Source organism: Baaleninema sp. (genome assembly GCF_049974805.1).
In the GTDB taxonomy this organism is placed as follows: Bacteria; Cyanobacteriota; Cyanobacteriia; order Cyanobacteriales; family Geitlerinemataceae; genus Baaleninema.
On the sequence record NZ_JBNGCO010000027.1, the window covers coordinates 1 to 46,935 of the forward strand.

34 protein-coding genes, 1 tRNA gene and 2 pseudogenes are annotated in these 46,935 nt (G+C 53.8%); 9 read left to right on the forward strand and 28 right to left on the reverse strand.

Going from position 1 to position 46,935, the window contains the following annotated elements; all coding sequences use genetic code 11:
- Positions 1–98 precede the first annotated feature (98 nt).
- The gene (locus ACP5D4_RS07515) at positions 99–1,475 is read left to right on the forward strand and encodes a PQQ-dependent sugar dehydrogenase (RefSeq protein WP_428011012.1); all 1,377 of its coding nucleotides are present in this window, start codon (positions 99–101) and stop codon (positions 1,473–1,475) included.
- 423 nt (positions 1,476–1,898) lie between these two features.
- Positions 1,899–2,660: a polysaccharide pyruvyl transferase family protein gene (locus tag ACP5D4_RS07520; RefSeq protein ID WP_428011013.1), complete on the forward strand. Its 762-nt coding sequence runs from the start codon at positions 1,899–1,901 to the stop codon at positions 2,658–2,660.
- 3 nt (positions 2,661–2,663) lie between these two features.
- Here ACP5D4_RS07520 and ACP5D4_RS07525 read toward each other — a convergent pair whose 3' ends face one another.
- The 5 genes from ACP5D4_RS07525 to ACP5D4_RS07545 form a co-directional block, all read right to left on the reverse strand.
- Complete coding sequence (locus tag ACP5D4_RS07525; RefSeq protein ID WP_428011014.1) at positions 2,664–4,457, reverse strand: GldG family protein; 1,794 nt, start codon at positions 4,455–4,457, stop codon at positions 2,664–2,666.
- Positions 4,458–4,480: 23 nt separating this feature from the next.
- Positions 4,481–5,296: an ABC transporter permease gene (locus ACP5D4_RS07530; RefSeq protein ID WP_428011015.1), complete on the reverse strand. Its 816-nt coding sequence runs from the start codon at positions 5,294–5,296 to the stop codon at positions 4,481–4,483.
- Between the two features lie 306 nt (positions 5,297–5,602).
- Positions 5,603–6,811, reverse strand: coding sequence for an ABC transporter ATP-binding protein (locus ACP5D4_RS07535; protein WP_428011016.1), 1,209 nt, complete (start codon positions 6,809–6,811; stop codon positions 5,603–5,605).
- A 181-nt stretch (positions 6,812–6,992) separates the two neighbouring features.
- Entirely contained in the window at positions 6,993–7,499 is a 507-nt protein-coding gene (locus ACP5D4_RS07540; protein WP_428011017.1) for a hypothetical protein, read from the reverse strand.
- Between the two features lie 302 nt (positions 7,500–7,801).
- Positions 7,802–7,996 carry a hypothetical protein gene (locus tag ACP5D4_RS07545; RefSeq protein ID WP_428011018.1) on the reverse strand — a complete coding sequence of 65 codons (195 nt, stop codon included), beginning with the start codon at positions 7,994–7,996 and terminating at the stop codon, positions 7,802–7,804.
- A 337-nt stretch (positions 7,997–8,333) separates the two neighbouring features.
- Here ACP5D4_RS07545 and ACP5D4_RS07550 point away from each other — a divergent pair, with 337 nt between their 5' ends.
- The gene (locus ACP5D4_RS07550; protein WP_428011019.1) at positions 8,334–8,669 is read left to right on the forward strand and encodes an STAS domain-containing protein; all 336 of its coding nucleotides are present in this window, start codon (positions 8,334–8,336) and stop codon (positions 8,667–8,669) included.
- 429 nt (positions 8,670–9,098) lie between these two features.
- On the opposite strand, the gene ACP5D4_RS07555 is transcribed toward ACP5D4_RS07550, so the two are convergent.
- From ACP5D4_RS07555 to ACP5D4_RS07575, 5 genes are all read right to left on the reverse strand, one after another.
- Complete coding sequence (locus tag ACP5D4_RS07555) at positions 9,099–9,845, reverse strand: lysophospholipid acyltransferase family protein (RefSeq protein WP_428011020.1); 747 nt, start codon at positions 9,843–9,845, stop codon at positions 9,099–9,101.
- Positions 9,846–9,982: 137 nt separating this feature from the next.
- Positions 9,983–10,753, reverse strand: coding sequence for an HAD-IA family hydrolase (locus ACP5D4_RS07560; RefSeq protein ID WP_428011021.1), 771 nt, complete (start codon positions 10,751–10,753; stop codon positions 9,983–9,985).
- Positions 10,754–10,883: 130 nt separating this feature from the next.
- Positions 10,884–12,449, reverse strand: coding sequence for a circadian clock protein KaiC (gene kaiC, locus ACP5D4_RS07565; protein ID WP_428011022.1), 1,566 nt, complete (start codon positions 12,447–12,449; stop codon positions 10,884–10,886).
- A 57-nt stretch (positions 12,450–12,506) separates the two neighbouring features.
- Positions 12,507–12,824: a circadian clock protein KaiB gene (gene kaiB / locus ACP5D4_RS07570; RefSeq protein WP_428011023.1), complete on the reverse strand. Its 318-nt coding sequence runs from the start codon at positions 12,822–12,824 to the stop codon at positions 12,507–12,509.
- A gap of 75 nt (positions 12,825–12,899) precedes the next feature.
- Positions 12,900–13,763, reverse strand: a complete 864-nt coding sequence (locus tag ACP5D4_RS07575) for a circadian clock protein KaiA (protein WP_428011024.1) — start codon at positions 13,761–13,763, stop codon at positions 12,900–12,902.
- A gap of 216 nt (positions 13,764–13,979) precedes the next feature.
- Between ACP5D4_RS07575 and ACP5D4_RS07580 the strand changes: the two genes are divergently transcribed.
- Positions 13,980–16,469, forward strand: coding sequence for an ATP-binding protein (locus tag ACP5D4_RS07580; RefSeq protein ID WP_428011025.1), 2,490 nt, complete (start codon positions 13,980–13,982; stop codon positions 16,467–16,469).
- Between the two features lie 325 nt (positions 16,470–16,794).
- Here ACP5D4_RS07580 and ACP5D4_RS07585 read toward each other — a convergent pair.
- Both ACP5D4_RS07585 and ACP5D4_RS07590 read right to left on the reverse strand, forming a co-directional pair.
- A tRNA-Val gene (locus ACP5D4_RS07585) sits at positions 16,795–16,868 on the reverse strand.
- A 71-nt stretch (positions 16,869–16,939) separates the two neighbouring features.
- The gene (locus tag ACP5D4_RS07590; RefSeq protein WP_428011026.1) at positions 16,940–17,542 is read right to left on the reverse strand and encodes a 5-formyltetrahydrofolate cyclo-ligase; all 603 of its coding nucleotides are present in this window, start codon (positions 17,540–17,542) and stop codon (positions 16,940–16,942) included.
- 184 nt (positions 17,543–17,726) lie between these two features.
- Between ACP5D4_RS07590 and ACP5D4_RS07595 the strand changes: the two genes are divergently transcribed.
- Positions 17,727–19,322, forward strand: a complete 1,596-nt coding sequence (locus ACP5D4_RS07595) for an Hsp70 family protein (RefSeq protein WP_428011027.1) — start codon at positions 17,727–17,729, stop codon at positions 19,320–19,322.
- Between the two features lie 3 nt (positions 19,323–19,325).
- On the opposite strand, the gene ACP5D4_RS07600 is transcribed toward ACP5D4_RS07595, so the two are convergent.
- From ACP5D4_RS07600 to queF, 3 genes are all read right to left on the reverse strand, one after another.
- Positions 19,326–21,812: a filamentous hemagglutinin N-terminal domain-containing protein gene (locus tag ACP5D4_RS07600; RefSeq protein WP_428011028.1), complete on the reverse strand. Its 2,487-nt coding sequence runs from the start codon at positions 21,810–21,812 to the stop codon at positions 19,326–19,328.
- Between the two features lie 179 nt (positions 21,813–21,991).
- Positions 21,992–24,505 carry a filamentous hemagglutinin N-terminal domain-containing protein gene (locus ACP5D4_RS07605; protein WP_428011029.1) on the reverse strand — a complete coding sequence of 838 codons (2,514 nt, stop codon included), beginning with the start codon at positions 24,503–24,505 and terminating at the stop codon, positions 21,992–21,994.
- Between the two features lie 814 nt (positions 24,506–25,319).
- On the reverse strand, positions 25,320–25,763 hold the full coding sequence (gene queF, locus ACP5D4_RS07610) for a preQ(1) synthase (RefSeq protein WP_428011030.1): 444 nt from the start codon (positions 25,761–25,763) through the stop codon (positions 25,320–25,322).
- A 184-nt stretch (positions 25,764–25,947) separates the two neighbouring features.
- Between queF and ACP5D4_RS07615 the strand changes: the two genes are divergently transcribed.
- Positions 25,948–26,616: a hypothetical protein gene (locus ACP5D4_RS07615; RefSeq protein WP_428011031.1), complete on the forward strand. Its 669-nt coding sequence runs from the start codon at positions 25,948–25,950 to the stop codon at positions 26,614–26,616.
- 27 nt (positions 26,617–26,643) lie between these two features.
- On the opposite strand, the gene ACP5D4_RS07620 is transcribed toward ACP5D4_RS07615, so the two are convergent.
- The 7 genes from ACP5D4_RS07620 to ACP5D4_RS07650 form a co-directional block, all read right to left on the reverse strand.
- Positions 26,644–27,450: a radical SAM protein gene (locus tag ACP5D4_RS07620; protein ID WP_428011032.1), complete on the reverse strand. Its 807-nt coding sequence runs from the start codon at positions 27,448–27,450 to the stop codon at positions 26,644–26,646.
- A gap of 212 nt (positions 27,451–27,662) precedes the next feature.
- Positions 27,663–28,058, reverse strand: coding sequence for an SCP-2 sterol transfer family protein (locus ACP5D4_RS07625; protein ID WP_428011033.1), 396 nt, complete (start codon positions 28,056–28,058; stop codon positions 27,663–27,665).
- 272 nt (positions 28,059–28,330) lie between these two features.
- Positions 28,331–29,797: an efflux RND transporter periplasmic adaptor subunit gene (locus ACP5D4_RS07630; protein ID WP_428011034.1), complete on the reverse strand. Its 1,467-nt coding sequence runs from the start codon at positions 29,795–29,797 to the stop codon at positions 28,331–28,333.
- Positions 29,798–29,873: 76 nt separating this feature from the next.
- Positions 29,874–30,182, reverse strand: a complete 309-nt coding sequence (locus tag ACP5D4_RS07635; protein ID WP_428011035.1) for an ArsR/SmtB family transcription factor — start codon at positions 30,180–30,182, stop codon at positions 29,874–29,876.
- A complete protein-coding gene (locus ACP5D4_RS07640) occupies positions 30,109–31,476 on the reverse strand; it encodes an NAD(P)/FAD-dependent oxidoreductase (protein WP_428011036.1) in 1,368 nt (455 codons plus the stop codon). The genes ACP5D4_RS07635 and ACP5D4_RS07640 overlap by 74 nt, the downstream gene beginning before the upstream one ends.
- A 194-nt stretch (positions 31,477–31,670) precedes the next feature.
- On the reverse strand, positions 31,671–32,813 hold the full coding sequence (locus ACP5D4_RS07645) for a pentapeptide repeat-containing protein (RefSeq protein ID WP_428011037.1): 1,143 nt from the start codon (positions 32,811–32,813) through the stop codon (positions 31,671–31,673).
- Positions 32,814–32,892: 79 nt separating this feature from the next.
- Positions 32,893–34,326, reverse strand: a complete 1,434-nt coding sequence (locus ACP5D4_RS07650) for a proton extrusion protein PcxA (RefSeq protein ID WP_428011038.1) — start codon at positions 34,324–34,326, stop codon at positions 32,893–32,895.
- 155 nt (positions 34,327–34,481) lie between these two features.
- On the opposite strand from ACP5D4_RS07650, the gene ACP5D4_RS07655 reads away from it, so the two are divergent.
- On the forward strand, positions 34,482–36,545 hold the full coding sequence (locus tag ACP5D4_RS07655) for a recombinase family protein (RefSeq protein ID WP_428011039.1): 2,064 nt from the start codon (positions 34,482–34,484) through the stop codon (positions 36,543–36,545).
- Between the two features lie 90 nt (positions 36,546–36,635).
- Here ACP5D4_RS07655 and ACP5D4_RS07660 read toward each other — a convergent pair whose 3' ends face one another.
- Positions 36,636–37,058 (reverse strand): hypothetical protein, encoded by a 423-nt coding sequence (locus ACP5D4_RS07660; RefSeq protein WP_428011040.1) that lies wholly within the window; start codon positions 37,056–37,058, stop codon positions 36,636–36,638.
- Positions 37,059–37,962: 904 nt separating this feature from the next.
- Between ACP5D4_RS07660 and ACP5D4_RS07665 the strand changes: the two genes are divergently transcribed.
- Positions 37,963–39,633, forward strand: a complete 1,671-nt coding sequence (locus tag ACP5D4_RS07665) for an FAD-dependent oxidoreductase (RefSeq protein WP_428011041.1) — start codon at positions 37,963–37,965, stop codon at positions 39,631–39,633.
- A 101-nt stretch (positions 39,634–39,734) separates the two neighbouring features.
- On the opposite strand, the gene ACP5D4_RS07670 is transcribed toward ACP5D4_RS07665, so the two are convergent.
- The 3 genes from ACP5D4_RS07670 to ACP5D4_RS07680 all read right to left on the reverse strand — a co-directional run bounded on the left by ACP5D4_RS07670 (position 39,735) and on the right by ACP5D4_RS07680 (position 46,108).
- Positions 39,735–43,406 carry a PAS domain S-box protein gene (locus ACP5D4_RS07670; protein WP_428011042.1) on the reverse strand — a complete coding sequence of 1,224 codons (3,672 nt, stop codon included), beginning with the start codon at positions 43,404–43,406 and terminating at the stop codon, positions 39,735–39,737.
- 187 nt (positions 43,407–43,593) lie between these two features.
- Positions 43,594–44,817, reverse strand: a complete 1,224-nt coding sequence (locus ACP5D4_RS07675) for an S-layer homology domain-containing protein (RefSeq protein WP_428011043.1) — start codon at positions 44,815–44,817, stop codon at positions 43,594–43,596.
- A 784-nt stretch (positions 44,818–45,601) separates the two neighbouring features.
- Positions 45,602–46,108: a bleomycin hydrolase gene (locus ACP5D4_RS07680; RefSeq protein WP_428011044.1), complete on the reverse strand. Its 507-nt coding sequence runs from the start codon at positions 46,106–46,108 to the stop codon at positions 45,602–45,604.
- Positions 46,109–46,327: 219 nt separating this feature from the next.
- Between ACP5D4_RS07680 and ACP5D4_RS07685 the strand changes: the two genes are divergently transcribed.
- On the forward strand, positions 46,328–46,483 hold the full coding sequence (locus tag ACP5D4_RS07685) for a hypothetical protein (RefSeq protein WP_428011045.1): 156 nt from the start codon (positions 46,328–46,330) through the stop codon (positions 46,481–46,483).
- On the opposite strand, the pseudogene ACP5D4_RS07690 reads toward ACP5D4_RS07685, so the two are convergent.
- Positions 46,482–46,703, reverse strand: a pseudogene (locus tag ACP5D4_RS07690) (RNA-guided endonuclease TnpB family protein); the annotation flags it as partial. The gene ACP5D4_RS07685 and the pseudogene ACP5D4_RS07690 overlap by 2 nt on opposite strands.
- A 29-nt stretch (positions 46,704–46,732) precedes the next feature.
- A pseudogene (locus tag ACP5D4_RS07695) lies at positions 46,733–46,935 on the reverse strand (hypothetical protein); the annotation flags it as partial.

Sequence of the window (46,935 nt, forward strand, 5' to 3'; positions counted from 1 at the left end):
CTCAGATCGTGAGGTCTGGGAATCCCCGCGCCTTTAGGCCGGGGAGGATGTCAACTCGTTATCTAATAATGATTTCGCACAACTGAGGGTTTCGCTCGATGTCCGCGAAAATTGTTTCTATTGTACTGCTTCCGATAGTCCTCGCCAGCGGGTGCGCCTCGGACGAAACAGTTGAAACCTTCAGTTCTCCGCCTCCTCCAACCGATTCGCCGAATTCGTCGAATTCTCCCGATGCGAAGCCAAGTCCTGCTGCGGTGGCGAAAGTCATTTCGACGGCGAAATTATCTCCCGAAGCGATCGCGATTCAAATATCGGATCTTCCCGAACCCTACCACACCGAAAGCGCCTCCAATCCGCCCCAGGTGGTTCCCATTCCCGAAAATCCCGTTTTGAACGTTCCCCCCGGATTTCAAGTCAACGTCTTCGCGGAGAATTTAGAGAGTCCGCGATGGTTGGCGTTGACGCCGACGGGGGAAGTGTTGGTGACGGAAACGCCAGAAACGCGAATTCGCTGGTTAAAAGATACTGACGGCGATGGCGTCGCGGACGAAACGGGAATTTTCGCCGATGCAGACGACGGATTGTATATTCCCTTCGGGATGGCGTTTGCGGGGGACTCGTTTTATGTGGGAAACACCGATGCGGTGATTCGCTTTCCCTATACCGACGGTCAAAGGGAGATTTCGGGAGAATCCGAGAAAATCGCCGACCTCCCCGGACAGGGATACCGCCAGCATTGGACGCGCAACGTGGTAGCTGCCCCAGAGGGCGATAAATTATATGTATCCGTTGGGTCGCGATCGAACGTTAGCGAAGAACCCCTTCCTCGCGCCTCGGTGATGGTGATGAATTTAAACGGTTCTGACACGCGGGTGTTTGCGTCGGGGTTGCGAAATCCTGTGGGTTTAGACTTTCACCCGCAAACCGGGGAACTCTACACCACGGTTAACGAACGGGATGGCTTGGGGGACGACCTGGTTCCCGACTATTTGACGCGAATTCGCGAGGGGGAATTTTACGGTTGGCCTTATGCGTATTTGTCGCCGAATCTTCTCGACCCCCGACATATTCAAAACGGGGACAGCGCAAACCCGGAGTTAGCGGCGCAAACTCAAACCCCAGACGTACTGTTTCAGTCCCATTCAGCGGCGTTGGGGTTGCAGTTTTACGACGGCGAAACCTTTCCCGAGAGATATCGTAACGGCGCGTTTGTGGCGTTTCGGGGAAGTTGGAATCGCGATCGCGGAACGGGATACAAACTCGTATTCGTCCCCTTCGACGAATCCGGTCGTCCGCTGGGGACTTACGAAGATTTCCTGACGGGATTTCTCCTCGACCCCAGCGTTCCCACAACTTGGGGTCGTCCGGTGGGTGTGTTGGTGTTACCGGATGGGAGTTTGTTATTTACCGAGGAAGCCAACAACCGCATTTATCGAATTCAATATGTGGGAGAAGCGGTGTCTGAAGTGCGGTAAGGGAAACGCGATCGAATTTTTAGTAATTTGCCCCGATCTCCTGACAACTCTTGCGTACATCGCATAAGATTACGTTGAGATGGATGAAAGCGCGACGCTGGGTCTATTTCTAGGCTCTTCGCCGTTTAGGGTGACAGAAAAACTGACTTCACGAGATTTCAGGGGTTTTGGCTCTCGATTCTCCAGGTATTTGTATTTTGCTATACATTTTCCCCCGCAAACGGCGGAGACCCTATTTCTATCTCGTTCAATTTAACACTTCGATCGCGGAGGATCGATGAAACTTTATTTTTACAAAAAAACGAAGAACAACCCAATTTTGGGGACGAACTCAATCCTTGGATTTGGAATAAATTACTTCCCAACATTATCGATGATAATCCAAAGAGTTATTTTTTTGGGATTGGCACGTTGATTAATAGTTTGATTCCAGAACGAGCGCCAGGAGCGCAGCAAGTCGCGTTTTTCAGTACCGGAGCGGGTTACAACCAAAACGTTAATATTGAAGACAATTGGACGATTTACTGCGTTCGCGGTCCGTTATCTGCTTGTCTCCTCGGGCTTCCCAAAGAAACGGCCGTAACAGATGGGGCGGTTTTGGTCAGACGGCTGTTTAAAAGCGAAGGCGTCAAGCAATATAAATATAGTTTTATGTCCCATTTTTCCCAATCGATTACTGGAGCGAAAACTTGGACGGAAACTTGTGAAATGGCGGGAATTCACTACATCGATCCTCGCCAACCCGTTGAAGAAGTCTTGAAACAGATCGATCGCACGGAAATCCTGTTGACTGAGGCGTTACACGGCGCGATCGTCGCCGATGCGCTGCGCGTTCCTTGGATTTGCGTCCACACGGCGATCGAACGAATTTTACCCTTTAAGTGGATCGATTGGTGCGAATCTGTGGGTCTGTCCTATCGTCCTTACGGACTTCACCAAATGCGAGATTTATCGCCTCAATACGGAATTCGAGGGATTCGAGGGATTCGGGGAAGTCGCGCGGCGGTTTTGGCGTCGTTAACCCACTGGCTTAAAAAACGCGAAGTGGTCGAACAATTTAAAGATATCAAAAAACGAGTCGAACCCAATCTCAGCGACGAGACTCTTCTGGAAAATTTAACCGTCGAGTTAGAAACGCGATTAGAACAATTTAAAGCAGACGTCGCCGCCGGAAAGTTCGCTTGAGTTCTATCGCCGCGTCCACCACAAAATCGCACTGGCGGCGAATCCGATAACCGGGAACGTGACTAACGCCGTCCACCCGAGAAGTCGCGCCTGTCGGGGCGTCATGGCGATATTGCGATCGACATCCTCTCGCGGACGAATCGACAGGGTTTCTTCCGTTTCCGGATTCAGCCATTCCACCGAGTTGAGGAAAAAGTCGCCGTTGAGTTGTCCGTCGAAAAACCCATCGGTCATAAAATCAGAGTCGCCGACGACCACCAATCGCGCCTCGGAAACGGTTTCTTCAGTTTCAGCAGTTTCTTCAGATTCAGCAGTTTCTTCAGATTCTTCAGTTTCAGCAGTTTCAGCCGCTTCGGTATCTGGAGAAGCCGTCGGTTCGGGGGTGGCTTCAGTTTCCGGCGTTTCCGCCTCCGCCTCGGCGTTATCTTCAACCGTTTCTTCCGGCGTTTCTTCCGGCGTTTCCGCTTCAGTTTCCGTTTCGGTTTCTGCGTTCTCTTCCCCTTCCGGCGTCGGTTCTGGCGTCGGGGTAGGTTCAGGAGTGTCCAGTTTTTGACTCGACGCCACCGCCAACACCAGCGGTCCGGGGCGGTCTTCTTCCGGATTCAACTCCCAATCCGGACCTTCATCGAGGTTTTTCTCCGCCCAACTTGCGTTACTGGTAAACAACAACGGCGTCGTATCAATTCCCTCCACTTCGTCGTATTCCATCGGACGCGCCACGGGAAACAGGGAGTAATTGCGCCCGAAATCCGTCGTAATGGGATGAGTTCCGTAGTCGATGACGAGGGGGGCGGCGGGGCCGAACCCTTGAACCCAGCGTTCGGGGTCGATCGCAATGCGATCGTCTAACGTAATCCCCCAGGATTTGAGAAAATCCGTTAAACCGGGGTCGGTATTGGGGTCGATGAGGAGTAACAACCCGCCCCCGTTGTCGAGATAGGTTTGTAAGGCTTTGATTTCCGGGTCGAAGAGTTCCTCAGTCGGGCCGGCGACGATAACGACAGACGCATCGTCGGGAACGCTTCCGGCTTCGATGAGGTTGAGAGATTCGACGAGGGCGTTTTGGTCTTCCAGGGCGCGAACGGCTTTAGACAGGGAATCTTCGCCACCGGGAACGATCGCCGGTTCGCCGTGACCCTGGAGAAAATAGACGGTGAAGCGATCGCCGCTGTAGAGTTGGGCGAGACGGTTTGTCAGTTTCGCTTCAGAGAGGGGTTCGACGCCGACGGTTTGCACGTATTGACGTTGTTCCCCTGCGGTGAGGTAGACATCGCCGATTTGTCCGACGTTAAACTCCTGTACTAAACCGGGATTCGCTTGGGGATCGACGTATTCGTAATCGAACTGTTGGGGGGCTAACCGTTCGTAGTTGTCGAGGAGGGCGGTGTCGGTGGCGCTGGTTTGGTTGCTGAACACCCACACTTTCACGGGTTCGTCCAGGTTCTGAAGGATTTCTTGGGTTTGGGGGGCGAGGGTAAACCGTTGGGTTTCCGTGAGGTCGAAACGGGCGGAAGTGCGAACGGCGAGAACGTTGACGATTCCCAGGATAATGAAAATCGAGAGGGTAGCGAAAAGGGCGTTGGTTCCCGCTTCGGTCGATCGCCGACTCCAGAAGCCCTGGCTAAACTGGCCTTGGTAAATCAGCCAAATTCCCAACAGAACGATTCCCAAAATCAGCAAGATAGCGGGAACGGGAACCCAGACGCCAGACACGCCCCCAGCGGACAGTCCGGCGACGCTGAAAAACAAGCCCAGCCAGAGTAAGGCGTTCCAGTATTTTTTAAGGAAGTCGCGCATAGGAAAAGTCGTTCGCCTGTGGGTTAGTTACGTTGGAAGCGCAGGGCTTCGATCGACTGTGCGGTGAGAAAGATGCCCAGAAAGATGTAACTCGCAAACAGAATTATACTACTGGTATCGACAATTCCTTGAATGAGGGTGTTGTAGTTCTCCAACAGGGAAAGATGTCCCAAGGCTTCGCCAAAGGTACCGCCGACGTTTTCCGCGATGAGGTTTATCACCCATAAAAATAGAATCAGCGCGAAGGTCAAAACGGCGGACAGAATCGTGCTATCGGTCAGGGACGAAACGAACATTCCCAGAGATAGAACGCTGGCCGCCAACAGAATTAATCCCAAATGTCCGAGAAGGGGAATTGTCGGCGGAAACGGGGGGTCTGCGCTGCTGAAGGTAATGGCTTCGTAGAGCAGTAAAGGGGCGGTTAAGGTGGCGTAAAAGGTGACGACTCCGAGCAGTTTTCCCGTGGCAACTGTCCAGTTATACAGGGGAGATGTCGCGAGCAATTCTAGGGTTCCCCGCTTGCGTTCTTCTGCGTACAATCCCATCGATAAAATGGGGAGAATAAATAAGGAGAGCGAGGCGATCGTACTGAGGAAAAACTGCATGAATTGATAGGGAACGTCAATCGGTGGGGCTTCGACGCCCGTTTGACTTTCCATCGCAGTTTGGGCGGCCACTTGCGCGAGGATTCCCCGTTGGGGATCGAGGAGAATGGTGACGAAAAAGAAGCCCGCGATGAGCCAGAAAATACCCGCAACTGACATTGCTAAGGGAGAGACGAAATAGCTTTGGAGTTCTTTTCGATAAATGGCGATGATGTTGCTGAGGACAAGTTTCATGATTCGTCTGTATTTTTATAGATATTTTGGGGCTGGCGATCTTCGAGATTTAATTGAATTAATTTAATTCAAAAACATTGAAATCCAAAATCGCGCCAATCGCTCGATTTAAACAGAATAAAAAACTTCGATCGAGAGGCATTTTAGCGGGTGCATCTCAACCCTGTAAATTTATCAGATCGGAGTCTATACAATGTCTCTGCACTGAATTGAGCTGTGGTTGGGTTTCGCGATCGCTCCACCCAACCTACCGCAAACTCATATTTTTACAAAAGTGATTTTTACAAAAGTGAGATGCACCCCATTTTAGCCGTCGCCATCCCCGTCCGAATCTCCGCCAGAATCTTCAGCGGAATCCCCAACATCGTCGCTTTCCTCCGTCGGTTCGGAAATGTCGATTTTCGGTGATTGAGATTCAGAGGATTCGGTGTTCGAGACAGTCGCCGAAGCAACAGCAACCGCTGCGATCGTCTCGGAAGTATCGGATTCAACCTCAGACGATTCAACCTCAGACGATTCAGCCTCAGACGATTCGGTTTCAGAAACCGGAGTTTCTTCCGATTTCTCTTCCGTGGTAAGTTGCAAGAAAATTTCTTCCAGACTGGCGCGAGTTCGCCGCATCTCGAACAACTTTAAATTTCCTTCAAGAACAGCGGCGGCGATGTCGCTTCCCGGTTCGCAACCCGCTTCGGCTTTCACGCGAAATCGGAAACGATAGTCGGGAAGTTCGTCGTTCGATAACGATTCGACGGATTTCACCTCGGGAAGATTCCCCAAATAAGACTGAATCGCCGCTTCTACACCGTCCACCTCTCCCCCCACTTCGATGTCGTAGGTGGTTCCTCCCGTCAGTTGTCCCATGAGGTTCTCGAGGGTGTCGGTGGTGACGAGTCGTCCCCGGTTGATAATCGCCACCTGAGAGCAAGTCATGCTCACTTCGGGGAGAATATGAGTAGAGAGGATGATGGTATGGTCTCCGGCTAAGCTTTTGATGAGATTGCGGACTTCGATGATTTGGCGGGGGTCGAGTCCTACGGTGGGTTCGTCGAGGACGATAACCGGGGGGTCGTGAACGATCGCCTGGGCGATTCCCACCCGCTGGCGATAGCCTTTGGAGAGTTTGCGAATGAGGGTTTTCCGGTATTCGGTCAAGCCGCAGCGGGAAATGGCGATGTTGACTCGGGGAGTTCGATCGCCCGCCGAAACGCCTTTAATGCGGGCGACGAAGTGCAAAAACCCCTCAACGGTCATTTCGGGGTACAAGGGCGGATTTTCGGGAAGGTAGCCGATGCGCTGGCGTACTTTCATGGACTGGTCGTGAACGTCGAACCCAGCGATACGGGCGGTTCCGGAGGTCGCGGGGAGAAATCCGGTGAGAATCCGCATGGTGGTGGTTTTTCCCGCCCCGTTGGGCCCGAGAAATCCCAGGATTTCGCCATCTTCGACGGAGAAAGATAAATCGCGGATGGCGTGGAGGCTTCCGTAACTTTTGCTGAGGTGTTCGACTTCGATCATGGCCTAGTTGCGTTGAGATGAGGAGATGAGGAGATGAGGAGATGAGGAGATGAGGCGATCGTGAGGAGTGGTAGGGTGTGTGACGCGGCCGATAAATGCTGGCAAAGTCAGGTAAATCTTGTATTTCCGCGTCACGCACCGACTCATCATCCCATCATCCCATCATCCCATCATCCCATCATTAAACAATACGGTTGACGATGCGCCACACGGAACCGTCGGAACGCACGTCGGGGACGGTGATGCGTTTGAATCCGGTGATGAAGGGTTTTCCTTCATATTGCCAATATAGAGGACTGAGATCGTCGGCGATCGCTTTGAGGGCGCGAATTTCTTCGGTCAGTTCGATCGCCAGTTCGTTGATGCGATCGGCGTGGCGTTCGGCTTCGGTTTTCGCCCGTTCGATTTCTTCGCGCACGGGATCGCGTCGGTGTTCGCGATATTGACCGACGAGGGCTTTTTTCGCTCGCAGTTGGTCTTTTAAAGCGGTAATGGCGTCGTCGATTCCCTTGAGTTCGGCCGCTTGTTGGGCGGTTTCTCGGGCGTGGGAACGGTAGGCTTCGACGATGGCTTCGGGATTGTCGTTGTCGGGGAGAACTGGACGCACGGCTAAAGCCGCCCGTTCTTTTTGAAGGGTGTCGATGGTGGCTTGGAGGGTGGAAATTTGCTCTTGAAGGTCTGAGGTCATCGGCGATGTCTCTTGGCTCGATCGATCTTCATGCTGCGCGATCTCGATCGTAACCGCTTGTGGGTCGCCCGTGCGATCTTTTCCATCGACCCTGTAAGCCAAGCTTTCTCGTCAAGACAAGCCGTTACAAATTATTAAGTTTCCGGAACCTTCACTCTCCTAGTTTTACGTTTTATATCAATACCACGTTTTATTACCCTTGAGTTAAATGATTTTCGGGTTAAGAAAACTCGAGGTTCGGGTGAAGGGTTTGAGGGTTAAAACCCTGGCGAATAAAAACGGAAATCGTTCGATCGAACTCTCTAGGGACTGGCGACGAGTTGAATGCGTCCGCGATCCATTTCGTCCATCAATAGCTCTAACGCCTCGTAATCCACATCGGAAATGTATCCCATCCGACTTAGCTCGTCATTAATCTGATTTTCCAGGTCGGGGGTTAAGCGTTTAATGTACAGCGCTTTTTCGACGAGATTACGGATTGCCGCTGACGCTTTCATGGGTATTAAAAGAATGCTATACCTCTTATTCTCGATCGACTGGCTGTTAACTTATGCGATCGCATCAGCCCTCAAAACGTGATCTCGATCGCTGCAAAATTTCACTCCGTCAGCAGGGGGAACTTTTGTGTCAATTTACCGTCCAAGCCTAGCATAATGGTTTCAGACGGTATTTACAGATACTTTTTTTAAGATTGCTTTCTGAAATCTTTACATAACGGGGTTGTAAAACAAAGATTCCGCAAACTCCTAGGGATGGGGTAGCCGATCCCGAAAGAGATGGCATATCGTCGTAACATGACACGCGACAGTTCAGCTTCAGTATAAGGATAAAATTATGCAGACCGCTACGACTCACCCGAACGTAACCGTTGTTCGCCTCGAAGGCCATCTCAACGCCGCCAACGCCGAACAAGTTCGACAAAAACTTACCTCTGCTGTCTCGGCTCAGAAAACCCCTGTGGTCTTAGTCGATATGGCCAAAACTGAATCCCTCGATAGCGCGGGATTGATGGCTTTGGTTTCGGCTTTGAAACTGGCGCACCGAATCGATATCAAATTTGGATTGTGTTCGGTGTCTCCGGCGATTCGCATTATTTTCGAGTTAACGCAGCTCGATCGCGTTTTCGAGATGTTCGATAGCCACAGTGCGTTTGAAGCCGCTGTAGCTTAGATGGTGAGTCCCGACCTCACTGGCTTTAACTCAAGCGACTCCGACTCGTTTTCGTGTTTTTCAGTCGGGTGCATCCTATCAGTAGGTTCTCAAGATTTGTGTTTTTCTCTCGCTGTTTTGAGCCGTTTCAATTTGAACGTTGTCTGAATTTATTTTTCCTAAACGTCCGAGAGGTGGGTTTGTCTCTGCTACCAAACGCTTGATACTGCGTCGTTTGGGCTGCGATCGAACCCGCCTCTTCAAAGTGAATAGAGAAGCATAAAGCCTGTTTGATTATTCGTTATTCGTTATTCGTTATTCGTTATTAATTCTTTATTTTTGGTGTGACTTGGCAGTGACACAGGCTTTGAGCCTGTGTTTTCCTTTTTAAACAGTGACGAACCTCTGTCAGCGGTGCGACAGCCTTGCCATCGCTCGCTCTGACAGGTCTTAGCGAACCTCGTGCAAAATTTCTAACCGTTCTTTGAGTGCGGCCATCAACCGTTTCGCGCTGCGTTTGGGCGCACCGTCAAAATAGGCTTTGGGGTCAAGGGCTTCCCCAATGCGAACCCGCACGTCGCACCGCCAGGTAGGGGTTCCAGTACTGTAGCGCAAACTCATCGGAACGATCCGAATATCTGTATTCGGGTTCTGTTCGATAACTTGCATCGTCAACCGTCCCAAACCCGGTTTCATCGGATAAATCTCTTCCGGATCTGGATTCGTTTTTTCGATGTTTTTCTGAATAAAAAATAGGTTGCCTTCCGTAAACAAAACGAGCATTTTTTGCTGTAACAACAACTCGAGACCGTGACGCAAACTGCCAATTCCCACGCGATTTAAATTGACCGGAAACGCTCCCAAACGACGGACGATCCAACCTTGAATTCCCGTGGTTTCGTTGGCGGAAGTCATAAATCTCGGATCGCGTTGGGTGACGCGGTATCCGGTCAGATAGGCCACGAGAATCGGGTCCCAGCGCGATCGATGGGTCGGGGCTAAAATCACCGTTCCCGATTTGGGAAGGTTTTCTTGTCCTCGAACATCAATACTGTGGAAATACGTCGGTAAAACGACATAGTGGGCGAGGGGATAGACGATCGCCCTCAGCCAGGGTGACACTCGCGAGGACACTGCATCGCTGTGGTGGTGTTTGCGAGTTTTGGTATGTTTTTCGGACAAGTCTAGCTGAGTCATTGGCTCGATAGAAGAAGACAGACGCAACCCCGACGAGGGTATTCGCCTCCTACCTTAAGCCTATCTTGTTTGCTTGTCTGCGAAACGGCGGCCAGTTTGCAGCGGTGTCTGCGGGACAAATACGAAAGCGATCGTCCTCACGTCGTTGGCGATTCCAGAATTCGGCGGGCTAAGCCACAATCGAAATACGTCGCCCCGTCGAAATTTTCTGCATTTCCCGAAACCATTTCAAACGGTTCGTCCGGTTCTCCCAAACTCCCGAGAACCAACGCCGCCCCGCGAAAATCCCCGTGACGGGTGTAATCGTTGACGGTGACGACAGTTTTCAACCCCGCCCCCAAGGACGCTTGTAAGCCGTGGGGGGAATCCTCGAATACCAAACAGTTTTCTGGAGATAACGCCAGCTTGTCGAGAACGTAGTGATAAATATCCGGGGCGGGTTTTTTAGCCGAAACGATATCTCCAGCAGCGATTTCCTCAAACCAGTCGGGATCGAGATGTTTTTCCAGCAAAGCCGTGGCGTTGGGGAGGGCGCTAGTGGTGGCGATGGCCAAACGCAGGTTTTCCCGGCGAGCTTCCTCGAGGAGGCGTTTGACCCCGCAACGCAGGGGAATCGCGCCGTCTTGAAGGAGTTGGCGGTAAATCTCGGTTTTGGTGGCGTGGAGGCGACGCACGAAGTCGTCGAGTCCGCCTGGGGGGTCGAACTCGCTTTGGTACTGGCGGATATAGTGTTTGAGCCGTTCTTTTCCCCCCGAGACGGCCACGAGTTTTCCGTAGAGATCGATCGACCAATTCCACGGAAGTCCCGCCTCAACGAAGGCGCGATTAAAGGCGACACGATGTCCGTCTCGCTCAGTTTCGGCCAGAGTTCCGTCTACGTCGAAAATTAACGCTTGGAGTTGAGACATCGTTATTGAGGTCAGAGGTGAGGAGACTTCATCAGCGAAGAGGGAAGACCGTTAACCGTTTCTCCCCGTTCCATCATCCCATCATCTCCTCATCCCATCATCTCCTCATCCCATCAACCCAACTACAACTTTACAACTTCTTCCCTTCATCTTTCCCCGTTCCTTGAACGCCGCGCACGATGCGGGAGAGTTCCGATTTTTCATCGACAGCGATGCGGGAGGGAGACCCGCTGATAATCCCTTCGTAGTTGCGGAACGAGTCTTTAATTTCGGGTCCGTTGGCGCTGATGGTGTACTCGCGAATTCCCGTATCGTGCCAAGAACCGCGCATTTTAAAGACGTTGATGGCGCGGGACATTTGGCCGCGAATTTCCACGTACTGCAACATGATGATGGTGTCGGTAATCGTGGAAATGTGGGAGTCCGTAATCGAGTGCGACCCCATGAACTGGTCGGTGGTGTTGGTAAAGAACCCGGTGATTTCCTCTTGTTTGGCGTAGCCGGTTACGCCGATGACGAACTGGCGGAAAGCGTTGTTGCTGACGCCTCGCGCCAAAGCCGACAGGGAGTCGATGGCGATACGAGAGGGTTTGAAATCGACGATTTCGGTTTTGATGATTTGTAGGTGGTCTTCGAGACCGGCCGATTCCGGGTAGGCGCAGAGGATTTTCAGCAAGCCGCGCCGTTCCATTTCCTCGAAATCGATTCCCCAGGAGTAGGCGTTGCGAAGTAGCTGAGCGCGAGATTCTTCGTAAGCGAAGAGAATGGCGCGTTCGCCTTTGAGACAGCCTTCTTGGGCGAATTTACTGACCAACAGGGTTTTTCCGGTTCCGGTGGCGCCGGTGGCGAGAATGATGGAGTCTTTGAAGAAGCCTCCGCCACACATATCGTCCAGGGTGGTGACGCCGGAGGAGACGCGGACGTTGGACGACCGTTGTGTGAGGCGCATCGCCCCGAGGGGGAAGATATTGATGCCGTTGTTGGTCATGGTGAAGGGATATTCTCCCTTCATGTGGGTGGTTCCCCGCAGTTTCAGGATTTCGATGGTGCGGCGGCGTCGTTCTCCTTCGAGGACGTTGCGGACGATCACGACGTTATCGGAGACGAATTCTTCAACGCCGAATCGTGCGACGGGGCCGTATTCTTCGACGCGCTCGGTGGTCATGACGGTGGTGGCGCCGAGTTGCTTGAGGCGAGCGACGAGGCGAAAGATTTCCCGACGGATGACGGGGGCGGCGTCGTATTGTTGGAAAACGGCGGTTACGGAGTCGATGGAGACTCGTTTGGCTTTATATTTGCGGATGCCGTACTGAATGCGCTCGATGAGGGCAGACAGGTCGAAGTTTCCCACTACGTCCTGGCCTTCCGGGTCTGGAGAGGCATCGAGGATAAACAGTTTACCTTCGTCAACGAGTCCTTGTAAGTCCCATCCGAAGCTTTGAGCGTTTTTTATCAGGTCGGTGGGGGATTCCTCGAAGGTCACGAAAACGCCAGGTTCGTTAAAATACGTGATGCCGTTGTAGAGAAACTGAATGGCAAACAGGGTTTTCCCTGTTCCTGACGTTCCGCTGACAAGGGTGGTGCGCCCCCTGGGAAGCCCCCCGTGACTGATATCGTCGAAGCCCTCGATACTGGTGAGGATTTTCTCGACGGCTTTTATTTTGCGTTGGTTCTCCCGATCGGATGTACTTTCCATGTTTTTATCGAACCGTTTGTATCGAACCGTTGGTCAACCGTTGAAGGCAGCACCGTGCTATTGTACGTCCGATTCGCGATCGTACAGTTCTTCGTAGAGCAAGTCTAAGCCGATCAAGACTTTTTCGCGATCGGATAGGTCGCCAATGATTTTACGCACGGGAGGCGGCAAAATTTTAGCGAGGGTGGGGGTGGCGAGGATTTTATCTTCTTCGGCGAGCTGGGGATTTTTCAAGACGTCGATGACTTTGAGGGCGTAAACCCCTTGAAACTCCTGTTCGAGGAGGTTGTTTAAGGTCTTGAGGGCTCGCACTGAGTTGGTGGTATTGCCGGCCACGTAGAGTTTGAGAACGTAGGTTTTTTTGGGAGGAGTCATAAGCGAGATCGTTTATACTAATTGAGGTTGCTTGACTTGTCAAACGATGCTGGGTCGCTGGAGACACGCACTTGTTCAGGACTCTCGAGGAATCGAGCGCCGATACATTTCACACAGGTGAGCGATCGTGTCGATCAGGGTCAGGCGGTAGTCCAACAAAATCTCTTCGCTTCGTCCTTCTAATTTTAGCTGTTTGGAAAACTCATCCATTAAATCCATGTGAATTTCGACAATATGGGTGACGGAAATATCGGCAAAAAACGCTACGTTTACAAACTCGTCGATCGCTTGGTTTAGGGTTGCATCTTGGGAAAAATAATTGAGGACGATTTGACGATATAGTCTTTGAAGTTCTTGGAGCAGTTTGGTCTGTTCCCCACGCGGTAAGTTTCTTAAAAACCGTTGGGGGTTCCGTTTATAATACACGCCTAAGTATCCCAATCGTTCCCTCAATTTATCGGCGAGCCGCTGTTGTTTCTCCATCAAAAAGCTTTCCGCTCCAGCCTCTTGCACTGATTCGATGGAAATTGAGTCGTTCGATGGCGAAGTGGGAGATAGTTTGAGGAATCCGTCGATCGCTCGGGTAATGGCTTCGACAATGCGCTCGAGACTATCGACGTGCAGGTAAACTTCAGCTCGGTGGTAGGTACATTCTTCTTGAACCAGTGCGGTTTCTTCTCGTTCTTCTGAGGGGGTAAGAATAACGGAGGGGAGTAAGAGTTTAGCCTGCTGTAGTTGTTGGATTAAAGAAGAGGTATTTTGGTTTTCCTCGAAAATCAGACAGTCGAGGTGTTGTTTGTTCTGCTCGACGAATTCGACGAACTCCGTTTCGCTAGTACAGTCGGTCACGGTATAGCGATCGCTATCGAGACACTTTTGCAGTGCTTCGATTGGAGTTTGTGTTGGGATGAAGGTACAGATAGAAAGTTGGAGTAGCACTGAAACACAAGAGGGATGGAAGGACGCTCGAATTCTGGAAAACCCAAGAACAAGAGGGAGAAGGGCAGTTGAGTGGAAATTTAATGTTTATTTAAGGATATTGTAACTAATTGAAATAATAACCTGGAAAGACTTTTAATTCCAAGCGCATCATAATAAGTAAAGATAGGAAAGCTGTGGGAGCGCAGATCCTCTTCTGTCCCTTCCCGAAAGTCTATGTCTGGATTCGCTCAAACGATCGTGTTCTGTCCCGAGCTGAGCGCGTTTACTCGCAAAGTACCCGTCTGTCTGGATGCAGCGGGAATTGCTGCGGCGAGGGAAGTCTTGCGCGATCGCGATCGCGCGGTGGTTATCGACGATCGCCGCCAGGCCATCGGGACGGTGACGGCGGAAGGATTACAAACCCTGTTGCCGGCTCGAACGACGCCAGACAAGCGCCTGAGCGACTTAGGCGATGGCGTTCTCGAACCCGTGCTGGTGCTGTCGGCATCTCTGACGTTCGAGGGATTGCAAGGGGACTTTCCCAACTGGAACAGTGTAACGTCAGAGGTGGTGTTCGTCGATGCCAACGGTGAAATTGTCGGTTTGCTCGATCGCGATCGACTCGCCCGGTTTTTTGCCGAACAGCCGAAGCTCAAACCCTCTGCGATCGCGATCGAAATGCCCTGTCCCCCTCTCAGTTTTCTCGTGCGCTTGCTCGATCGCTTGCCCGTTCCCTGCGAGTTACAAGGGGATGCGGGAGTGGCTCTCGCTCAAAACTCGGCGTGGCGCCGTTGGTGGGACTCTCTGAGGGAGGGAGAGGGCGATCGCACCGCCGCTCGACTGTTCGAGATCGGGACGCCAACGGACAACGGCTATCTCTACTCCTGTCGCACTCACAGCGGCGAACGCCAACTCTGGCACCTGACGCGGGTGGCGTTAGACGATTTGTGCTTGGCCGGCGATCGCTTGTCTGAATCCCAAGAAACCCTCGACGCTTGGTTTCCTTGGACGCCGCTGGTGCAAGCACTCCCGTTCCAAATTGCCGCTGGCTACCGCGTGCGTCCCTGCGATCTGGCCTTTTCTCCGCCGACGACACCCGATCGACTCTGGCTCGTGTTGGCTCGCGACGTCACCGATCGCCAAAAACGAACCAAAGAACTCTCGGCGAAAAACGCCGATCTTCTGCAACTCGATCGCCTTAAAACCGAACTCCTCACCTGCGTCAGCCACGAACTCAAAACCCCCCTCACCGGACTGCTGGGATTGTCCAATTTACTGCAAAATCCCAATTGTGGACCCCTCAACCCCCGACAAGCCGAATACGCCCGCTTGATTTACCGCAGCAGCCGTCAAATGATGACGGTGGTAAATTACCTTTACGATCTGACGCAAATCGAAACGGGGGAACTGACCCTCAAACCTCAACGGGTCTCCGTTCGCGACTGCGCGGCTAAAGCGGAACGGGAAATCCGCCAGGTCAACGCGGAAACTGATTTACCCGAGTTTAGCCTCGAAGTCACGCCGAGAGCCGAAACCGCCCTTGCCGACCCGATGCGGCTGTGTCAGATTTTGTCCTATCTATTGTGGAACGCGATCGCTCGTACTCCCCGCGACGGTCAGGTGGGGGTACGGGTCGAACGCTGGGACGACTGGATAGCGTTTGTGGTTTGGGATACTGGTATCGGCATTCGCGCCGACGCTCAACCCTTCGTCTTCCAAAGTTATCAAGAGATCGCGCCGATGTCCGATCTCGAGCGAACGATTCCGGTGGGGTTGAGCCTGATTCTGGCGCAACGGTTGGCACGGTTACACGGAGGTGAAATTAATTTTACCTCTCAGGAAGGGGGCGGCAGTCAGTTTACGTTGCTGCTTCCGGCACGAGATCTCGAGGCGGAAACCCCGGTTTCAGGACCGGTGGGCGATCGCTCGACGGGTCGGTTCGTCCTGGTCGTAGATGGAGATATCGCCCGCGCCACCCCCCTGGTGGACGCGCTCAATAGCTGGGACTATCGAGTCGTCTTGGCGCGATCGGGACCCGAAGCCTTGGCCAAAGCGCGACAGTTACACCCAGAGCGTATTTTTCTTACGCCCACTCTGCCGATTTTATCGGGGACGGACGTACTGACGTTGTTGAAAGCCAACGCGGACACGCGAGATTTGCCCGTGGTGTGGGTCACGCCGACCTGGGAACGTCCCAAACTTCCCGAGACGGTGGAGGCTTGGCTCGGCCTTCCCCTGAAACGCCAGCAATTGGCGGAGATTCTCGAAGAAGCGAATTCGGAAACCCCCGCAGCTACGGCGCTAACGGTATTGTGGCTTTTGGATACGGGAACGATCGACAATTCGGCTAAAACGCGATCGGAACTCGATCGCCTGTTTCATCACTATCACTATCGCGTCGTGGAAGTGGATGACCTCGAACAAGCGGAGGTTTTAGCGAAAGTCTGGAAACCGGATGTGGTCTTACTCGATCGAACGGGAAATTCTGAGAACCCGACCCCCTATTTAGAAGCCTTCGTCCAACATCCCGACCTGGTTTCGCTGCCCCTCGTGACCCTCGACCCCATCACTACCGCCACCGCCAACCGCGTGTTTGCCGATCGCGATCTCCCGTTACAGGTGTTTCCCTGTCTGACGGCACCCGATGCGGTGTCTCCCGTCTCTGGCGTTCCAGCGGTGTTGGAAGTGGTGCGAATTGCGGCGCGATCGACGACTTCGGGATGAGGGGATGAGGGGATGAGGGGATGATGGGATGAGGGGATGATGGGGTGAGGGGATGAGGGGAAATTTTCTCCCAATCTCCCCTGTTCACTGTTCATACGGAATCCGAATTTCAAATACTGGTTTTGCCTAACCTGACCAGTTGTCGTGAAGGCTTCTTGAAACCTAGCTTCTCGGGAACGGATTCCGTATCACTGTTCACTGTTCACTGCTCACTGAAAAATCCCGGTCGGACGGGTTGCGTCTCGATCGGGATCGAATTACTGGGTTTGGACAATCTCGGTGGTTTGATGTCCGAGCTTCTGACCTTTGAGATTGAGCTTTCCAATGGACACAACTGGACTCGAACCAGTGACCCCCACGATGTCAACGTGGTGCTCTAACCAACTGAGCTATGCGTCCTGACGATTTCTAATCGTAGCACAGGAATTTAGCAAACGGCAACCCCTCAAGTGGATTTTTTTTGAATTTTTTTAGGAAACGGTGGGGGAGGGGGATTTTTTATCGAACAGGCGAAATGCGGATTCGGTGCAAATGCCGTCTAAACGCTGATCCCAGCCATCGACGGGGAGGTTGGGAAGGTAGGCGAAATCGAAGACGACGGCGATCGCGGGAACTTGTTGCCATGCCGGAAGGCTTAACAGGCGATCGTAGAACCCGCCGCCGTATCCTAAGCGGTAGCCGTTGGCGTCGCAGGCGACGGCGGGAACGAGCATTAAATCGACGGATTCGGGAGCGACGATCGAGGCTTCGGCGTGGGGTTCGCGAATGCCAAAGGCGCCGTCTACGAGGGGATCTCCGAGGTTCCAGTAATGCCAGGTTAGGGATTTTCCCACGCAGCGAGGGAATCCCCAGCGGCGATCGTGGTTAATGGCGGGACTCAAATCCGGTTCGCCGCGAAAGCTGAAATAACCGAGGACGGTTTTGGCGGCGGTGAAGGTGGAACTCGAGTGTAACTGACGACAAAGGCGATGGCTGCGATCGCGCCATTCGGCTTCCGACAGGGATTGACGGGTTTTTAATAGCTGGCGGCGCAAGCGGGATTTGTGGGAGGGTTGAGATTGGGAATCGGTCATGGGTGCAATTCTTCAGCCGGGTTTTCGACTGGGGAGGCTTGGAATCCCTTCGAGTCAAAAGGTTTCTCGAGTCTCTCGAAGGTATCGACGCCTATTTTAAAATGACACTTTAAAATGACAATTATTGTCAAGGTCAATTTGTCCGAGTTAGTCTGAACCCTTAATTCTATAGACTTACGCCAATATGACGATCGCGATCGACTTCGGAACCAGCAATACCGTTATCGCTCGGTGGAACGCCGCCACCGAACAACCCGAACTTCTCAAATTACCGGGATTGACGCGACAGCAAGGGAAAAATCCGCCTGTCGTTCCCAGTCTCGTTTACGTGGAAAACGCCGCTACTGAGGCCATCGTCGTCGGACAAGGTACTATCGATCGCGGGTTGGACGTGAAATCCGATTCTCGCTTTTTCAGTAACTTCAAACGGGGAATCGGTTCGGATATCCAAGGATTTCTCCCAGAACTTGACGGAAAACCCATCACCTTCGAGCAAGTGGGAACCTGGTTCCTCGATCGCCTTCTCAACGCTGTGGGGGAAGTTCCCCTTCCCCTAGATTCCCTCGTTCTGACGGTTCCCGTCGATAGCTTCGAGGCGTATCGCCATTGGCTGGGAGGTGTCGTTGAATGCCGCGATATCGAACAGGTTCGGCTCATCGACGAACCCACCGCCGCCGCCTTGGGATACGGTGTCGCCGAGGCGGATGTTTTGCTGGTGGTGGATTTCGGCGGGGGAACTCTGGATTTATCTTTGGTGCAGTTAGACCGAGTTGCCGAACAACAACGAAATCCCCTGGGTTTTATTCTGAAATGGGGGGATAAGTCCTTTGCGGAAAAATCCGGTCAGAAAGTGCAAACGGCGAAGGTGTTGGCGAAATCCGGGCAGAATTTAGGCGGTGCAGATATCGATAATTGGTTGGTCGATCGCTTTGTCGAGACCCAAAATCTCCTGAAAACGCCGCTGACGACGCGCCTCGCCGAACGGTTGAAAATTCAACTTTCGTTGTTAGATAGTGCCAGCGAAGTCTATTTCGACGATGAAACCTTCGACAGTTACGAATTGAAGCTCGATCGCACGGAGTTTGAAGCCATTTTGCAAGAACATCAGTTTTTCGATCGCCTCGACGAGGCGATGACGCAGGTGTTGCAACAAGCCAGACGCCAGGGACTCGAATCTCGGGATATCGACGCCGTGGTGTTAGTGGGGGGAAGTTCCCAAATTCCGGCGGTTCGCAACTGGGTTCATCAATATTTCGAGGGGTCGAAAATTCGCAGCGATCGACCCCTCGAAGCCATCGCCACCGGCGCCTTACAACTAACCCAAGGCATCCAACTGAAGGATTTTCTCTATCACGGTTACGGCATTCGCTACTGGAACCGCCGCAACAACGCTCACGACTGGCATCCGATTATCCAACCCGGTCAACCCTACCCCACCGAACGACCCATCGAACTGTTTTTAGGAGCCTCGATGGAGCAACAACCGAAAATCGAACTGACGATCGGAGAATTGGGCGCCGAAAATACTGCCACTGAAGTCTACTTCGACGGCGATCGCCTGGTGACGCGCAGCGTGGGGATCGATCGCACCGTCAGACCCCTCAACGACACCGACGCCGGACGCACCATCGCCAATCTCGATCCCCCCGGCTCCCCAGGGAGCGATCGCGTCAAAGTTCAATTTCGCATCGACGAACGGCAGTTTCTTCGCATCACCGTCGAAGATTTGCTAACGCTGAATACCTTAATCGACGATATGCCTGTAGTGAAATTGAGCTGAGTCCTACAGGCAGTTTGAGGACAGAAATCGCCAGTTCCTTCCTAGCGAAGGTCTGGCAACTAACGCCACCGTTCCGTCTTCTCGGCGTTGCCAAGCGGTGGCTTCTGTCAACACCTCAGTCTCGAAGCGGTCGGGAGACTCACTCGAGTTCGATTCGGTTTTATTACCATAAATCTGAAATTCTGTCAAGGTCATATCCACCCAAACCGTTTGACCCCGTAGCGTATCAGTGGGATCGGGCGGTAAACCGCCGTTTCCCGTCACCACAAAGGAATTCGTCTGAGCCGCCGTACAAGCCGAAACCACTTGCGTCGTAGGGTCGATGGGTTCCTCGCTCAACTGCACCAACGCCGAACTGGTATCGATTTCCGGCTGCGTCACCGCCACCACGCCGTCAACCCCCAGTTGAGAACTGGCCGTAATTCGACTGTCGGGAGACAAAAACAGCCCTTGGGTAACAATCTGAATATTTCCCCCCTGACCCTCGAGGGCGTTGGCGTCGATACTGCTGCCCTCCAACAGAGCGATGGTATCGGCGGCGATCGCTAAATTTCCCCCGTTTCCATTTCCTCCGGCTTCGGCGGTAATGCGACTTCCACCGCGCAGTTGCAACGAATCCTCCACCGTCAGGGCGATATTGCCACCGCGTCCCGACCGCGTGGAAGCGGTGATGCTGCCGCCGCCGTCGAGTAAAACCGTCTCCGCGTTCGCCCGCAGGGTTCCCGCCCCTCCCGTTCCGTCGTTGCGAACCGTGACGAGTCCGCCGTCGTTCACCCGTAAAACGGGGGTGTTAATTTCCAAATTGCCGGGAGACCCCGAGGGAACTGGCGGAAGCCCAAAGACTTGTTGCGTCACCGCATCAACCGGAATGGCGCTGGCATCGATGAGGCTGGGATTGACCGATTCCGGTGCCAGTCCGCTGACTTCTACAAACTCTGTGGCATTGACCCGAACCCGACCGCCGTTTCCGTCAGCAAAGGTAAACGACCCCACTCGTCCGCCGTCCCTGACGATGGCTCTGGCGGTGTTAATCGTCACGTTTCCGGCATTCCCCGAACTGTTCGTTGAGGCAGAAATCGTACTGGGAACGAGAACGGTCGGTTCGATGCCCCGGACTTCTACGGTGTCTGTGACGTTGACCAGGACGTTTCCCGCCGCTCCGGTGCCAAAGCTGTTGGTGGCGACGAGTCCCCCTTGCCGAAGGGTTAAAAACGGTGTCGATACGGTTACGTCACCTGTGGAACCGGTCCCGAAGCTGAAGTTGATAATGAGGCTTAATTGAGCAGGAGAATCGATCGAAGCGCCGATGATGTCGATCGATTCGGAGGCTCTCACGTCGAGATCCCCCGCTTGTCCGATACCGAGAGTTCGGTTGAGGATTTGCGCCCCTTCTTCAATCCTGATTTGCCCCGCCGTGACCTCGATCGATCCCGCCTTTCCCCTCCCTAGGGTCTCTTGAACCAAGCTACTGACGATCGATCCCTCGGGAGTCGAACCCGTCAACAATAAAGACTCGGACGCCCGCACGCGCAACGCTTCAAACGGCTGCATTCCTTGATTTTGCAGCCAAATTAAAGAGCCATCGCTCAAGGTCACGCGCCGTCCCACCACTTGCATAGAACCGACACCGATCCCGCTGACTTCGGCGGCCGCTTGTCGAACCAGGCGCAAGTCTCGAAATTCTGAAACGCCGCCGTAGTCGAGATGCCACGGTTGGCTCTCGTCCAATGGGGAACCCCTCAAGCTCACAAAACCCCTTTCCACTGCCCCCAGTTCGATCCGTCCGCTGTCGGCGGTGAGCCTCCCGCCGTCTAGATTCACGTCGCCGCCGATTAACGCCAGGGTGCGATCGGCATCGACTCGCAACCCTCCACTGTCGCGATCGCGAACGAAGGGGGCTAATAGGGAATCGGCGGCGGTGAGGCCGTGACCGCCGCCGCGAACTGCTATCTCACCCCCGTTCCCGTTAAATTGCAGCCCCACCGGAACGCTCACCGACAGTAACGGTTGAGTTTCCGGCGTCCGGGCGCTGTATTCCCCTCCGTTTTCAAATACGAGGCTGTCTGCGGTACTGGCAAAAAAAGACCCGCCGATGTCGAGGCGGGCGTTTTCACCGAAAATAATACCGTTAGGATTGAGGAGAAATAGGTTCGCCGTCCCGTTGGCGCGAATCAGTCCGTCGATGTTGGAGATTTCGCCCCCCGTGACGCGGGTGAGGATATTTTCGACCGTCGCCGCGTTGTTGAAAACGGCTTCTGTGGCGGTGGGAAGGGAGAAGCGATCGAAGGAATGAAACAGGTTGTTTCCGGCTTCGGTCCCGCCGTCGATCAGGTAACGGTTGTCTTCTATGGTGACGCGAGACGGGACGGCAAGCTGTTGGTCGGGGATAATTTGAGCCGCCACCGGATGGGTTAAGCCAAAGCCGAGCCATAAGGCTGGAGATATTGAAGACAGCTTAAACAACGTCCATCGATCGAATCGAAAATTCATAGCGTTTGCAACGAGTTGTTTGAATGTTAATTCAACCTTCGGCAGTAGGGGCGAACGGTTTGCGCTCCTACTTCAAATATCGGAGATTCCCCGAAAACTGCCATTGTTTAAAACTCGAACGCGCGATAAAAAACGGGGATTTTCCTGGGTTTCACCTTGCAATCCACCTTAAAATAAAATTATCGATCGCCACAGTCGGGGCCATCGAACCGAACGTATCCCAAAAAGCCATTGCCGATTAACTCCACCGTTCCATCGGCGTCGCGTTGCCAAGCGATCGCCTCTGTCAACACCTCAGTCTCGAAACGGTGGGGAGACCCACTCGATTTCGAGCCACTTCTATTACCATAAAACTCCATTTCTGTCAAGGTCATATCCACCCAAACCGTTTGACGCCGTAGCGTATCAGTGGGATCGGGAGGTAAACCGCCGTTTCCCGTCACCACAAAAGAATTCGTCTGAGCCGCCGTACAAGCCGAAACCACTTGCGTCGTGGAGTCGATGGGTTCCGCGCTCAACTGCATCAACGCCGAACTGGTATCGATTTGAGGCTGGGTAATTTCAACTAACCCATCAACCCCCAATTGAGAACTCGCCGTGATGTTGCTGTCGGGAGACACAAAAAGTCCCTGCGTTTCGATAGCGATATTACCGCCATTTCCCTGCAAGGCGTTGGCATCGATCGAACTCCCCTCCAGCAGAGAAATCGTATCCGTCGAGATCGTAACGTTGCCCCCGTCGCCCGTTCCTTGGGCTTCCGCCGTCACCCGACTGGCGCGGCGCAGTTGCAACGACCCCTCCACGTTAAGGACGATATTACCGCCGCCCCCAGCCCGCGTTGCCGCCGTAATGCCGCCACCGCGATCGATCGACACCGCCTCCGCATTCACCTGAAGTTTGCCCGCCCCTCCCGTACCGTCGTTGCGAACCGTGACGAGTCCCCCGTCCGTCACCCTTAACCGAGGCGTGTTAATTTCCAAATTCCCAGGAGATCCCGCAGGAATAGCCGGAATGCCAAAGGTTTCCTGCGTAATGATATCCACCTCGTTCGCACTCGCATCGATCGAACTGGGATTAATCGAACCGGGAACAGTTCCGCTGACTTCTACCCACTCTCGAGCGTTAATGACGAGCCGTCCGCCGTCCCCAGCAGCAACGGTAAACGAGGCCAGTCGTCCCCCATCCCGCACGATCGCTCTCCTGGCATTAATCGTCACGTTTCCCGCGTTTCCCGTGCCGTTCGTCACCGACGAAATCAGCGTTGGCAGGATAATTCGGGGTTCGACGCCGATGGCTTCCACAGTATCCCGCACGTCGATTTGAAGGTTGCCCGCCGACCCACTACTAAAGACTGAAGTGGTCAAACTGCCTCCCCCGCGAAGCCTGAGATTCCCAGTTGCAACCGTCACGTCCCCCGTCGAACCCGCACCAACGGTGGAATTGAGAATCCAACTCGTAGCCAGAGGATTGGTAGGGGCAGATCCGATGACGTCGATCGATTCGGAGGCTCTAATATGAATATCGCCCGTATTTCCGCTGCCCTGCGTGCGATTGTAAACTTGTCCTCCCGCTTGCAGAACCAACCGTCTGGTGACGATCTCGATTTCTCCAGTATCCCCCGCACCGACCGTTTCTGGACGAAAGCTCGTGGGGATACCGCCATCGGGGGTCGCCCCCGTCAAGGTGAGGGATTCCGCCGCCTGCACCCGCAGGAGACCGAACGGCTGAGTCCCTCGGTTTTGCATCAGCGCGATCGACCCATCTCGCAAATCAATATTTTCCCCCACCAATTGCATCGACCCGACCCCGTTTCCGCTGACGTCGAGGGCGGTTTGTCCGACGAGGTGCAAGTCTCGAAACTCAGAGACGCCTTGATAGTCAAGACGCCAGTGAGGGTTGGCCGCAGATGTGGGGGGGATTAACTCGACGAATCCTTCTCTGACACCGCCGAGTTCGATACGTCCGCTTTCGGCAGTCAACATCGTGCCGTTTAAATCCACCTCGCCGCCGATTAAAGCCAAAGTTCGGCCGGGGTTGACTTGCAATTGCGACGGATTGGGGATTTGAGGGTCTCGTTCGATCGCGTCAAACACCAAATTCCTCACCGTCAAATTGTGACCCCTACCGCGAACTTGAATCGCTCCTCCGTTTCCGTTAAATTGCAGCCCCACCGGAACGCTCACGGAGAGTAACGGTTGAGTTTGCGGCGTTCTGGCGCTGTATTCTAAACCGTTTTCAAACACGAGACTGTCTGCGGTACTGGCGAAAAACGAGCCGCCAATGTCGAGGCGGGCGTTTTCGCCGAAGACGATACCGTTGGGGTTGAGGAGAAATAGGTTCGCCGTTCCGTTGGCGCGAATCAATCCGTCAATGTTGGAGATTTCGCCCCCCGTAACGCGGGTGAGAACGTTCTCGATGTTGGGGCGGTTGTTGAAAACGGCTTCGGTGGCGGTAGGAAGGGAGAAGCGATCGAACGAATGAAACAGGTTGTTTCCGGCTTCGGTGCCGCCGTCGATGGTGTAGGTTTCGCCGCTTGGGGTGACGCGCGACGGAACGGGAAGGCTGTTGTCTGGAACGATTTGTCCGAGGACGGTTTGGGGCGAAACAGACAGCCAACAGAGGGCGGTTAGAGCGATTCTCGGCGCTTGGAGTGCGGTTTTAGCCGAGACATGGCTTTGGGGTTCTCGAGTCATATTCTTTTTCGGGGCGGGGACGATGTTAGAACAGGAGAATCAACATAGGTTTGTCGTCTGGAAGGGCTTGAAGAACCCACAAATCACTTTATATTTAATTTACCATAAAGCCATAGGCGATCGCCTGGCAAAATATTAGAGATTATTGCAGTTTATAAAACTCAAAAAGGGGCTTTTTAAGTTTGAGTAATGAGTGAATAGTTAATACGCGAATTCTATGGTAAATCGCAACTATTTTGGCCAATATAAAAACGTTTTTGTAATTAGTAAAAAATAATTGGCAAAAAATCCTAGAAACACCCTCTAGTATCTGAATTTAAGAACGCAACAGTAAGACTTTTGATATTTTTATCGAGGGCGTTAAATTTAAAAAAAAATAACAAAAAAATAACTTTGAAATTCTATGCTGGCTCATTTTTGTTTTGGTTTTTATTGGCTTGAAATGTCAATTTACCAAGTCCTTGATCTAAGAATAAAGATTAAAAATATCCGGCAATAGTATGGCTGTTGCAAGCAATTCCATCCCCGCCCCATTTCAAGATTAATACAAACTTGACAAGAGAAGCGATTGGGTTATACATCCCAAGAGCGATCGCCTCTAACTCTAGCAATACGAAATAATTTGCGACCCAATCCCCGGTTCGATCTTGAGTTTCACATCTGTTAGTTTGTGAATGGCCACAATTGACTGAGAATTGCTATAGAATCCAAGCGGAGAAAAAGCCTCAAAAAAACAGAGAAAAAACCCCCTAAACTAGTGAATTCGGGGGGCAAAAGTAGAACGCATCGCTGAGGCGATCGCCCGTAACGAACCTTATCGATCGCTACTTTTGACGTGGCGAACCTCAATCACCGTATGAACGTTACCGCGCGGGTGAAAATCGGCTTTCAATCGAGCTTCCAAAGGGTCGCACGCGGCCACGAAATCATCGAGGATTTGATTGGCCGATTCCTCGTGAGAAATATAGCGATCGCGGTAACTGTTGATATAGAGTTTGATGGCTTTCAACTCCACCACGCGCTCGTCGGGAACGTAAGTAATCTCGAGGGTGGCAAAATCGGGATATCCCGAAAACGGACACTTACAGGTAAATTCCGGTAACGTGATGTTAATTTCGTAACGGCGACCGACGCGAGGGTTGGGAAACGTAATAAGTTTGCCCTCTTGAATTTCCCGTTCGCCGTATTTAATCTCTGTCGTCGTTTGGGCGCTTTCCTGCTCCGAAATGCCGTTCGAGGCCGAATGTAACTCGCTCATATCTGCTTGACTTTCCCTAAAAACTTAGTTCGCCGAACTAATTCTGTTGACAAAATGCCTCAACAGAGTTTCGATTTTTCCCGTTTTGAGGCATAGTAAAAAACAAGAGGCTGGAACCGAAGAATCCAACCCGTCAAGTGGGCAACGCGCACCGACTCAACCTATCTAGATTAGCAAGCTACCCATGCAACATCCAAACCCCTACGGTTCGGGCAGTCCCAACGGACCGACGCCGTCCGTGCCATTAACGGTGTACCGGGAACTCGCCGCCGAACTCCAAGCCACGCAAGCGATGCTGGATTCCCTTCACCTACAAAACCAGCAACTCACGCGAGAAAATCAGTCTCTTAGCCAACACAACCAACAGCTTCAAGCAGAGGTGACAAAAGTCGTGAACTCGACGCTTCACATGAAGAAAGTTGCCGAGGCGTTAAAAGCGCCACCTCACGTGACATCTCACGGGAATTCCGAACGAGTTTCTCCGCCGCCCCGTCCGCATCGCCCGAAAGGGAGCGATCGCCCCGTCGAAGCCTTCGCCCCACCCGCCACTACGCGGCCGGAAAAAAGTGCCGATTTACCCCCGGTGTACCCGAACTCGCCCCACGTTCCCCAGTCGATGGAAGACCCCTCTTCCTCGAGGCTGTTTTCAGACCCGCAGTTCGATCCCAACAACGCCACAGTTTTCGGCGAAGATTTCTCCGATCGCGGCGGAATTTGGCTGTTAGCCGGAATTGCTGCCATCGTCGTCACGGCGTTCGGGGCGGGGTATTGGCTGGTTCGTCCGCTACTCGATCGCCAACCTTCCCAAGTCCAACCCCAACAAGTCCAACCCCCCTTTAACAGCGAACCGTGAACAGCGAACCGTTTTTCAGTCACCTCCTCAACGGGAGACTCGGGATTTCGTCGGGGCTAACCGAACCGGAATGTGGGTTTCAGTGTGAATGCGGGAGGCGATTTGTTCTAAGACCTCAAAGGGAACTTGTTTGAGTACGCGAACTTCGTAGGGGCGACTGGCAGCGTCGGAATGGTTGCCTCGGGTTTCGAGGTGCGGCGTGACGGGTTTCGGACGGGTGGGCGTGTTCAGTTGGATGGTGTCGGGTTGCAATAGGTTTATCAAGCGGATGTATTCGGCTTGTTGCTCTTCTGTCCACTCCGACAGCAGCATGGTTTGAATTTCAAAGACGCCGTTGTAGTCTTGGCGGAGTTCTTGCAATCCCGCCCAAATACTTTGCCAGTTGATGCCGAAGACTGGACGGTTGATGCGTTGGAGATCGCTGGCAAATACGGCGTCGAATTTGGCCGCGACGCGATCGGTTTTCAAGAGCGCCTGCCGTACTTCCAAATCTCCTAGTAAGGTGGCGTTGGTTAAGACGACAACTGGTTTGTCGGTCAACGCTTTTACGGCGTCGATGGCCTCCCCTAAATTCAGGGCGAGGGTCGGTTCGCCGTTGCCGCTAAAGGTGATGACATCGACATCCCACGGTGCAAAAGCTTGTAAATCTCCTAACAGTTTTTCTGTGGGAACGAAGACTTGACGTTGAGCGGTTCGATTTTGGATGTCTCCCAATTGGCAGTAGGCGCAGTTGAAACTACAGGTAGACACCGGGCCGAGGAGGTCGATTCCCAGGGATTTACCGTAGCGCCAAGAGGAAACAGGGCCGTAAACAGAGCTAAAAGTATCGGACATGGGTCAGTGGTGGGTGGAGCAGCTTGCCTCGGGCAGGAGCAACAGGAGCAACAACCCGTCAATCCAAAAAAATAAATACGGGAAAACTGGGGGTTGCAAGACAACTACCCCCAGTTTTTATTATCGTCGATCGCAGCCAATTCTGCGATCCGATCGATGGGAGGCGATCGGATTCTGCGGCGGTTCCGATGCCTCGAAGTGGTGTTGGGTTTCTAGACGCGACCCATGACGGAGAAGGATTTGATGAACGGTCCGACCATGCGGGGATCTTTGACCATCGCGCCGTAGTCTCCGACGACAAATTTCAGATTGCCTTTGGTGTAGGCCATGCCCATACCCATCATGTTCAGGCCGTTTTTCACCCATTTGTCCCAATGGCTGCGATCGGCTCTCAAATCCCAGTTCAGCTCTTGCCCTTCATAGGCGCCAGCAGCAACAGCTTTTCCGTTTTCGACCACTAACACGCCGATCGGTTTGTCGTCGCCTTTGAAACCGTAGCCAATGTTGGCGGTGAAGTTAATTTTAGCCAGAGCGTCGGACAGTTCGGCTTCGGCGTTCCATTGCTCTTTGTAGCTTTCCATCCATTCGGGAGAAAATAAGTCTGCCATAGAATTCAAGATCCTCCTGACTTTTGAGTTGGTATTTGAGTTTGTGTTCGTTGCGTTCGAGCTGGCGATCGCTGCGATCGATCGCACTGATATCGTCACGTTCCCACCCCACCCTCCCCTCTTTACAGCGAACAGCGAGCAGTAAGCAGTGGCTAGAGTGTGTGACGCGGCCGACTACTGTTGTCCGTCCTGCGGTCAATAGCGTATTACCGCGTCACGCACCGCCCTCACCGATCTGTTCGAGATCGCTGTAATAAATTATTCGCGATAAATTAATTGGTTAAGGCCACGGGACTGCCATCGCGCAGGTCGTCCGGGGGAGAGAGGACGACGCGATCGCCTTCCTCCACGCCTCGGAAGATTTCCACGACATCGCCGTGGGTTGCCCCCGTCACCACGGAGCGGAAATAGGCTTGGTTGCCTCGCACGACGTAGACGCCTTGAATGCCCAGGCGTTCGATGATGGCCTCGGACGGCACCATCAGCGCCTCGCGGTTTTGGCTGGTCAGTGCCAAGCGACCGAACATCCCCGGCATGACGCTGTTATCGGGTTCGAGGTCGATTTTGACAGTGAAGTTGTGCGCTCGCGGGTCGGAAGAGGGGACGATTTGACTGACGCGACCCCGCACTTCGCGATCGAGGGCGTCAATACGAACTGTCATCGGTTGTCCCAGGCGCATTTGCCCCACCAGGGACTCGGGTACCGGAACGCTAAACCGCAGGCGATCGGTACTTTCGAGGGTAACGATGGACTGTCCCGCCCCTGCCATCGCGCCGACGTCGGTATGTTTGCGGGTAATTACGCCGTCGAAGGGCGCCGTCACCGTGCCGTAATCGAGATCGGCCACCGTGCGTTCGACCTGAGCTTGAGCTTGGCGAACTCCCGCTTGGGCTTGTTCGACTTGGGCTTGAGCTTGGTCGATTTGCGCTTGCGACTGTTCGACTTGGGCGTTGGCCTGTTCGACTTGGGCGTTGGCCTGTGCGATTTGCGTCCGCGCTTGGTCGATGGCGCTGCGACGGCGTTCGATTTCCGATCGCACCTGTTCGACCTGGGCTTCTGCCATGGCCAGGCGAGTGTTGGCTTCGTCGAGGCGCGACTGACTCACGGCACCGTCGGCCTGCAACATGGCCATCCGGCGTTGGTTGAGCTTGGCGTCCTCGAGGTTGGCTTGCGCTTCTTGCAGTTGCGCTTTAGCCGCTTCGTGGGCGGCGATGGCCTGGTCGAGTCGCGTTTGCGCTTCGGCGCGGAACGCTTGGGCTTCCACCCCGAAGGCTCGGGCTTGGTTTTGTTGCGACTGAGCGGCTAAATAAGCCGACTGCGCCGCGCTGACGGAGGCTTGCGCTTGGGGAACGCTGGCCTCGGCTTGATTGCGCTGGGCTTGGATGTCCGCTACGTCGATAAAGGCGATGGGATCTCCAGCCCGGACGCGATCGCCCTCTTCCACCGACAACTCGCGAATCGTTCCCATGACTCGACTGGTCAGGGTGGTGGTATCGACGGCTTCCACGGAACCGGTCAGAATACGGTCTGCTTCGACGGGATTCCGTTGGGCCAGGGCGGTTTTGACCCGAAAACTGGCCGCTTCGGTGGCAGCGTGGGCGACGGGTTCGCGGTCTTGACGCGCCGCAATCCAACCCGCTCCCCCGGCAGTGGCGACTAACAAGCCCACCAATCCAACGGTGCCGACTTTCTGCAATAGATTTTTGTCAGGCTGTAAGTGTAGGAACGAGTGGGTCATGGCAGTACGAGGGTGAAGCGTGAAGGGTTAGGGGTCGCGATCGCGTTCGATCGCATAGCCGACGGACACTATAGGCTTATCCGGTGCGGTTGCGACAGCGGGCTTTGGTACACAAGTCGAGCAAATCGCTATCGACGAGACGGTAGTACCGACTGACGCCCTCGCGACGACAGGAGACGACGCCCGCGTCTTTGAGCAGTCGTAAGTGTTTGGAAACGTTGGCTTGAGACAGTCCGGTTCGATCGCAGATGTCGCAAACTTTCCGTTCCTGTTGGCAAATCGCCGCGAGGATTTGCAGTCGTGTCGGTTCGCTAAGGATTTTGAACCGACTCGCGAGCCACTCCAACTCGGCTTCCGGAAGGGCGAGATCCAGATCCAGATCCATGAGTCATTTCCTCTAGTCGTTCGGCCTCAGATAGGGGTTCGACGAGACGGATGCCGAGCATACCTAACCCCAATTTTTCAAACCAGGGGATTCCCAGACCGTTCTGCATCTTCGCCATAAAGAATCGCTCGAAGGCGGTTTTGATCCAACTGACCCAAATGCCTCGTTTGGCGATCGCCCGGCGGCGCGTTCCGCTTTCGAGTTCCGGTAACACCGGTTGAGCGATGAAGATGATGCCCGTATCGCCGAAGTCCGCCATACAAATGGCTTCCAGAGTCGGCTTGACGGGATCGCTTTGAATCACGCCGAGGTCGCGAGCGATGTTGTGAGCCACCGCCATCCCCATGGATTCCGTCATTTGCCCAGTTTTGGGAACGCCGAGCGGTACGGGGGTTTTTTCCGGTGGTGCCAGTTGAATGGCGATGCCGAGGCTGTAGATCGACGGGAAGTCGGGATGTCGATAAGTCGGTTTCACCGGAACGAAGCCTTTGGCGTCCGTCAATCCGGGAACGTCTCGTAGGAATTTCGCACCCAAAAACGGCGGCAGTAGCATTGAGTATTTGAAGGGAAGACGGCGTCCGTCTGCCAAGCAAATCTCGTCAGGGGTAATTTCGGTGACCGCAGCGTTTTCGATCCAATCGATCTGCTTCATTTCAAACAGTTGCGTCACCAGTTTTCCGGAGTTGGCCATGCCACCAATGCCCAGGTGTCCGGCATAGGGTTCCGGGGAAACGAAGGTAATGGGTACGCGATCGCGCAGTCCCCGTTTTCGTAATACGTGGTCGGCCAGCAGCGCGAATTCGTAAGCCGGTCCCATGCAACTGGCGCCCGGTACGGCTCCCACTACCAGCGGCCCGGGATTGGCTTCAAATTCCAACCAGGCTTCGCGAGCCATTTCAGCGTGGTGCGGGTTGCACACGGAATGGGTATAGCCTTTATCCGGTCCCAAACCGGGAACTGCGTCGGTGTTCAAAGACGCTCCGGTGGCAATCACGAGGTAGTCGTAGTTCAATGTGCGATCGCCGGCCACGAGGGTTTTTGCCTCGGGATCGAGATGGGTCACTCGACCGTCTACCCAATCGATACCCCGCCATTTCAGTAACGGTTCGATTTCAAGCTGCACGTTTTCCAGCGGCGTCATGTCGAACGCCACCCACGGCAGCGACGGAATAAACGTAAATTTCGATCGATCGGAGATGAGTGTGATTTTGTGTTCGCGCGGTAATAAATGTCTCAGTTCGTAAGCGGTTGGTAAGCCGCCAATCCCACCACCGACGATCGCGATATGAGCCATGATTCCTCCTATCCGTACAGAAGTTTTGACGTTCCCACCCAGTTGGGATCGTTAAAAAGTTTGTTTCTTCTCTTATTTCAACTATATGAGTAGCTAGTAATATTGTCAAGGCAAAAACTCTTAATTTTTTTTTCGACTTCCGTTTGGGGCCAGTGATGAGGTGATGGGGAGAGGAGGAGATGGGGAGACACTGCTCACTGCTCACTGCTCACTGTAAAAGGTGTTGTAGCGCCAGTGAGGATGGCGTCGGTGAAATCGGTGTCTTGTAAAATCGCGTTGGTGAGGTTGGCGTAGCTGAGATTAGCGTTAGCTAAAATCGCTTCGCTTAAATCCGCTTGTTCGAGTCGGGCGTCGAACCACAGTGTCGCGGTTAAGTTGGCGCCGAAGAGGTAAGCGTTGTTGAGGTTGGCGGTTGTGAAATTTGCGCCCAGGAACGTACCTTCGCTCAAAACGGCACCGCGTAAGTCGGCGTTTTCAAAGTCGGCACCGTTGAAGTTACCAAAGTTCAACCCCGCCCCGGATAAATTCGCATCTGTGAAATTGACGCCTAACGCCGTCGCCCGCGTTAAACTGACGCCTGAGAGATTCGATTCGCTTAAATTCGCCCCTGTTAAAGTGGCTCGGTTGAGATTCGCTTCGAGTAGTAAGGCGTTGGAGATGGTGGCTCCGGTGAGGGTGGCACTTTGCAAGTTGGAACTATCTAAACGCGATCGATGTAAATCGGCGTTGGAGAGGTTCGCCCCGCTGAGATCGCTGCGGCTGAGATTGGCGTAACGCAGGTTCGTAAAGGTGAATTTCGCCCCTTGTACGTTCGCGCCTTCAAGATCGGCTCCCCGTAAGTTCGCCCGCCCCAACAGCGCCAAACTCAAATCGGCATTCCGCAGACTGGCGAGTCGCAGTTGTGCGATGCCGAGTTGGGCTTGGTTGAGGTTCGCCCCGTCGAAGTTCGCCCCGACGCCGTTGACGAGAATGAGGGTTGCGCCCTGAAAGTTGGCGTCTGTGGCGATCGCTTCCCGCAGAGAGGCTTGGGTCAGATCGGCCTCGGCGAGGTTGACGTTGGCGAGGTTGGCGCCGTTGAGGTTGGCTTCGAGTAGCTGGGCTTGGCTTAAATTGGCGTTGGCCAGGTGAGTTGCGGTGAGGTTGGCTTGGCTTAAATCGGCGTCTCGTAAATCAGCGTTGGCGAGGTTCAACCCTGATAAGTCTGCCCCTTCGAGATCGCAGCGGCGACAGTCGAGGCTCGATCGCAGTCGTTCGATATCGTCTTCGTCGAAGGCGACGGCGGGAGTTGCCAAGGCGAGGAAGCTGAGAACGACAACGCAAGACTGAGCGAGGTGCATAGGGAGCCAGTTAAGAGTTAAGAGTTCAAGAGTTCAGATTAGAAGTCGATCGTACCGTTTTGGCGATTAATCTCGAGAATTATTCGTTCATGTTGCGGTAGGTTGCCACCGCTGAGGGGGAGATGCGGTTGAGATACCGGAAAATCCAATATTTCATCACGGTATCGAGAATCACCGGAAACGTTGCGATAAAGAGAAAGTTAAAATCGCGGCTTTCGGGGAGTCCGAAGTGACGGGAGATGCTCTCGAGAATCACTTCCCAACCGTGGGGGGAGTGATAACCCACGAAAATGTCTGTAAAGAGAATGATGATAAAGGCTTTGGCGCTGTCGCTGAGTCCGTAAATCAAATCGTCGATAAAGGATTTGACGATGGCTAACTCGCGCTTGCTGGTGAGGATGACGGCACAAAAGGCACCGAGAGAGCAGAGATCGGCGAAGACGTTTTGAACGGCGTTGTTGCTGAGTTCTTGGTATTCGCGGGCGATTTCGTGGGCTTTTTCCTCAACTTTTTCTTCCATCTCTTCCTGGGTCAGTTTCACTTGTCCGATGGCCATGCGAAACTGTAGCCGTTCTTCGTATCGCTGCAAGTCCATGAAGGCTTCTTCTTCAAAGTCTTGGTTGATGAAAACATCGACTTGCTGGTGAAAAAATTCGTTGTAGATGGGGCGGATGAGGAAGTTTTTAGAAATTTGATGGGTGAGGAGGGGAATTAGTATTAACAAGAGCATGAATTTTAGCGATATTACTGTTTTGCTCTTGTAGTAACGGAACTTTTCGACGACTTCGTCTTCTGCGTTGGGATCGAGTTCGCGCTTGATGCGATCGATCGTCCGTAAAATCGATCGCGGCAGCAAACTGGCTTTTCCTGCCATCGATTCTACATCGCTGGCGGTTTCCACGCGCGGTTCTTGGGGTTGGCTGAGGCGATCGCGCCAGTCTTGTAGCGGTACGGCTGTTCCGTTTTTACCGTTTTTGCCGTTGGTGTCGATCGCCGCCTCGGGTCGTTTCGATCGAACCGCCACAGACTTGGCGTTCGCCGAAGCGGGGGCAGGCACGTTTCGACGCCCGGTTTTTTGATTCGCTTTTTCTCGATATTTCGAGATAACCTCATCGATGATTTTGAGCTTTTTTAGGCTTTCCGAAAACTGATATTTTTCCTCGGGGGAATAGCGAGATTTTGAATCGTCAGTTGCCTCCAAGTCAATATTTGATAAATTGGTTTGTTGTGTGATAAAATTAAGAGTAGAGCGACTCGCTTTAAATTCAGCAAGTCGGCGGTCGATAGTGGACAAATAGTTAGAAAGTTCGGATTGAAACTGATTCAACTCGAGGCGGCTGTAACGGTCTGACCCCAGAGAAATGGCTTGGCCATCAAAATATTCATTTTCGATCGCTCGAATTTTCAACGCAGCTCGATACGCAGCATCCAAAGCCCGTTCTGGGGTTTTGAAATACCAACGATGAATGGCTCGCAACACGCCAGGGATGCCTTGAGAACCTTGACCTTTCATGGTTGTGAATTAATAAAAAACGGGTAAAATCGTGACGCTTGCAATTCAGATTTCAAGTCAGGAAACGCCATCAAGTCAGCGGTTTTGAAAAAACACAGAACCGCTTAAACCCAACAAATTCAGTAGTATGTTAACAAATCCAGTCGAGGTAAGCGGTGCCTTTCGAGTCAGTTTGGGTAGTCGGGGCGAGTCGTAGCGGAAAAACAACGGCATTAGTGTCGCATTTAAGTCAGCGGCTGAATCCCGACGCCAAATCTCAGAAAACCTTACCCCAACCGACCGCGTTGGTGTTAGCGGCGAACGGCGACAATCGCATGGCATTGAGCGATCGCATCGTCGTCGCCACGTCGGGGCGATCTCCTGTCTACGTTACAACGCCACTGGGCTTTTTTGAAAACGAAGTGGTGTTATTTTGGCCGTTGCTGGTACGAAAACTGAACCTGCAGGGGCAGTTTCCCTTACGGTTGCGTCCGGAAACCGAACAAGCCCTCGCCACCGAACTCTGGAGTCCAGAACTCGAGAGCGGCCAGTTGCAGCAACCGGGACTCAGACGCGATCGCCTCGTCCGACGAACCCTCGATTTCCTGCAACTCGCGGGAGCGGCGGGAATCCCCCTCGAGAAGATTTCCCAACGATTAGAACGGGGACTGTCCGACGAAGAAAGCTCTCCGGAACTGTGGCAGCTTCAAGAAAAACTGTTATTGCGTTGGCGTCAGTGGTGTTTGTCTCGCGGCTTGCTGACTTACGGGTTGATTTTCGACCTGTACTGGCGTCACCTGTTGCCCCTACCGGAATACCAACAACATCTGAAACAGCGGTTTGCGGGGGTCTTCGCCGACGACGTGGACGAATATCCCGCCCTCGCCCGACTGCTGTTCGAGACGCTGCTCGATTTAGAGATTCCCGGGACTTTTACGTTTAACCCAGAAGGGGGAATCCGCCAAGGACTCAACGCCGATCCCGAGTATATGGCGCAGTTATCCCAACGCTGTCGCGTCGAAAGCGTCTCGGGGCGAAAAGGCTTAGCCGCCACCTGGGGCGATGCCATCGTGAAACTGGCTTTAGACCCCACCTATTGGACGCAGCTACCGGGGGCGACGATACACTCGGTTCAAACTCGGTCTCGGGCGCAACTGTTGCGACAGGTTGCCGAACGAATTGCCGAAGCCGTCGCCTCCGGCACCGTTAAACCGGAAGACGTGGTGATTATCGTCCCCGGTTTGGATGCCATCGCCCGTTATACCCTGACGCAAATTCTCAGCGCTCGCGGCGTTCCCGTGCGATCGCTCAACATGCAGCGTCCCCTCGTCACTTCTCCCGGCGTGCGGGCAGTCTTGACGCTGCTGGCACTGCTGTATCCCGGCTTGGGGCGAACGATCGATCGCAATGCCGTCGCCGAAATGCTCGTCGTATTTTCCGCCTCAAAACAGTCAGAACCGGGAGACAGTGCCATCGATCCCGTGCGGGCGGGGACGCTCTGTGATATCTGTTACGTTCGAGATCCCCAACGACCGCACCTGTTACCGGCCGAAACCTTCGAGCGTTGGGATCGCTTGGGATATCGAGCTAAAGACGCTTACGAACGTATCCGAACCTGGATAGACACCCACAAAATTCAAGAAGAACAGCTTCGGTCGAACGTTCCCGTGGTGGCGATCGATACAATCGTGCGAGAGTTTCTCTGGCGTCCTCAGCTTTCCGAAGATCGCCTCGAAGCCTTGCGAGAACTCCTCGAAACCGCCCAACATTTCTGGGAAGTGGAAACTCGCATCCGAGGGAGAAAATACAACGTGGTGGCCTCCGTCAGCGACTTCGTCCAGCTATTACGACGGGGAACCGTATCCGCCAATCCCTATCCCTTACGAGATTTAGCGCGTCCGGCAGTTCTCTTGAGCAATATCTACCAATATCGCAGCAGCCGCCTTCATCATCGCTGGCACGTTTGGCTCGATATCGGTTCGCCACTGTGGTTGCAGCGAGGGGCGGCGTCTCTCTTTGGTGCCTCGTTATTTCTCCAATCCCGGCCGCCGTTCCCCCAAACTGAAGAAGAGATTCAAAACAGCGATTTCGAGCGGCTCGAGTGTATTCTTTACGATTTACTCGCACGAGTCGAAGAACGAGTCATCCTCGGTCACAGTGACCTAGCCGTCAGCGGACAAGAGCAAACTGGGCTGTTATTAGCCCTAGCCAACGCAACCTCAGAAGGGGTTATGGGGTGATGAGGAAGAAACGGCTCGCTGTTCGCTGTTCGCTGAAAAAGAGACGCGCGACGCACGTCTCTTTTTCAAGGTCAATTACTGGGCGTCAAACTACCAGGTGACTGGGAACGTCGCCGGGCCTTGACCCGAACAGTAAACGAGGGTAGATTCCAAAGGTCCGCCGGGATACATCCGGGCGCTGGCGGGCATATAACCAACGTTGCCCACAGAGTCTTCCAGCTCGAACCACATGTTGCCGTCGTTGCCCATGAAGGCATTGCGAATCATGTGGACTTGTTCGCCATCGAGCATATTGGCGATTTCAGCCGAGTTCATGTCGGGTTCCGTGTACAGAACGTTGGAACCGTTGACTCGACGGCAAACGTCGCCAGGACGTTCGCCAACCCGTTGCGCCACTTCTACGGAGTCAGTCGTGTTGACCGTTCCAGCGTTAGCAGGAGCTTTGACGCCCCCGATCGCGAGAGACGCAAAGGTTAGGACAGCAGCGGATACGCCTAGTCGGTTGAATTTCATTCGCTCAACTCCTCAGAGATACCAGTACTCTACCTAGGGATTATAAACCAACTTTTCAGATTTCTCGGTTCTCTCAAAATTTGTTAATCGAGCTTAAAGTTTTAGCTTCGATCCTTGAGATTTTCTCCAAAAAATACTGGAACACCAATCGATCCAGTTCGGTCTGTCAACGGAGAAAAACGACGACAAAACGCCCGATCCCAGAGATCGGATGGGTTCGATCGAGGGAGCGAAATTGCTCGATCGACAGTTTATAAAACTCAAGAGAAACGTAAAGATTTTTGCATCTATCTCCTTCGACTCTTGAGGTTTAACAGATATCGCGATCGCCTTCGAGACTCCGGCGGCGATCGGTGCTTAGAGAAGATACACCAGTCCAGCTACCGTTTCCGGGAAAAAGACGATAAATTTCCCCGAAAAGTTCCAGCAAGTGGCGAAATCGCCCTTCGAGCCTCGAGCCAACCCATCAGGGGGCTTTCATCGAGAGAAACTGCTTCACTCGCTAGTATAGGCCATCGATCTGAGTCGGACGACGGCGGCAAGGCGATCGCGAGAGGAATTCTTCGTTAAATTTTGAGTAAAAAACGCGAAATCCCCCTCGAAAAGGTCTGACAGAGAAGCCGTTCGGCGAGGTTTCGGTCGATCCGTGGTACCGCTGAGGCGGTTGGCGTCGGGAGTCCCTCAGATTTCTCTCGACGACGTTCTCCCGACGACGTTCTCCCGACGACGTTCGCGAAATCTAACAACAAATGGAAACGTAGATGTTATCTAGCCATTTGACGATAAGGTAATACTTAAAGAGGTCGAGGCGACAGCAACGACGAATCCCCTCGATCCGATTTTCTCCTGTTCCCAAGAGAGCGAGGCGCGTTTCGATCTCTTTGTCGATACGTTCACCATTCCTATGACTGACCAACGGATTCTCATCGTAGGCGGCGTGGCTGGCGGCGCCTCCTGTGCGGCGCGGGCGCGGCGACTGTCCGAAGATGCCAAAATTGTCATTTTCGATCGCGGTCCTTACGTCTCCTTCGCCAACTGCGGCTTACCCTACTACGTCGGCGACGTCATCACCGACGAACGCAAACTCCTCGTGGCCGATGCCGACCTGTTTGCCAAACGCTTTAACATCGAAGTACGAGTCGAAAACGAAGTCTTAGCCATCGATCGCGACGCCCGAGAAATCGAAGTCAAGAACCGTAAAACCGGAGAAACCTATCGAGAACCCTACGATCGCCTCGTTCTCGCCCCCGGCGCCGCCCCAGTGCGTCCGCCCCTGCCCGGCATCGACCACCCCGGCATCTTCGCCCTGCGAACCATCCCCGACAGTCGGCAAATTCGCGATTGGATTAGCCAACACCAAGTCCAACGGGCGGTGGTGGTCGGCGGCGGTTTCATCGGCTTAGAAATGGCAGAAAACCTCGTCCATCGGGGAATTTCTGTCACCCTCGTGGAAATGTTGCCCCAAGTGATGCCGCCCTTCGACCCGGAAATGATGGCGTCGGTTCACGACAACCTACAAAGCCACAGCATCAACTTACAACTCGGCGACGCCGTAGCTGGATTCGATCGCCACTCCGACGGCCGCCTCACCGTCAAAACCCAATCCGGCCAAACCCACGACGCCGAACTCGTCATCCTGGGGATCGGCGTCCGTCCCGAAACCACCCTGGCCAAAAACGCCGGATTAGAACTCGGAGAACGGGGCGGAATTCGCGTCAACGACCAAATGCAAACCAACGATCCCAACATCTGGGCGGTGGGGGATGCCGTGGAAGTGCGAGATTTCGTCACCGGAGACTGGACGTTAATTCCCCTGGCGGGGCCGGCCAACCGTCAAGGACGCATTGCCGCCGACGCCATGATGGGGCGCGACGTGGCCTTTCGCGGCGTACAAGGCACCTCCGTCTGTGGCATATTCAACCAAATCGTCGCCTCCACCGGCGCCAGCGAAAAAACCCTCAAACGGGCGGGAATGCCCTACGAAAAAATCTATTTGCACCCCGGACACCACGTTGGATACTATCCTGGTGCTAAACCCATTAATTTGAAACTGTTGTTTTCTCCCGAAGACGGCAAAGTTCTCGGGGCGCAAGCCGTCGGTGAAGAAGGGGTAGACAAACGCATCGACGCGATCGCCATGGCGATTCAACAAGGGGCGACGGTGTTCGACCTCGAAGAAGCCGAACTCTGCTATTCACCTCAGTTTGGCGCAGCCAAAGACCCGGTAAACATGGCCGGAATGATTGCCGCCAACCTGTTGCGGGGAGATGCCCCAGTGGTTCACTGGCACGAGTTATCCGAAAAACAATCCCAGGAAAACGGGCTGTTAGTAGACGTGCGAGAAACGGGCGAATTCGAGGCCGGTCACGTCGAAGACGCCACCAACGTCCCTTTGTCAGAACTGCGGCAGCGTCTCGAAGAACTCCCCCGCGATCGACCGTTGTGGATTTACTGTCAAGTGGGACAACGGGGATACTACGCCACTCGCGCCCTACGCTTAAATGGCTTTGACGCCTACAACATCCCCGGCGGCTATAAAACCTATGAAGCCCTGGAGGAGGAGATGGGGAGTTGATGAGGGGATGAGGAGATGAGGGGGCGGTGCGTGACTATGTATCGGTCTCAGGTTCGACACCCGATTTGGCAAGTCACGCCCCCTACGGAAACTGTTCCTCATCAACTATCAATTATCGATGGTTCGGCGACGGTGACGCGATTGCGGCCGTTGGCTTTGGAGCGATATAGTGCCATATCGGCGGCTTGGAGAATCTCTTCCCAGGTGATGCCGCAATCGGGAAAAGATGCGACGCCGAGGGAGACGCTGACTTGGCCGACGGCTTTACCGTTGCTGGTAACGTGCAGGTTTTCGATGCCTCGGCGGATATTTTCGGCGCGATCGCGGGCAGTTTCGAGAGAGGCGCCCGGTAACACCAGAGTCAGTTCTTCTCCGCCGTAGCGACAGGCGATATCGGAACCGCGAACTTGATGCTGAAGAAATTCTCCGAGGCGTTCTAAAACGGCGTCTCCGGCATCGTGACCGAACTTGTCGTTAAACTGCTTAAAGCGATCGACATCCAACATGACAACGCTGAAGGGATCGTTATCGCGATGGGCGCGACGCAGTTCGCGATCGAGGGATTCTTCTAAATAGCGGCGGTTGTACAGTCCCGTCAGGGGGTCGCGAATGCTCTGACTTTTGAGGGTTTCCCGCAGTTGCAAGTTGGAAAGTGTCAGGGCGATATGTTCGGTGACGGTACGGGCGAGATGTTGCTTGGCTTCCGTGAGACTGCCCGAGGTGGGAGATTGAATTTGTAACAGTCCGAGGGTTTCCCCTTGGGCGATAACCGGAACGCAGAGAGATTCCATGGGAAGGGAGGGAGTCCGCAAGTGATCGCAGTACAACCCCGTTTGGCGATCGCTCCAGTGAGAACGACTCAGGCGCAAAGCCCAGCAGGAATGGGAGACAAATTCCATCGTCTCCTCCAAGGGAATACCCCAAACCGAGACAGGTTTGAGAATTTCCGTTTCCTCTTCAAGCAGAAACAGTCCGCCGGAACAGCCGGGAAACAGGGGGCGCAGCAAGTCCCCGAGGGCTTCGTAGGCTTCTTCGAGGGAGGCGCAGGCTTGTAAAAATTCGTTGGTGCGGCTGAGGTTGACCATTTCCTCGTGGCGGAGTTCCAGTTCCTGTAAGTTCTCCGTGAGTTTTTGATTGACCCGTTGTAAGTCCGCTTCGGCTTGTTTGCGATCGCTGACGTTCTCGATAGCGTAGAGCAGGTTTTCCGGTCGTCCTTTAGCGTCGTGCAGCACCGATGCGGTGAGGTTGACCCAGATAACCGCTTGGTTCCGGCGCAGATAGCGTATTTCCCGCGACAAAGATTCCAGTTCGTTTCCCAGCAAACGGCTCGTCCAAGACTGCCAGTCTCCGCGATCGTCGGGATGAATGAGCGTTTCGACGGATTTCGATCGCAGTTCCTCGAGAGGATAACCGCAGATTTCAGCGTATTTCTGATTAGCATCGACGATGGTGCCGTCTCCGGTGACGTAGGCCACGCCCACCGCCACCTGCTCGAAAATCGCCCGAAATCGTTCGACACTTTCCCGCAATGCGGCTTGAACTTGTTGGCGTTCGGTGATGTCTTGTCCGCAGGCGACGATTTCCCACTGTTTCGATTGGGTGTTGTACCAACGGTTGAAGTTCCACAGGACTTCTCGGGTATCACCCTTGGCGTCGAACACCGGATGCTCGAAGTCGCGGACGAGCTGACCTTCTAAGACGCGATCGACCTGTGCGGCGACGCGATCGCGCCAAGCGGGAGGAATACAGAGAGTAAAGTAATTTTCTCCGAGCATTTCGGGCCGCGTCCAACCGCAGAGCCGCTCGGCTTCTTGGTTCCACTCAACGATTTGGCGGTTTCCCGTGAGAGCGATAATGGCGCTTCCGGCGGTTTGAACGAGAGTACGGAAGCGTTTTTCACTTTGTCGCAGGGCGGTTTCTGCCGTTTCCCACTCCTGTAGCGCCCGTTGGCGTTCGCTGATATCCTGTACGACCCCTAGGAGGTATTTGGGAGAACCGCTCCCGTCTCGCACGATGGAGACGGTGGAACTGACCCAGACGATGGCGCCCCGCTTGCTGACGTAGCGTTTTTCAAGGGAGTAGCGATCGCGGTTTTCTTCTCGCAATTGGGCTAGGCGTTCGTGAGTCGCTCGCAAATCCGCCGGGTGGGTAATGTCGCCGAGGCGCAGTTCCAGCAGTTCCGGGCGAGAATAACCCAACAGTTCGCAAAAGGTTTGATTGACCCGGAAAAACCGACCGTCTAAGGTCATCACCACCATCGCCACCGCAGCTTGGTCGAAGATGGCGCGAAAGCGTTCTTCACTTTCTCGCAGGGCTTCTTCGGCGATTTTGCGTTCGGTGATGTCGATGGTGACGCCGAGGGAGCCGAGAGAACCGTCGGTCATGTCGAAGGCGGGGGTCGTCGAAACGATCGTCCAGAGTTGGGAGCCGTCGCGACAGCGAAGTTTGAGGTCGTATTGTTGGACGGTGTCGAGGTGGCGTCGGGCGAGTTTGTCGGCGGCGATGTCGCGATCGGTGTCGTCCATGAACTCGAAGATGGAACGCCCGAGGATGTCTTCGACGCGGTAGCCGAGCATTTGCGCCATTTTGGGGTTGACGAAGGTGGTGATGGTGTCGGCGTCGATAATCCAGATGCCATCGGAGGCAGTTTCGACGATGCGGCGGTAGCGGGTTTCGCTCTGGCGCAGGGCGGCTTCGGCGTTGGCGCGATCGGTGATGTCGTGGGTGACGACGACTGCTAAGTTGAGATGTCCTTTTTCGTCGAATACGGGGGTGGCTTTGACGAACACCCAGCGCTCTTCTTGGGTGGTGCGATCGTGGTAGCAGAGGGTTTGAATGTGACTGGCTGCCCCCTCGAGAACGGCGTTTTGAGGCAATTCTTCGCGAGGGACGATCTGTCCGGCTTCGTCGAGAACGTCGTAATGGGGGGCGACGGGGCGGCGGATGGCGACCATTTGTCCGATGTCGTCGTATCCGGCGAGGCGAGCGGCGGCGTCGTTGGCGTAGACGATTTCGCCGTAGCGGCCGAAGACGACGATTCCGTCGGCGACGTTTTGTAGGATGGCTTCGAGGCGATCGCTGGTTTCTCGCAGTACGTTTTCAATTCGCTTTCGGTCTTGGATTTGTGCTTGTAAGTTTTGATTGACTTGCGTGAGTTCGGCGGTGCGCTGTTTAACTTGTGTTTCCAGTTCTCGGTTGAGGGTTTGAATTTCTTGGATGACGGCGTTTTCCTGGCGTTGGCGAAACAGCAAGCTGATAATATCGACGATGAGAACCACGGCCAGGGTGTAAAAGCCTACTCGGAGGAAAGGGGCGCGAACGTCGGAGAGGGGAACTTCGACGACGACGCCCCAGGGGAGAGAGGGTATGGGTTCGTAGGCGGTGAGAACTTTTTGTCCGTCTGGCGATCGCGCGATCGCGGTTCCGGATTTGCCTTCCAAGGCGCGATCGATGGGTAGAAACTCAGCGGTTTTCGGGTTGGCTGCGGATAATTCAGAGCGAACGCTGCGATCGAGCAGCCAAACGATTCCTTCTTCTCGCGTTACGAGGGTGATATTGGGGTTGAGCGGGTCGTCCCCACCGTTGTCTTCTAAAGAAAGGTTCAGCTCTGCTGACAGTCGCGCTAAGGTTTCATTAGGATTTCCCGTTTCCTCATAAATGGCGCGGATGAGGGCGACTCGACTGCGGGCGATTTGACTCAGATGCGTCCGTTCCCGTTCCATAGCCGCCTGAAAAAAGAGCGCACTGCCACCACCGACAACGAGGAAGGACACGAGCGTCAGATCCAGTACGAATAATTTAATGCGTCTGTGAGAGTTCATGGACGGCGGACTAGATAGACGACGCAACAGGGCTACAAAGCGCAACGAGAACAACGAAAAGCGATCGCGCCTCCAATTCGAGCAGCCCCAGGGGGAAAAGGTCTTCCTATGAAACCTCCTATTTTTGAGGCTTCACGCTTTACTCTCGATCGAGCAGGTCTCGCACCGAGCGTCCCTCGCTCTGATAACCGAAGCGCCAGAGACTCGCGGCGGCTTCGGCGCGGGTGACGGCTTTTTTCGGTTGCAACAGAGTCGTGTAACCAAAGGCTCGTCGGATGGTGGAGCGATCGCCGTTTTGGAAGTCGGCTAACACCGCTGGCAGGGCGTCGGGATCGATACGGGAGGTATCTTGAAACCCCCAGGTTTCCTTCACGGCGTCGATGCTGGCGGTAGGAAGCGCCCGTCTCAGGTCGAGCGGGATTTTCCAGCGCAGCATATCTTCGCGGGTCAGGGGCGCGTCCGGTTGGAACTGAACGGTTGTTTCTGCACCGCTGAGGGGACTCGGAACGATTCCGGTTTCGGCGAGAGCTTGAATGACGGGAAAGTCGCGATCGCTGCTAGGTACGTCTTGGAACGCTGGCGTTGAAGTGGGAGACGCCAAGCGGAGTTGTTGAGCGGGGTCGTTGGTATAGAGTTTGTTGTTGGTTTCGAGGAGCCAACGGGCGTATTCGCGACGGGATACGGCTAAATCGGGGGAAAAGGTATCGCTGTTAGGGGGGGCGGCGGTGAGAACCCCCAGGGCGGCTAGGTCTTCGACGTAAGGGCGCAGGGGGTCGGATACGCTGGCTAAGTCGCTGAATTCAGTCGTAGGAGTGGAGGTGACGGCGGACGGAGTTGGCGTGGCGTCGGGGGCTTGAGGTGGTGGTGTCGGGGATGGCGTCTCGGACTCTGAAGTATTGGCGTCTGAAGTATTGGCGTCTGAAGTATTGCTTGGGGAAGAACTCTGGTATTCAATGACGAGTTCCGTGTCGCGGTTTTCGGGGTGAGGACGCACGGAGAGGGTCGCGTCGAGACCCTGGCGACGGGCGGTTAGGGTGATGCGATCGCCCGTTTCGTCCGTTTCGAGCAGTTGCCAATTGTTATCTTGAAACTGGCTTTTGTAAAACTGTGCGATGACGTTGGCGGGGTCGGAACTCTGCCATTGAGTCCGCACGCGATCGCCCTCAGCATCGGTTTGAACCAAACGAGCGTTGGTGTAGCGAGGAATGGCATCGGGGAAATTGTCGGGGAGCGCCTCCTCTGAGGTTCCCTCCTTCGGGCTAGGGCTTGGCCTAGGCGTCTCGTCTTGCAATTGGGGATCGGCGGCGAAAGAGTCTTGCAGGGACTCGCCCCACGGACTCCCTGCACAACTGGTTAGCGTCAATAAGAGAAGAATCGAACAAAGTTTAGATTTCGACACGGGAAGCAACAAACACAAAATATCGTAGATAACCTTCTCTCTTTAGGGTAGCAAATTTACTCGGTCGACTCGTTTTTTTCAATTTTAGGGTTCAGAAAATACAGGGTTCGGTTCTCGCCTCGTCTGAAATCGAGGGGGTTGGGGTGAAATTTGAGGAGTTTTTAAGTTTTATAACCTTTTCTGCATAGCTCTTAATGGATCTCAATTTCTAGAGAATGTCGGAGATGGTTATAATTAAGAATAAATTGATTGCCTTCGTCTTCAGTTGAGAGCGGGGGACTCTTGTTTCTGTCAATTTCTGGATACTAGAGCAGGAGTGGCGTACTTTTCGGTTCAGAAACCGGGTTCCTGGGTAAGTTCTCCTGGTAAGTTCTACGGAGATCGGACAGCGAGCCGATGGTACGTCCGGAATTCGCCTGACATCCTGGCGCGGCGTTGCAATCAACGCTGCTGCGGAGATTCCCTTCAACGGTGAGTCGATTTCCCCTCCCGTTTCGATCGCCCGTCGAGAGAGCTGAAAAGCCTGTTTTTTGTCTCTTTGAAGTTTATCGACTGAAAAACAAAGTTTTTGAAGGCTTTGAATTGCCCCTGAGAATCGAAGCTGACGCGATCGCCTTTTTTTGAAGCGAATTAAATATTGACAAATATAGATTTTTGTGGTATAGAGTGTTAAAAAACAACTTCCCTTAACGGGGCGATCGCGCAGCTCAGGTACGAATAGCGATCGATGTCGCGTCAAGAGGTCACATCAAAGAGTGCCGTTGAAACCGCTAATGGCGTACTCCAAATAAAATCGCAACTCCACCAGAGCCGGAGGAGAGAGTTTCAACCCGGCATAAGCGCGATCGCGCAGGTACTCCAAAGCTGCCACGTAAATCTCGAGCGGTAGCGGTAACGTCGGAGAACCGCTACGTTTGCGGGGAAGTCCCGCCTCAGTGAGGGGGGTCGGACTTCCGACAACCAAACAGTAATGAATCGCCCGTAAATAGCGATCGATCTCCCGATAGCCTTGGCTGACAGTATCTTGAGACGCTACCGCCGTCGCTCCTGGGGGGCGCGAGCTGGTGTAACGGGGCAATACCGAATCGGCGGCATCTCGAACGATCGCATCGTGATAGACGGCGAGCTTTTCAGCCGCTTCGAGACGAGCTGCCGCCCGTTCTAACTCTTCCTGTACGGTCGCGAGGTCGGTTTCGCTGGGAAAGCGTCCCGCTACATCGGCTCTTGAAATAACAGTGGCGATGGGGGATTTCATAGGATGGGTGGGGTCAACTGGAATCTCGAAAGAGAAACCCTTGTGGTTCTCTCTATAGCAATCCTAAGTCAATTGTGTCAATTAGCAGAAGGGTCTCCGCCGTTTGCGGGGGAAAATGTATAGCAAAATACAAATACCTGGAGAATCGAGAGCCAAAACCCCTGAAATCTCGTGAAGTCAGTTTTTCTGTCACCCTAAACGGCGAAGAGCCTAGCAGAAGTGAAACTCAACCTCGAAGGAAGGTCAGAGTGTCTCGAGATCCACGGCATCGATCCCGGCATCGATCCCCGGCATCTTGGAGATGCCGGGGATCTCGCACAGCCCTTAACCGAACGGGGATTTGGCCACGAATTATTTGGTATTGCTATCAAGTAACTTGGTTTTTACAGTTTTCGTAAAAACGGGTAAGGGCTCTCAGGGTTTGCTCAACTGCCGTTTGGCAAGCATGAGAGTTGAGTTCTTCAACAAACTTAAACTCTTTTCTCAGTCGTGTGTTGTATCGAAATAACTCAGCCTTACCCACGCCTCAATTATCCATCCAGTAACGCAAGACTTTATTGCGGACGAACTGAGTCGTCCGAATTGCTTCGTCGATGGCTTGGACTTGGTGAGGCTTTGATTAAACTAAGCCGGGCAGTCGCCCACCCGACTCGTCTTCAAAACCGTGCGTGAGACTTTCACCTCACACGGCTCCTCAACAACTTGGCTCTTGTCATGAGTACCAAGGCTGCCGCGTACTTGTCGTCTAATAGCGGGAAATGCATCGAGCTTTTCTAGTAGTACACCGTGGTCAATCCTGTCGAAACATTTGGCAATATCGGCATCTA

Coding starts and splice junctions, on each gene's coding strand:
- ACP5D4_RS07515 (WP_428011012.1), top strand. CDS start 99: ATGTCCGCGAAAATTGTTTCTATTGTACTGCTTCCGATAGTCCTCGCC.
- ACP5D4_RS07525 (WP_428011014.1), bottom strand. CDS start 4,457: ATGCGCGACTTCCTTAAAAAATACTGGAACGCCTTACTCTGGCTGGGC.
- ACP5D4_RS07530 (WP_428011015.1), bottom strand. CDS start 5,296: ATGAAACTTGTCCTCAGCAACATCATCGCCATTTATCGAAAAGAACTC.
- ACP5D4_RS07535 (WP_428011016.1), bottom strand. CDS start 6,811: ATGATCGAAGTCGAACACCTCAGCAAAAGTTACGGAAGCCTCCACGCC.
- ACP5D4_RS07540 (WP_428011017.1), bottom strand. CDS start 7,499: ATGACCTCAGACCTTCAAGAGCAAATTTCCACCCTCCAAGCCACCATC.
- ACP5D4_RS07545 (WP_428011018.1), bottom strand. CDS start 7,996: ATGAAAGCGTCAGCGGCAATCCGTAATCTCGTCGAAAAAGCGCTGTAC.
- ACP5D4_RS07550 (WP_428011019.1), top strand. CDS start 8,334: ATGCAGACCGCTACGACTCACCCGAACGTAACCGTTGTTCGCCTCGAA.
- ACP5D4_RS07555 (WP_428011020.1), bottom strand. CDS start 9,845: ATGACTCAGCTAGACTTGTCCGAAAAACATACCAAAACTCGCAAACAC.
- ACP5D4_RS07560 (WP_428011021.1), bottom strand. CDS start 10,753: ATGTCTCAACTCCAAGCGTTAATTTTCGACGTAGACGGAACTCTGGCC.
- kaiC (WP_428011022.1), bottom strand. CDS start 12,449: ATGGAAAGTACATCCGATCGGGAGAACCAACGCAAAATAAAAGCCGTC.
- kaiB (WP_428011023.1), bottom strand. CDS start 12,824: ATGACTCCTCCCAAAAAAACCTACGTTCTCAAACTCTACGTGGCCGGC.
- ACP5D4_RS07580 (WP_428011025.1), top strand. CDS start 13,980: ATGTCTGGATTCGCTCAAACGATCGTGTTCTGTCCCGAGCTGAGCGCG.
- ACP5D4_RS07590 (WP_428011026.1), bottom strand. CDS start 17,542: ATGACCGATTCCCAATCTCAACCCTCCCACAAATCCCGCTTGCGCCGC.
- ACP5D4_RS07595 (WP_428011027.1), top strand. CDS start 17,727: ATGACGATCGCGATCGACTTCGGAACCAGCAATACCGTTATCGCTCGG.
- ACP5D4_RS07600 (WP_428011028.1), bottom strand. CDS start 21,812: ATGAATTTTCGATTCGATCGATGGACGTTGTTTAAGCTGTCTTCAATA.
- ACP5D4_RS07605 (WP_428011029.1), bottom strand. CDS start 24,505: ATGACTCGAGAACCCCAAAGCCATGTCTCGGCTAAAACCGCACTCCAA.
- queF (WP_428011030.1), bottom strand. CDS start 25,763: ATGAGCGAGTTACATTCGGCCTCGAACGGCATTTCGGAGCAGGAAAGC.
- ACP5D4_RS07615 (WP_428011031.1), top strand. CDS start 25,948: ATGCAACATCCAAACCCCTACGGTTCGGGCAGTCCCAACGGACCGACG.
- ACP5D4_RS07620 (WP_428011032.1), bottom strand. CDS start 27,450: ATGTCCGATACTTTTAGCTCTGTTTACGGCCCTGTTTCCTCTTGGCGC.
- ACP5D4_RS07625 (WP_428011033.1), bottom strand. CDS start 28,058: ATGGCAGACTTATTTTCTCCCGAATGGATGGAAAGCTACAAAGAGCAA.
- ACP5D4_RS07630 (WP_428011034.1), bottom strand. CDS start 29,797: ATGACCCACTCGTTCCTACACTTACAGCCTGACAAAAATCTATTGCAG.
- ACP5D4_RS07635 (WP_428011035.1), bottom strand. CDS start 30,182: ATGGATCTGGATCTGGATCTCGCCCTTCCGGAAGCCGAGTTGGAGTGG.
- ACP5D4_RS07640 (WP_428011036.1), bottom strand. CDS start 31,476: ATGGCTCATATCGCGATCGTCGGTGGTGGGATTGGCGGCTTACCAACC.
- ACP5D4_RS07645 (WP_428011037.1), bottom strand. CDS start 32,813: ATGCACCTCGCTCAGTCTTGCGTTGTCGTTCTCAGCTTCCTCGCCTTG.
- ACP5D4_RS07650 (WP_428011038.1), bottom strand. CDS start 34,326: ATGAAAGGTCAAGGTTCTCAAGGCATCCCTGGCGTGTTGCGAGCCATT.
- ACP5D4_RS07660 (WP_428011040.1), bottom strand. CDS start 37,058: ATGAAATTCAACCGACTAGGCGTATCCGCTGCTGTCCTAACCTTTGCG.
- ACP5D4_RS07665 (WP_428011041.1), top strand. CDS start 37,963: ATGACTGACCAACGGATTCTCATCGTAGGCGGCGTGGCTGGCGGCGCC.
- ACP5D4_RS07680 (WP_428011044.1), bottom strand. CDS start 46,108: ATGAAATCCCCCATCGCCACTGTTATTTCAAGAGCCGATGTAGCGGGA.